Below are 57,671 nucleotides of genomic sequence, written 5' to 3'. Positions count from 1 at the left end.
CAATTACCCCGTCCCTTTTACAAGGCGGCTACGCCTTGCAATCAGACTGACGCTTAGGACGCATCACCCTTACGTTCACGCTTCTTGCGTTCGTTCGGGTCCAGATAGCGCTTGCGCAGACGGATGGCAGATGGCGTCACTTCCACCAGTTCATCGTCTTCGATGTAGGCAATCGCCTGTTCCAGAGACATACGGCGCGGCGGAACCAGCAGCAGAGCTTCATCCTTGCCTGCGGCACGAATGTTGGTCAGCTTCTTTTCACGGACTGCGTTCACTTCCAGATCATTTTCACGGGAATGCTCACCGATGATCATGCCCACGTAAACTTTTTCACCCGCATTCACAAACAGCGTACCACGGTCCTGCAGAGAGAACAGGGAATACTGGGTGGTTGAACCATCTTCCGCAGAGATCAGAGATCCGTTACGGCGACCTTCAATGGTGCCAGCATAAGGCTGATACCCATAGAACAGGCGGTTCATGATACCCGTGCCGCGCGTGTCGGTCAGGAATTCGCCATGATACCCAATCAGCCCGCGAGACGGGATGATGAAGGTCAGACGCACCTTGTCCCCACCAGACGGACGCATATCCTGCATCTGCCCCTTACGCTGAGACATCTTTTCCACAACCACGCCGGAATAGGGTTCATCCACGTCAATGGTGACTTCTTCGAACGGTTCTTCCCGCTCACCCGTTTCCTCGTTCGTGCTGAACAGCACGCGCGGACGGCCGATGGTCAGTTCAAACCCTTCACGACGCATGGTTTCAATCAGCACGCCAAGCTGAAGTTCACCACGGCCAGCCACTTCAAAAGCTTCGCTTTCCGGGCTGTCAGTCACGCGGATAGCAATGTTGCTTTCCGTTTCCTTGAACAGACGGTCACGAATCTGGCGAGACGTCACCTTCTTGCCTTCACGACCACCCAGAGGGCCGTCGTTCAGACGGAACGTCATGGACAGGGTCGGCGGATCAACCGGAATGGCTTCAAGCGGTGCAGCCACTTCGGGGGATGCAATGGTGTCAGGAATAGTGGCTTCAGACAGACCGGCCACGGCCACAATGTCCCCAGCTTCCACTTCATCAACCGCCACGCGGTCCAGCCCACGGAAGGACAGCAGTTTTGTCAGGCGGCCAGTTTCCACCACAGAGCCATCAGCCCGCAGCACCTTTACCGGCATGTTGACCTTGGCGCGGCCCTGTTCCACACGGCCCGTCAGCACACGACCGAGGAAGTTGTCGTTTTCAAGGATGGTGGCCGTCATGGCGAACGGCTTTTCCTTGTCCAGCTTGGGTGCGGGAACATGCTTCAGGATCAGCTCGAACATCGGGCTGAGGTCCTTGCGCGGTCCATCCAGCTCAACATCGGCCCAGCCCTGACGGCCAGAAGCGTACAGCATGGGGAAATCAAGCTGTTCATCATTGGCGCCAAGAGCCGCGAACAGATCAAAAATTTCGTTATGCACTTCGTCCGGGCGGGCGTCGCCACGGTCAATCTTGTTCACAACCACAATCGGCTTCAGGCCACGGGCCAGCGCCTTGCCCACCACAAACTTGGTCTGCGGCAATGCGCCTTCAGCGGAGTCGACCAGCACAATCGCGCCGTCCACCATGCTGAGAATACGTTCCACTTCCCCGCCGAAGTCGGCGTGTCCGGGGGTATCGATAATGTTGATCCGGGTGTTCTGCCACACAACGGAGGTGCACTTGGCCAGAATGGTGATGCCCCGCTCACGTTCCAGATCATTGCTGTCCATGGCGCGTTCAGCAACCTGCTGATGCTCATGGAATGAGCCAGACTGCTTCAGCAGTTCGTCAACGAGAGTGGTCTTGCCATGATCGACGTGTGCAATGATGGCGATATTGCGGATATCCATGAAAGGTGCCTGATTGTCCCTGCGCGTTCTGCCGCCACCAGTCATGCAAACGGGGCGGTTGAGTTGCGGTATAAAGAATGCTGGCCCCGTTGATAAGCGCCAGCGTGCAGAAATGCACGTAAAATCCTCACAAGGCGCCCAGAACCTGCCAGCAGGCCTTGCTGCTGCGGGCCCATAACTGCCCCCTACACCACACATTGGACACCTGGCCAGCTTGGAATTAAGGATCATTCTCAATATATACGTGACTCCTTAGTCCGTCTGAGCAGGATGACCAAGCCTTGCGCCTGAACCAGCTTTCCCTTCGCACCGCCGGTGTGATTGACCATATAGAAGCCCTCTCCACGCACGACGCCATTGCCCAGCGTCTGGGTGAGCTGGGCTTTGTGCCGGGAGAACCGGTGAAGGTCATTGCGTTCGGCCCGCTGGGGGGAGACCCGATGGCGGTGGAAATCGGCTTTACGCGTTTCGCCCTGCGGCGCTCGGAAGCACACCGTATTGTGTTGCGGGACAACACCGCAGCCACCGCCCCATCCTGCGCAGCCCAACCCCATGAGCAGGCAGACCCTGCTGCACCCTCCCCCGCTACCAGCACAGCAGACAGCTCCTCACGTCAGGCCCCCGTGGCTGGTCCCCCTGCATGACTGATCTCCCCCCTCTACGCGTCGCGCTGGTTGGCAACCCCAACTGCGGAAAAACGGCCATTTTCAACCAGTTGACGGGCAGTCGCCAGAAGGTTGCCAACTACGCAGGCGTGACGGTTGAACGTAAGGCAGGCCGCCTTGTCACTCCGGCGGGCCGCCGCGTGCAGGTGCTTGATCTGCCCGGCACGTACAGTCTGGCAGCCACCAGCCCAGATGAGGCCGTAACCCGCGATGTCTGCCGTGGCGTCTACAAAGGCGAACCCGCGCCAGATCTGCTGGTAAGTGTTGTTGCCGCCACCAACCTGCGCCTGCATCTGCGTTTCATGCTGGAATTACGGCAGCTTGGGCGCCCCATGATTGTGGTGCTCAACATGATTGACGCCATTAGCAAGCAGGGTCTCACCATTGATATCCCCCGCCTGCAGGCAGAACTGGGGGTGCCGGTTGTCACAGCGGTCGGGATCAAGCGGGGCGGTGGCCAGAATATTCTGGCAGCGCTGGATGCCCCACCTCCTCCCCCCCCAACTCCACTGCCTGAAGGCACCGATCTGCATGCGGAAGTGCGCCGCCTGCTAGCACTCTGTGTTGCCCGCACGTCCGAACGCAAACAGCTTTTTGAAGACAAGCTAGACCGCTGGGTGCTCCACCCCGTATGGGGCATGCTCATCCTGTTTGTGCTGCTATTTATCATGTTTCAGGCCGTGTTCTCCTGGGCACAACCTTTCATGGACATGCTCGATAACGGCATGAAATCGCTGGGTGACCATGTGGGAGCCCTGCTGCCAGACGGCGTTTTGCGCAGCCTTGTGGTGGACGGCATTATTGCAGGCGCAGGGACGGTTATTGTGTTCCTGCCGCAAATTCTGATTCTGTTTCTCTGGATTCTGGCACTGGAGGAATCCGGGTATCTGCCACGCGCCGCCTTCATGCTGGACAAGCTGATGGCCTCGGCAGGGCTGAGCGGACGCTCCTTCATTCCCCTGCTATCCAGCTTTGCCTGCGCCGTGCCCGGCATCATGTCCACCCGCACCATCCAGAACCCGCGAGACCGGATGGTGACCATTATGATCGCGCCGCTCATGACATGTTCGGCGCGGTTGCCGGTCTATGCGCTTCTGATTGGGGCGTTCATTCCCGCGCGGCATATTGCAGGTCTTTTCAACCTGCAGGGGCTTGTTCTTTTCGGGCTGTACGCCGCCGGAATCCTCAGCGCGCTGGTTGTGGCGCGTGTGTTGAAGCGGCGCGCCACAACAGATGAGCACCCGTTGCTGCTTGAACTGCCCAACTATCGTCTGCCCGGCCTGCAAAGCCTGTCTATTGAACTGTGGCAGCGCGCCCGCATTTTTCTATCCCGTGTAGGCACCATTATTGTCACGCTCAGCGTGCTGATGTGGGCGCTTTCCAGCTTCCCTGCTCCCCCAGCCGGTGCTACAGGGCCAGCCATTGACTATAGTCTGGCTGGCCGCATTGGCCATCTGATGCTGCCGTTCTTCCAGTTCATTGGCTTTAACTGGCAGATCTGCGTGGCGCTTATTCCGGGCCTTGCCGCGCGTGAGGTTGCTGTCAGCGCGCTTGCTACCGTGTATTCGGTCGGTGCATCGGAAGCCGATGCCGCATCCCAGCTTGCGCCCCTGCTTTCGGCCCAATGGAGCCTTGCAACAGCGTTCTCTTTGCTGGCATGGTATGTTTACGCGCCGCAATGCTTCTCCACTCTGGCCGTTATTCGCCGGGAAACCGGTTCCTGGCGACTGGTCTGGATCTCTACGGCCTATCTGTTCGGCATGGCTTACGCGGCCTCTTTTCTGGCCTATCACATCACCCGACTGATCAGCGGATAACAACAGGAGACGTCCTGTGACACAGATTCTACTTGTCGGCCTTGTTGTCCTTCTCTGTGCTGCCTACTGGCTCCAGAGGCTGGCACCTTCCGCCATGATCCCTCTCTGGCGTGCCCTCGCAGGGCTGCTGGTCGCCACACAGGCACTTCCCGGCCTCCGCACCAAAGCGGAGCGACTTGCCACACCCTCCGGCGCAAGCCCCGGCTGTGGCGGATGCAAAGGCTGTGATGATAAAAACGGCGGGTGCCACTAGAACAGCGCGTCTTCTAGCGTTGCAACGCCGTCGCCCCTGAAAACACATCCTACTGACAGATCAAAAACGGGCTTCAGAATAAAATCAAAGCAAACAGCCTTCATTGTAGCTCTGACACGCTGGTAGCCTGCTAAAAGCGCGCTACAAAGGGTCATGTCTTCTTCCTCACAGGGGCGCATAAAACCCCTCTCCGCCACGCCCGTTCTACCCATCGCGTGCTTGCTGGCGGTGGGTATGATTTTCGGTCTGACCTACGGGCTCAGCGCGCCCTTATTCACGCTTGAACTGTTTGACCGGGGTTACGGCGCACAGATCATTGCCGCCAACGCCATGATGCACGCCGTTGGGGTTCTGAGCGTTGCCCCTTTTCTGCCGCGCATTGCAGCCCATTTTGGGCCGCGCCGCCCTCTGGTTCTTGCCCTTGGGGTCATCGCTTCTGTGCTCGTGCTTCTGCCAGTGGTGCCCTCCATCTGGTTCTGGTTTCCCCTGCGGCTGGCTCTTGGCTGCGCCACGGAAATTCTGCTCATCCTGTCTGAAAGCTGGCTGAACCAGATCACAGCGGACCAGACCCGCACACGCACCATGGGCCTCTATAGCTCCATGCTCTCATTAGGATTCGCACTGGGGCCGCTCATTCTTGCTGTGGCCGGCCGACACGGATTCACGCCCTACGCCATAAGTGCGGGCTTTGTCCTGACAGCACTGGTGCTGGTCTGCATGCCCTGGATGCACGCTCCCGCGCTGAAGCGTGCAACCCATTCGGGGTTGTGGCGCTACATCAGCCTCGCGCCTATCGCCATCGGCATTACGTTGCTCATGGCCATGCTGGAGGCCGCAGGGTCCTCCTTCCTGACACTTTACGCCATTCGTAACGGCTGGACCGAACAGACCGCCACGCTGCTGCTGTCTGTCATGCTGCTTGGGGCCATTACACTCCAGTTTCCACTCGGCTGGCTGGGGGACCGTATGAACCGCAGGCACCTGATGATCGGCCTCGGCGTTGCCTCCTGCCTCGGCGCGTTGCTCTGGCCGCTGGGGATCACGCATCAACCATGGGCCTACGGGCTTCTGTTTGTGTGGGATGGTCTTTTTGCAGCTATTTATACGCTGGCCATGTCCGTCGTCGGCAGCCGTTTTTCCGGTGGAGACCTTGTCTCAATCTACGCGACAACCTCTGTTGCCTGGGGCCTGGGTGCCTTCATCGGCCCAGAAATGGCGGGCACGGCCATAGACATCAGCCGCCATGGCCTGCCTTACTTTGTCTCTCTGGCCTGCGGTCTGTTCACGCTCCTGCCCATTTTCCTCAGGAAAAGTGCCTAAGGCGCTCAGTAACGCACTGACTGCCGCCTGAGGATCTTCTTCCCTGCCAACGGAATGGAAGACAAGGACCTCGCGCCCTCTTCTTCCCCCATCCCTTAGTCGCAGGCAGCCACTCAGCACTTAGCACTTAGCACTTAGCACTTAGCACTTAGCACTCAGGCAGGGGCAACGCCCTGTGTGTTCACCTGCAAGCGGTAAAGGGATTCCCCGGCGCACATGAACAGCCAGTTCCGCTTGGGACCGCCAAATGTGAGGTTGGAGACTCCATGTGGCAGGCGAATGCGGCCTATCAGATGCCCTTCCGGGTTGAACACGAACACACCGCACAGACCCAGCGGTCCCCCGGCCCCGCACCACAGATTGCCGAAAATGTCGGCCTTCATGCCATCTGGCCCCATCTGCACGCCCTGAAACCGCATGTTGGTAAACAGGCGCGGATTGGCCAGTGTGTTATCCTTCTGGATATCAAACACATGAATGGCCTGATCGCCGTCATGCCCATTCCCTCCGGGCTGCCGACCTGAGGAGATGGCGTAAAGACTTTTATGATCGGGCGAAAAACACAGTCCGTTGGGGTTGGGCAGTTGGGCCTGTGTCAGCACCGCTTCAATCCGGCCTGAAGGATCCACACGGAAGGTATGATCAGCCTGCCGTTTGTTGCCGCCAATCTCGCCAATCAGTTCTTCACCCAGACGCCAGCGTATCTTGCCATCCGGGTTGGCTTCACCGCCCGGTTCATCCGCGTGGCCCTCGGTAAAGCCATCCCCATAACCCGGGTCTGTAAACCAGATGCCGCCATCCGGATGCACCACCACATCATTAGGCGAATTCAAGGGGCGACCTTCATAATGGTCTGCAATCACGCGCACGGACCCATCATGCTCCCATCGGATCACACGGCGCAGGAAGTGCTCGCAAGAGATCTGGCGCCCCTGATAGTCAAACGTATTGCCATTGGAGTGGTAGGATTCCGGGCGGAAAACCGTTACCTCTCCCGTTTCCCACAAATAGCGGTACTGGCGGCTGGTTACGGTATCACTGAACAGCAGATAACGCCCTTCAGAAGACCAGGCGGGCCCTTCCAGCCATGTTCCCTGATCCCACACCCGATGAATGGTGGCTGCACTGAACAGCAAATCCCGGAAAGAGCGATCAATAATCACCACATCCGGGTCTGGCGTATAAGACGGCGGCGCGCCCGACCCCCACTGGCGGGGAGGATTGGTCGTGACATCTGGCGGACGCACATTTTCCGTGACATCCGCCACCGGTGCAGCCCCGGTTGCAGCCAGCCCGGCAGAAAGGCACCCCAGCCCCTGTAATAATTTACGGCGCGGCAAGTGTCCGTTGGCTGGCTTCATCCGTTATCTCTCCTGCCTTGTATCATCATGCTGGCGGGGAAATACCGTGTCATACACCCCCTGTCATCCGGTGGTTCCGCACCGCTTCCCAGACCATAGAGCATGGAAAGCCATGCGTTTCCCATTATCAGGGAATTTTTGCCACCCGCAACAGATTGGTGGACCCTGCAACACCAAAGGGAACCCCTGCGGCAATGACAATAGAATTGCCAGAGCTTCCCACCTTGGCCTGTGCAACCACTTCCTGCGCGATCGTCACCATTTCTTCCACACTGGTGCCGTTGCGCCGGTCATCGCTCACAAAAGCACGCACACCCCATACCAGCGCCATGCGCCTGGCGGCTTCCTTGGTGGGGGTAATGCCCAGCACGAGGCAGAGCGGGCGTTCGCGCGCAATACGGAACGCCGTAGCCCCACGGTGTGTATACGCTACAATGGCGGAAGCCTTGAGCGTGTCCGCCACCTGCTGGGCAGCGCTGGCAATGGCGTCCACCACGTAATCTTCTGGCGCAAGGCGGGCAACGGCCATCATGGACTGCCATTCCGGGTCCTGCTCAATGCGCCAGATAATCCGGTTCATGATCCTTACCGCTTCCCGCGGATACTGCCCTGCTGCAGATTCAGCAGAGAGCATGACGGCATCCGCCCCATCAAACACCGCCGTCGCCACGTCCGATGCTTCGGCACGGGTGGGCGTGGGGGAAGAAATCATGCTTTCCAGCATCTGGGTGGCAACAACCACCGGCTTGCCCAATTTGCGGGCCAGACGAATAATCCGTTTCTGGGCCAGCGGTACGTTTTCTGGCGGAAGTTCCACGCCCAGATCTCCACGGGCCACCATAACGGCATCTGTCAGTTCCAGAATGGCTTCCAGATTATCCATGGCCTGCGGTTTTTCCAGCTTCACCAGCAGGTTGGCGCGATCCCCGATCAGGGCGCGCGCCTCGCTCACATCTTCCGGCCGCTGCACGAACGAAAGCGCGACGTAATCCACTCCAAGCCCCAGCGCGAACGCCAGATCACGCCGGTCCTTTTCTGTCAGGGCAGGAATAGGCAGCGTCACATCCGGCACATTGACGCCTTTGTGGTTGGAGAGAACACCCCCGACCTCAACCCGCGTATCCAGCCAGTCCGGCCCCACCTGCTCTACAATCACGGCCAGTTTGCCATCATCCATCAGCAAACGGCTGCCGGGCTTGGCGACAGCAATAATTTCCGGATGCGGCAGACGGACGCGCGTTTCATTCCCCGGTTCATCCGAGAGGTCAAAACGGAACGGGGCTCCCGACTTTAGCGTCACCTTGCCTTCAGCAAAATTTCCTACACGCAGCTTGGGGCCCTGCATGTCTGCCAGAATGCCAATGGGTTCCCCCAGTTCCGCTTCCACCCGCCTTACAATGGCATGGCGGGCGGCATGGTCCTCATGCGTGCCGTGGGAAAAGTTGAAGCGAAACACATCTGCCCCGGCCTGAGCCAGGTCACGGATTGTCTCATAATCGGAAGAAGCCGGGCCGAGCGTTGCCACAATCTTTGTACGGCAATGCAGCGCGTTTGTTGTAGGCATGATTTATCTTTTTCCTTATCCGCCCGCCACCGGTCTTCAGGAAGGTGAGATCGCTTCCTCTGCGTCCACACCCCAGATCGCACGACGGGATATCCAGCCGGTGTACTGCTTGACCGAAACCTTGCACCAGTCCGCACCAGCCGCACACTCTTTAACTGAGCCGACTGTACCCGGTTTCAGGATCGCCACAACCGGGGCATCAGTCCGGGCGCTGGCATAAAGCGGTACCGCCCCGGCAATAGACTTGGCATCATCAGCCGTCGCCACAGTGCCCAGCACGCGCGTATCCATATGACCGGAGGGCGGGATTTTCACGCCATTTTTATCTGTTTTTTCGGGAATAGGGCTTTCATCGCCGGGTGCCTCACCCGGAATCAGGAAGTCCCGGCCACCAGAGATGGTTGCCTGCTGAACCCAGCCTTTCTGCCCGGTAGGATCTTCAACCAAGCGCCACACGTCAAATTCGCGCTCAATACGCATGGGCATGCCACGGCGATGATACACCCATAGAATGGGGAACCGACGGCCCGGCCCGGCCCGCATATTCACTTCATCCGCCCGCAAGGAGGCATAACGGGGCAGAGGTAGCCCTGTTACAGAACCTTTCGGGGGTTCAGGCGGTGTTGCCTCGGGTGGTGGTGCGGCGTCCGCAGGTGTTGCCGCGGCATTGGTAGCAGCGGCTCCGGCTGCAACACCCGCTGCACCAGCAGCTACCGCCGCTTTGTGCTTGTCCGTTCCGTGATGAACAGCCGTATGGCCCGCAGTTGCGTGATGCCCCTTGGAGCCCCCGTGGGCCTTGTCCTCATGATGTGCAGCCGCACCATGCGCATGCTTGCCGGAAGCCGCCTTCTGGCCGGAGGCATCCTTTGCCTCTCCTGCCTTATGAGACGCGGCCTTTTTTTTGACTGCCGCATCATGTGCAGCAGAGGCTGCATGCGTATGGTGTTTATGGGGGGCTGGCTTCTTTTCAGCCGCCACGGCACCAGACACGGCAAATACGCAGCCTGCTACGCAGGACAGCAACTGAAACCGGAACATTGAAGACATTCTGAACATCATGGCTGCATCCCTGCCAAGAGAGGGCCATCGCGGCAAGAGGCTTGCACGTTTGAACCCTCGGGCACTCTCTCCCAAACCGTGTTGGTTCCTTAGAAAACAGCCAAACGGGCTGCCCCTGCCTGGTCCAGAAAAGTAGGAAGCCCCACCACAGCCACACCCGGAAGAAGCGCCTGCTCAGACACAGACATGGCTTTCAAACCGGAGTCGCACACCATCAGGCTCACCTCCTCCAGTTCAGTCAACGCAGTGCGCAGGGTTTCCACGCCTGCCACCCCGGCTTTCTGCCGCGCAGCATCCTGCTCGGGCTGTTCGAGCCCATCCCATTTCTCACAAAAGGCTGCCACGCCAGCCCCCATGCCAAACAACAAAACTGTTTGCCCCAGCGCACTGGCCGTAACAGCCAGCATCAGCGCGGCATGCACACGTTCGTACCGCGCTTCCACCACCATGATGGCCAGATCACACATACCCCCTTCCGCATAGGCGGCGGACAGGCCGGAAACGCCTGCAAGCGGCCCCACCGAGGCAGAAGCGTGAGACCGTGATGGCGTGCGGGAACCAGCGGAAGACGTGCTCATGCGGAAACATCCTGCTCGGCGCTGCAAACGGGGCATGTAGGGTCCCGTCGCAGGGCAATGGTGGTAAAGCGCGTGGCCAGAGCATCCCACATCAGAAGGCGTCCGGCCAGGGATGTGCCCAGCCCCAGCAATTCTTTCAGGGCTTCTGTCGCCTGCAATGTACCCATTACCCCGGTAACAGCCCCAAAAACGCCTGCTTCCCCACAGCTTAAACCCTCCGCCACACCATCTGTTTCCGGATAAAGACAATGGTAACAGGGGCCACCCTGCCAAGGGCGAAATGTGGAAAGCTGGCCCTCAAACCGCTGCACGGCGGCAGACACCAGCGGCTTACGCGCTTTTACGCACGCCGCGTTCACCAGATAGCGGGTAGAAAAATTATCACATCCATCACACACCAGATCATACCGCTGCACCAGATCATCCACGGTTTCAGCCGTCAGACGCATGGGCCATGTTTCAACAGTTGTTTCCGGATTAAGCGCCTCCAGCCGGGCACGGGCGGAGTCCACCTTTCGCACCCCCACAGCCTCCGTGACATGCACAATTTGTCGTTGCAGATTGGAAAGCTCGACCACGTCATCATCGACAAGCCCAATCCGTCCAACACCGGCGGCGGCCAGATACAGCGCCACGGGCGAGCCCAACCCACCTGCACCAATAATCAGCACGGAGGCAGCCCGTAGAACGGCCTGCCCCGTACCGCCCACCTCAGGCAGCAGAATATGGCGGGAATAGCGCTGAATTTCGGCTTCGGTAAATTCAAGCGCCATCAATCTGATCCTTTCCAGAACACCAAGCAGAGCATAGAGCCCGATTTTCCCCGCGTTGTAAGGATTTGGGGGAGTTGTGTCATATCTTGAAAGAAATATGACAAATTAGTCATGAAACTATGCATGGGTGGCATGCGTCTGCTATATGTGAATTACCAATTTAGCATACGAGGATTGCATAGCATGATTGCCCTCACCACACCCGGACGCTCTGCCCGGTCAGCCAGTCTGCCTTCGCGCCAGACCGCGCGAAAAGTGTGTGTTGGTGCCTCAGCGGCAGCCTTCGGGCTTTATCTTGCGTCTCCTTTTGTCACGCTATGGACTGTTGGAACGTCTCTCCAGACGCATGATATGGCCTCCTTGGGGCATGTCATCAACTGGGGTTCTCTGGATGCGTCCATCAAACATCAGGCGCTCTCCGGTCTTAATCTGCTTCAACCCGCATCGGATGATCTACCGGAGTTTGGCTCCTCCTTTGCTTCCACAGCCGTCTCCAACGCAGTTGATATCAATGTGACGCAGGCCAATCTGGGCACGCTGGTGGATGAAGCCATGCCTGCAGCCCTCCCTGCCAAGCAGCCAGCACCCTCTCTGGGGGCGCTGATCAGCAAAACTTCATTCCGTTTTGCACGGCTGGACCAGTTTGAGGCTTCCATTCCTCTGCCCGGCCATGAACGGGAAACTCCCTTGAAAATTGAGATGCGCATTCAGGGCTGGCATTGGAAGATCACAAAGGTGGATTTCCCCGTGGCACGGCAGCCGACCCTTACCGCCTCGGCAACGCCCTCCAACGCCTGAAGGCACGGTGGGAGAGCCAACAGTCAGAGGTTCGGGAAGGGTTTCCGAGGCTGAAAAGGCAGGTTTCATGGCCTGATGCGCGGCCATCGCCTCCGGGTAAAGAGTAACTCTTCTGCCACCAAGAAACCCGCTGGACCGCCGGCTTTTCAAACACTCTTTCAGAGGCTACCGTGCGGTCCGCACCCCACCAGCCGCCGGCTCGGCCATTAAAAAGGCTGCATGCTATAAAGCCATGCAGCCTTTTTTCGTCTCTGGTACCGGAAAGCCTCTGCAATCGCAGGAGAGAAACCTCACTTTTCGGCGGGAAGATCTTCTTCAAGCAGAACCATGTTGATGGCGTAAGACACTTCACCTTCATCATCATCACGATGAATGGTGCCAATGACTTCGCCATTTACGGCCAGCTCAACAGACATACCGGCACGCGGCGGCTTGTTGACCGTCAGCCCGGCAGACCCAAGCAGGCGGCGCAGGGCTGTTTGCAAACGGGCGATTTCAGAAGGTGATGGGGTGCTGCCGCTCATGGAGACTCAATCCTTGGGGTGGGGTTGCGGGTTCATAGCCAGATCACACAGGGCTTATAGCGGCAACCCGCGGCGCCGCCATGGTTCAGGTTCCCCTGATGTCTGACGAATTGGGCCTGCTATAGAATAGCCTGCCCTCTTGCCGCAACCTTTCCGTTTAAACGCCTTCTCCCCGCCATTTTCGGGCAGCTATTCTTTCATCAGTTTTATCCGGTTTTTTTACTGCCACCCTCAGCGCCCTTACTGTCAGGAAAGGAGACCGATTTCATGCGTCTTGCCCGTTTCTCGGCCCTCTTTCTGCTTGCCGCGGGAACAGTTGGGGCCTTTTCCCTTACCCTCACGGATCACCCTCTTCAGGCAGTTCCTCATCAGACGACTGATTCCTCTTCCTCTCACCTGTTACACATGATTGAAACGGATGGCGCGCGTCAGACGGCCGAAACCCTGAACAAGACACACAAATGGTCCGAGGTCAGGCAGGCCGTAAGCAGCGGACAACTGGACACCGCGCGCGTCATCCCCGCCCTCATGCCTTTGGCGGATGCCTCCACCGCCCGCTCGTTACGGCTGGCCATGCGGTATGCATTGCCGGCTCACCCTGCGGCGGTGCTGGCCTCTACAACTCAGGCCAGAGACCCCAATTTCAGCACACAGACCGTCTGCTCGCCGGAAGGTATGCCCCGCAGCTGGCGCGTGCGTGCCCGACAGGCCGTAATGGCGATGCATGATATTCACTTTTCCGTGCGTGCAGATACCTGCCTGAAGGCGCTGGATGGCTCCGCCGCACACTAAAAAATTGTCCTGCTGTGTTCCAGAGCCCTTTCGCAGTTTTGCACTCTATCCGCAGTAGAGTGCGCCCTCTGGCGTGGACTTTCGGTGATGGTTCCCCAAGAAACTGCTTTTTAAATTTTATTTTTCACACGCAAACGCGAGATGACAATCTGCTCATATAGTCATACCCATAATGCAGAGCAGAAAAAACCAAAGAGCATAGCCGGTGTTTTCACCTCACTATGCCACCCAATTTTAAGGTACTCGCGATGCACAGCATTCTTTTGAAGACTGAACCGGTCTTTCAGTCTACGTCTCTTTCTTTTTTCCCCCCGGCTGTGCCCTGTGCTGTTCTCCCGCATTCTGACGCGCGACCTACTCCCTTCAGGCGTAGAACGATGTCAACGCCCGTCTGACACCGTAACAGGTGTTCAGACCGTAGAGAGTCCGCTTCCCCAACCAACAATAAAAAATACGGATCGGCTCTCTTTCCAAAACATGTCAGTTCAAAGTTACGAACCATGGAAAACATTGGCTACGTTCTTCCAAAAAAAAATTTTTGGAGTTTGATGTCTTCTTCCCTCACGCCCGCACCGTTCACGTCTCTTGGCCTCCTCGTGGCCATGGCCTGTCTTCCGGTTGCGGCACATGCGGCACATACGCCAGAAACGGCACCCAACTCCGCCATTATGCAGCACCCGAATGTGCCTACATCCCACCCCTCCACCCAGACAAACACGCTGGCAGACCCTCACGGGCCAACCCCGGAGCATGAACACCCAGAACCCATGAAAAGACCTGGATTCTGGGACAATATGCTTCTGCCACCGCTGACCAGCCGACCGGAAGCCTACGGCCAGCCGCAGTCTCTGGAACTGAAACCTCTTCCGTCAGCGCTGCTGCATCAGGGGCCTTGGGGGGTATTCAACGCCAACACGGGGGCGGCTGCCGGTTTTGGCACCGTTGGCTATTACGCAGTCTCCCGCTGGGCGGAAGACTGGTCTTCCCTGCGGGACAAACGTAACCGCATTGATATGCTGGACCCCCTGAAATACATCCCGTTCAATGACAGCGGCTCCATCTATCTCAGCCTGAGCGGCAACTTCCGCCACCACGGATTTTATGATCAGAAGGCCGGGTTTGGCACCCTGCGCACCAGCCCCTCCTACCGGTCCAACCTGCGCTGGAACGCCGGTGCAGACCTGCATCTGGGCCAGCATGTACGCCTCTATGGTGAGTTGATGAGCGCGCAGGCAGGCGGGATGAACTATTTTGGCTACGCCGGTGGCCGCTGGCGCAGCAAGCTGGATGCCCAGCAGGCATTTGTTGAAGTGCGCGGTCATATGCTTGGGGCCACCATGGGCGCCATGGTGGGGCGCATGACCTTCCTGGATGCCCCGCCCTACGTGACCGCTGGCGCGGTGTATCCCACCCTGCCCTATTCCTGGAACGGGCTACGCGGTTACGCCTTCTGGAAGCGCTTCCGGTTTGACATCTTTGACCTCAGCCTGACCAATAACGCTCCGCCCGTAGCCTTTCATGATCAGGTGGGGTGGCGGTCGCGGCTATTTGGAGCTTACACATCCTATGCGCTGCCCAACTTCAAGCTAATGAACAGAAACAGCCAGATTTTTGTTGATACATTTTATCTGGGCTACTTGCTGGCCAGCAACCCAATTGCTGCAAGCCGTGGTACCATTCCCGGGTCCACGCACCGCGATACACCCGGCATGCGCGTATGGGGCAACGCTGGCCCCATTGAATTCTCGCTGGGCGGCATGTGGCAGGGTGGTGAGTTCCGTCCGGCCAATAATGGACGTACCCGCCCCGTATCTGCCTATTCCTTTAACGCCACCGTTTCATGGCGCTTTGCCAACTGGTGGGGGCGTCCGGCCATCGGCATTCAGGCTGACGATATTTCAGGCGGTGATACCCGCAAGAGCCAGACCAGCAGTTGGGGGAACTTCCTCTCCCCGTATGTGCCGAGCGCGTACTATCTGGATATCAGCACCTATATCGGCAACTCCAACCTTATTGATGTTGGGCCGATTGCCACAATCGCCACCAGCCGGAACACATCCCTGCTCATGAAAGTGCCCGTTATCTGGCGCAGCAGCGTGAATGACGCCATTTATTCCAACCCCACCGCGCCATATGCTTTCCGGCCCAGCGGAGCCTATACGGCCACCATGCCACAGGCCAGCTTTACGTGGCGCGCTACCAGACACGTAACATTCAGCATAGACGGAGAATATGCCTTTGCCTCCAAATCCCTGATCAAGGTAGGGGCGTCTTCTGGCGCATTTGTACAAACCAATCTGGAACTGACATTCTGATCGTATCGTCCTGATAACTATCAGTCGGGACACAAACGGTAACAACAGAATACAAGGGACAACTTCTAAGCTCTTCCCGAGCTTGCCTTCCCGGAAAAGATCTGCAGGCCCGGCCTCGCAGGTCTTTTTTATAGAACGAACGGCCCATCCGCACTCCATGAATTACGGGCTTGCTCCGCCCCGCTCACCTGCACCGTTGCTGTTCCGGTTCATTCAGGGGCAGACAAGCCCGCTCAGGCATCGTATCGAGAAGTTTATGAAAGACGGTCAGCAGGCTGCTTCCGCCTGCCCGGAGCACCGATCCTGCACCAGCCGTCCAGTCCATAACGACCACACGAGGCCTTGGCGTATGACGCATCCTTCCCCCCTGCGAGAACTTACCCTGCGCGGGCTTATTCTTGGGGCACTGATTACCGTCGTTTTTACGGCATCAAACGTGTATCTGGGCCTGCGTATAGGCCTTACTTTCGCATCCTCCATTCCAGCAGCCGTTATTTCCATGGCGGTGCTGAAGGCGTTGGGCAAAGGCACCATTCTTGAAAATAACATGGTGCAAAGTCAGGCTTCTGCCGCCGGTACGCTGTCCTGCGTATTCGCCACCTTTCCCGGTCTGATCATGACGGGAATATGGAGCAACTTTCCGTTCTGGCAGACGGCGGGTATTTCTCTTGCTGGAGGCATTGCCGGAGTGCTGTTTACCATTCCCCTTCGCCGCGCCCTAGTAACGGAAAGCGCATTGCCTTACCCGGAAGGCGTTGCCGCAGCCGAAATCCTACGTGCCGGAGCGGAAGACGGAAACAGCCGAAGCCTAAGCGCACTAATCAGCGGGAGCGTGGTTGCTGCCCTCTTCACGTTCGCCAGCAATGGCCTGAGGTTACTGGCGGATACCGTTACCCTCACCACCACTGTGGGAGCAGCCGTCTTTCAGGCGAGTGGCGGCCTTTCTCTGGCCTTGATCGGGGCTGGTTATCTGGTGGGGTTAGCCGGAGGGCTGGCCATGCTGGTAGGGTGCATACTGGCGTGGGGATTGGGGGTGCCATGGCTAACTGCGCATATGCCCAACCCGGACCATTTGAGTGCCGCCACCTTCGCGCAATCCATGTGGCTGCATAAGGTCCGCTTTATTGGAGCAGGCACCATCGCCATGGCCTCTGTGTGGACCCTTGTGGAACTGATGGGGCCAGTCGCCCGTGGTTTGCGCTCCATGGTGCTTGCCAGCCGCGACCCTCTGACAACCGATCGTGACCGAGATCTGTCTCCACGCATGCTGGGCCTTCTGCTTGCCGTGACCGTCGTGCTGCTGGGCAGTTTTTTTGCAGCGTTTCTGGCACCCGTCGCCCATGGTATCTGGCCTGCTGTTATTTCGGCCGTGCTGTTCTGTGTTGTGTTCGGGTTCATTATGGCTGCGGCATGCGGCTACATGGCCGGGATTGTTGGCTCCTCCTCCTCCCCTATTTCCGGCATTGTCATTATTGCCGCAGTGCTGTCCGCCCTGATGATTCTCGGACTTGAAACACTCGGACTGATGCCTGCCGAGTTGATGGCCAACAACCAGACACTTGCAACCGGCTTCACCATCCTGCTGCTCTCCGCCATTACGGCCATTGCCGCCATTTCCAATGATAACCTGCAGGATCTGAAAACCGGCCAGCTTGTAGGGGCTTCTCCCTGGAAGCAGCAAGTCGCACTTATTGCAGGATGCGTGGTGGGCGCTGCCGTTATTCCGCCCGTGCTGAACGTTCTCTATCAGGCCTACGGGTTTGCAGGCGCCATGCCCCGGCCGGGCATGGACCCCACCCACGCCCTTTCCGCCCCTCAACCAGCCCTGATTTCTCTCATTGCCAAAGGGATTTTCACCCACTCCCTTGACTGGAGCATGCTGTCTCTGGGCATCGGGCTTGGCGTCGTTCTGGTTATTCTTGATCTGCTGCTACGGCGTCGCAAACTTTCTCTTCCGCCGTTGGGCGTAGCTGTTGGTATCTATCTCCCTCCTTCCGTCAGTGTTACGCTCGCAGTAGGCGCTATTATGGGCTGGCTGCTGAAACGGCACATGATGCGCAGCCGAGCACATGCGGCCTCATCCCGACACACGACTTCCCCAACACCAGTGGCAGAGCATGATGCCAGCGTTGGCACCATGTTGGCCTCGGGCTTTATTGTAGGAGAAAGCCTGACTGGCGTAGCGCTCGCCATTCTGTCTGGCGCTTTGGGGAAGGACGATGCCCTGTCCCTCGCCGCATGGTTCCCCGCCTCCGTAACAACTGTGTTGGGTTTTATAATTTTCTGCGCAATCTGCCTCTGGTTTTCCCGCACAGTGCTGAAACCGGAACCAACACAATGATCTGAAAACTGCTTATGTTTTATTCCCTGAGGCAGGCCCAGAACCCTGCCCCAGGGGTAAAACAAGGCATCTCATAACGCGTTTCAGACAGTTTCCCTGCCCAGGTCGTATGAGACCGGACCTGCGTAAATACCAAAAAATGAACTTTCCCAAAAAGGCATTGAAATCTCAAAAAGACAGATCTGATCAGATTAGGATGGCCACAAAAGCCTTTAGAAGCTGAACACAAGGTCTCTCTTACAAAAATCCAGCCTTCGGATAAGCAGTGAAGCAAAAAAGCGCCAGACACTTTGTCCGGCGCTTTTTTTGGAAAAATGTGAGAGGAATTCTCTCTGGATGGGGAACGTAGCTCAATAATTAGCAGAAAGCTGGAACAGGAACGCACGCCCGATGGAGGGTGTCACGCGATTACTAAACAGATTGCCATAGTTCAAACGATTGGCGAGATTGTAACCATTCATGGCCACTCTCCAATGTGAGCCGAACTGATGAGAAACCACGGCGTCAAATTCCACGTTAGCCGGAACCCGGGCCGTATTGGCCGGATCAAGAAACACACCTTCTCGCCACGTCACGCCACCACCAAGAGTCAGGTTATAGGGTGTCTTGGGGGCAATTTCATAAGTGCTCCACACAGTCGCCTGATTTCGTGGAACATACTGAATCTGCTTGCCAATATCCGCCAGTGTCCCGCCGGTGGTCTTGCTGTCATACCGGGCATATGTGGCAATCATGTTCCAGTTTTTCAAAATCTGACCAGATACACTCAATTCAATACCCTGGTTGCGCTGCGTATCACCAGAATCCGTTACCTGCCCACTGCTCGGGTCAGTCAGGATCGAATTTCCTTTTTCCAGACGGAAAACGGAAGCCGTAAAGCCAATCCGATCATGAAAAGCCGAATATTTGGCACCGAGTTCATAAAGCCTGCTGCGTTCTGGCTCAAACTTGGAGTTTTTGGGAGAAAGCGGCTCCGAGCTGTTCGTGACATACAAGCCAAGCGGTGTGGTGGATTCCGCCCAGTTGAAGTACACCATGGTATGATCATTGGGAGTGTACATCAGGCTAACGTTGGGGTTAAACGTATCCTGCTTCTGGCCCAGATGCGTATCAGACGTGCTGGCAACACCTCCGGTCGCGCTATAATTACTGCTCCAATGGTCCCACCGGAACCCGGCCTTGATGGAGAACCATGGCGTCAACCATGCCTGTTCTGAAAAGAATGCTCCAACATCTGTTGCCGCACTTGTCTTCCATTCCTTACGGCCCACTCCGTTTGGAATATTCACAAGATTTCCGGGATTAAGTGACCCAACACCCACATCAAGCCCCGGAATATAAGCAACAGGATTCAGCAAATTGGCCCAGCGGCGAATGGCCGGATTATTATAAGCATAATTCTGGCGCCGATCATAAATATGCTCAATATCAAAGCCACCAATCATCTGGTGCTTGATGCTGCCCGTATTAAAGTTGGCCACGGCAGACGCCACGTTCTGTACTGACCAGTCATTTTGCTGGTAAGGGTTTGGTCCCCCTACGCCCCCAATGCGGGAGACCTGAGCCGCCTGCGGATTAGATGAGAAAAGTGCAGAATTACAGGCCGCATTGCAGGATTCCTGTGATGCGGAGAAGTAGCGACTATAAAGCCCCCCCCGCGTATCATTATAAACCGTGACATATTTATTGACCTCCCATTGCAGGCGGCCCGTCAACATATCAACGTTTGAATTGTCCTGATCAAACGTGGTGCCATACCAGTTGGTACGGCGCACGCCGTATTCCGTAACAGGCTTTCCGTAACTGCTACCCGGTTTTTTAACCACCGGCACCCCATAATCCGGAACGCGGTTGTCAGTCTGGTGCAGATACTCGATGGTATAATTTACCTTTTTACCCAGACCAAAAATAATGGATGGAGCAATACCCCAGCGGTGGGAATAAACGGCATCACGCCCCACCATATTGCTCTCATTACCCATACCCGTGATACGGAATGCAATGCTGTCTGTAATCTTGTGATTAAAATCCAGCGTGCCGCGATAATAGGCCCCGCTGCCACCAGAGAAGCTGGCGTTAACATGGTTTCCGGCTGTAGGCGTTTTAGTTGTAATGTTGATAGCACCCCCGGTTGTGCCATTACCAAACACTTGGGAAGAAGGACCCTTGATTACTGTTACATGGTCATAATCAAAGCTGTCACGGGTATAAACACCAAAATCACGCAAGCCATTTTCGTAAATGTCATTCTGCGCGGCAAAGCCACGGATGAGGAACTGATCCCCCGCCATGCCGCCTTCTCCCTCACCAACTGAGGCAGTGATTCCCGGCACGTTTTTCAAGGCTTCATCAAGAGATTTCACATTCTGCTGCTGCATGACAATCTGCGGCACAACATCAATGGTCTGCGGCGTATGCAAAACATCCTGCGGCATACGGCTCAAGCCGATAGGAGTCCGCAATGTGTTCATGGGAGAGGCTGTAACAGTCCATTCCTCAGCCTCTGCGCCGCCTTTGTCGGCTACCAAAGCGGGCCCCTTGCCTTTGGCGTTGGCAAGAGTGGCTTTGGTACCCTCCGGTGCAGAAGGAGCCGTTGCAGAAACCGGCGCTCCTTTTACGCCAGCCTGATCCCGGTGCGTTCCTTTTTTATGATCACGGTGCCCGGGTGTTTTTGCATCAGCCAGAGAATGGCCACGTGCGGCCGCCGCCTGATCCTCAGCCATATAGAACGCTGCGGTACATCCCAAGGTCAAACCCACAGCTAATGGCGCAGGACGGAGACGCCGACGAACACTATAGACACGCATGAACCGCACACCCGCTTTAAGAAAATGGAATTGCGCTGTTATCCATGAATGATAATTATTCGCAAGTGCTTTTAGTAAGCAGGATTTAAGTGTTTCCAATTCTCATTCGCATAAAAAAAATTTTATTTCCGGGAAAACCTTTTTATTTCCAGAACTTCTTGACGGTTACAGTATCCAGTCCACCGCAAAGCATATCTCATCACCAAATTCTGCATATCTCTCTCAAAAGAGCCATATGCAGCCTCACCACTCTGCGTCTGAAATAATGGCTGCTAGAAAAACCCACCTTTACTACGGCTCACAAAAAGGCAGCCTCCCACCACCCACACCAGCAGTCCTTTCGCCAGCAAGGCATCTGCTTCTTTAACCTTGTTCACCCGCCAACCGGCTTTGATCGCGCTTATTCTGCTTTCTTTTAACCCCTCTCTCCAGAAGGTGACGAGAAAACAAGTCTTTACCCCCTCGCCTTTCCCGGCAGGATGCGCAAAAATCAGAGCAGGGCCTATCCATGCATAGTGAGGCTTCAAGACATAAGGACCAGAGAACATCGTGCTGCTGAATGTGATTGAACGAGGCCCAGAAGACGCCGCCGCCACCCCGGACCTGCCCCCCATTGCGCTTCTGCACGGCATGTTCGGGCGCGCCCGGAATCTGGGTTTTGTACAACGGCGGCTGGCCACCACACGCCGCACTTTGGCGCTTGACCTGCGCAACCATGGAGATAGCCCGCATGGGCCGGTCAGTTATCAGGCCATGGCGGACGATGTTCTGGAAACATTGCAGCACCACAACGCGCTGCCGGCGATGATACTCGGGCATTCCATGGGTGGTAAAACAGCCATGATGCTGGCTCTAACCCACCCTACGCAGGTTCATAGTCTGGTGGTTGTTGATATCGCCCCCGCGCAAGGTGGCTTTACCCGTCTGGACATTCCCACAGGGCTGGAAAATCTGGAGTTTCCCCCTTCGCTGGATCTTGCCGGTGCAAACGCGCTGTTGCGCCCCCTTATCCCGAATGAATCCGTACGCCAGTTGATGATCCAGAACATGCGGTTAGGGGAGCATCCGGGCTGGCAGATCGGGCTGGATGAGATCATGTCCTCGCTTCCAGCCATCATGGGATGGCCTGATCTGCCCGAAACCTGCGTTTATAATGGTCCGACACTGTTTATCCGCGGAGAAATTTCTCCCTACATCCAGCCGCGCAACTATCCTGTCATGCGCAAACTCTTCCCGCATTACACGCTGGAAACCATAAGCGGCGCAGGCCACTGGGTGCATGCAGATGCCCCTAGAAGGTTTGCAGAACTGGTGGAAGAGTTCTCGAAATTATAAGGGCTGTCCCGTTACAGCCCGAGCCCTTCCACCGGACGACCTGCCATATCCAGCGCCACTGCTTCCGCAATACGGATGCCGTCTATCCCGGCGGAAAGAATGCCGCCCGCATATCCGGCTCCTTCTCCTGCCGGGTAAAGGCCGGGCGTTCCTACAGATTGCCCGTCCTGCCCGCGCGGCAGGCGCACGGGAGAGGACGTACGGGTTTCAACACCAGTCATGACCGCGTCTTCCATAGCAAACCCGCGCAGCTTCCGATCAAAACGCGGCAACGCCTCCCGCAGGGCTTCCACTGCAAAATCAGGCAGGCAGGTTGAAAGATCCGTGGGTGTTACGCCGGGTTTGTAGGATGGCACAACATTCCCCAATGTGGTGGAAGGTCGTCCGGCCAGAAAATCCCCCACACGCTGGGCGGGAGCGTTGTAATTGCAGCCGCCAGCCACAAAGGCCTGTCGCTCCCAATGGCGCTGGAAATCAATGCCAGCCAGCGGATCATCCGGATAATCCTCACCGGGGCGCAGATCCACCACCATGCCGGAATTGGCGTTTCGTTCTGCACGGGAATACTGGCTCATCCCGTTGGTAACCACCTGCCCGATTTCGGACGTAGCCGCCACAACCGTGCCACCGGGACACATACAGAAAGAATACACCCCGCGTCCGTTACTGGCGTGATGCACCAGCCTATATTCTGCCGCACCCAGAAGCTTGTTGCCTGCACTCGGCCCGAACTGGGCGGTATCAATGACCGATTGCGGGTGTTCAATCCGCACCCCAATGGAAAACGGCTTGGCCTGCATTTCCACACCTGCGTCCCGCAGCATGGCAAACGTATCACGGGCACTGTGGCCCACGGCCATGACCACATGATCCACCTCTATCACGTCACCAGTAGCCGTGCGCACGCCTTTTATCCGGCGTGTTCCATCCTCCAGAACCAGTCCGTCCACACGGGTGCCAAAGCGATATTCCCCTCCGGCGGCTTCAATCTCTGCGCGGATATGCTCGACCATGGAAACCAGCCGAAACGTGCCAATATGCGGGTGCGCCAGATAGAGAATTTCCTCCGGGGCACCGGCTTTTACAAACTCCTCCAGCACGCGGCGGCCCAGAAAGCGTGGGTCCCGCACCTGACTGTACAGCTTACCGTCCGAGAACGTTCCTGCCCCGCCTTCTCCAAACTGCACGTTGCTTTCCGGCGTCAGCTCCCCGCGCCGCCACAGGGCAAACGTATCCACCGTGCGTTCCCGCACCACTTTGCCCCGTTCCAGCAGCAAAGGCCGCAGCCCCATGCGGGCCAGCATCAGTGCAGCCATAAACCCACAGGGGCCAGCACCAATCACAACAGGCCGTTTATAACCGGGCTTTGCCGCCAGCACCGCCCCCTGCTCCGCTGCCACCGGCTGCCGCCAAGCCATATCAGGCGCTATGGTCACGTGAGGGTTGGTGGGATGCTCTGCCCGAAAACGCGCCAGGACAGCGGCTTCGTTCTTCACCACGCAGTCCACAGTATAGACAAGCTTGATGGCGCTCCGCCGCCGCGCATCATGCCCGCGCCGAAACACACTGACACTTTCCAGCTCATCCGGAGCCAGCGCAAGGCGCTCGCGCACCGCGTCCTCCAGTGCTTGGGGGGGATGATCGAGTGGAAGCCGCAGTTCGGTCAGTCGGAGCATGGCGTGACCTTCATCAGATGTGATAGTACAAAAAATTCAGAAAAAGGGAGCCCGGGCTTCCTATGCCGGACAGCGTCTGAACGCAACGGTATGGTGGCACTCCAGCCCGCAAGGATGTAGCGTTTCATGGCCGACACCACTCCACAGAACCCGCACAACACGAACAGAACCGCCCCCGCCGCAACGCCTATTCCTGAGGATTCTGGCCACACCACGCCCCACACAGATCACGCAGGCTACCACCACGGAACGAAACAGACCGCTGACGGGCCTCAGGACTCCTTAGGGGCGCCAACAGGCACTGAAACGCCAGCCCACGCACACACTGGCCAGCAGGATGAGTCTGATCATCTGGACCACGGGCATGAGGCCTGCGCGCACGATCACGCCGAACCAGAACAGCCCCATGGCTCGGCTGATCTCCATACCCATGATCATACGCATGACGCGCATGCTACCGGGAGCGATCATGATGATGATCACCATCATGATCATGCTGACCACGACCATCACCACCACGGATTTGGCCATCATCATGTTCATGCGCCTGCTTCCTTTGGCACAGCCTTTGCTATCGGCATCACTCTGAATCTGGTCTATCTGGCGGCTGAAGCCCTGTGGGGCGTATTCTCCCATTCTCTGGCGCTGCTGGCCGATGCTGGCCATAATTTGTCCGATGTGCTGGCACTGGCCGCTGCATGGCTGGCGGAAAAACTGTCCAAACGCTCCCCCTCGGCCCGATTCACTTATGGCCTTCGGCGCTCCTCCATTCTGGCAGCCCTTTCAAACGCCGTGATCCTGCTGGTTGTTACAGGCGGGGTCGCGTGGGAATCCCTTGGCCGCCTACTGGAACCCAGCCCGGTGGCGGGCAAGACCGTCATGATTGTGGCAGCCATAGGCATTCTGGTGAATGGCGGCACCGCCATGCTGTTCGCATCTGGCCAGAAAAACGATCTCAACATTCGTGGTGCCTTTCTGCACATGATGGCGGATGCCGTTACCTCTCTGGCGGTGGTGATTGCTGGCGGTCTGGTTCTGCTGACCGGCCTGAACTGGATAGACCCGGCTGTCAGTCTGGCCATCTCCGCGCTGGTGGTGCTGACCACATGGGGCCTGCTGCGCGATTCCGTGGATATGGCGCTGGATGCCGTACCCCGCTCCATTGACCATGCGGCCGTGGAAGATTTTCTACGCACTATTCCCGCTGTGGCAGATCTTCATGACCTGCATATCTGGCCGATCAGCACAACCGAAACCGCCCTCACGGTCCATCTGGTGCTGGTCTCCACACCACCCATCAATTCCGCCGCCCAGACGGCCCTGTTGCAGAATGTGGTTGAGGGGCTACGCTCACGCTTCAATATTGCCCACCCCACCGTGCAGATTGAAGAAGCCTGCTACGCGCCCTCCTGCCATCTGGTTGATCCGCATACTGTCTGACTGCGTTTTTCCGCTCTCTCACATGTGTTTCGTATAAAGGGTTCCGCCTGTTTTGACCTTGCGTCTCCCCCTACCCGAAAGCAACAAAGGTATTGCAGCGTGCAGCCTTGTTATCAGTCTTGTCGCGCTGGGGCTGAAATACGCCGCATGGGCCGTTAGCGGCAGCGTGGCGCTGTATTCCGATGCCGTGGAAACCATCATCAACGTGGTCGCAGCGGTCGGGGGACTGTGGGCTCTGGCTGTGTCTGAACGTCCGGCTGACCACAACCATACCTATGGCCATTACAAGGCCGAATATCTTTCCGCCGTGGCGGAAGGGACTATGGTTCTGGTGACAGCGTTCATTATCGGGCGGGAAGCTGTAGAAGGGTGGTTACACCCTCATCCCGCACTAGCTCCTTATGCAGGTGTAGCGCTGAACGGCATTGCCACCTTGGTCAATCTGGGCTGGGGCCTGACCATGCTTCAGGCAGGACGCGCACGCCGCTCTCCTGCTCTGGTGGCAGGCGGCCAACATGTGCTTTCTGATGTGTGGACCGGCGTTGGGTTGGTGGTCGGTATTTTGCTAATTCCGCTGACAGGCTGGGTACGGCTGGATGCCGTGCTGGCTGGGCTGATTGCGCTGAACGTGCTCCGGGTAGGCTGGAACGTGATGAAAGACTCCATTGCCGGGCTGATGGATCAGGCTCCAGACCCTGAAACGCTGGATCAGATCCGCGAGGTCATTGCCGATAACGGACGCGGGGCCATAGAAGCGCATGACATCCGTACCCGCGTGGTAGGGGCCATGACCTTCCTTGATTTCCACCTGGTCGTGCCGGGCAGCATGAGCGTGCATGAAGCGCACGAGATCTGTGACCGGATTGAAAATGCGCTTGAGGGCAAAATGGGCAATACGCTGGTCCATATCCATGTAGAGCCGGACAACAAGGCCAAGCATGAAGGGATTGTGTTTTGGCCTCGGCCAGACACAGCATCTGGCCAGTAAAGCGGCCTGATACCCCTCTGGTCACGCCTGGGCCCGCGTCCCTCTGCAAGCATGACACACTCCACGCTATGTGCGTCTGGCTCATAAAGCCTTTCGACAAGGAAAGACTTTGCTTCCTTCATGGAACGAGCATGTTACAAGGCCCCTAATATTTCCTCGGACTTTCAGGATAGTCTCATGCCCGCCAGCGTGACCGCCACCTCTGCTCATCTCCGCCATATCCGGGAGCAGGCCAAAGCAGGCACCGTCAACTGGCGGCGCAAACTCATTTACTGGTCCGGCGGGGTTATGGTCGGGATCATCGCAGTTGCGTTCGCCGCGCTTGCCGATAAAGCGGCAGACCTGAGAAACCACATTATCACGCTCAGCCCTTGGCTTATGCTGATTGTCACCCCAGGAGGGCTCGCGCTCTCCACGTGGTTGACACGCAAATGGTTCAAGGGGGCACAGGGCAGCGGTATTCCTCAGGCCATTGCCTGCATGCATCTGCATGATTTCCGGGTTGTGGACCGTGTTCTTTCTCTTAAAATCGCCATCGCCAAAATCTTTCTCACATCACTCGGGCTACTGTCCGGCGCTTCCATCGGGCGAGAAGGACCAACTGTACAGGTTGGCGCTTCCATCATGCACACGGTAGGACGATTTATCGGCATCAATGATCCGGTACGGCAGCATGCGCTCATCAAGGCAGGGGGAGCAGCCGGGGTTGCGGCAGCCTTTAACACCCCTCTGGCTGGTATTGTATTCGGAATTGAGGAACTGGCTCATTCCTACGAACAGCGCACCAGTGGCACCATGCTGACTTGTGTGGTTCTGGCGGGGGTAACCGCCATTGCTCTGGTCGGCAACTACACCTATTTCGGGCATACGGATTCTGTGGTGCCTGTTGGCATCAGTTGGCTGGCTGTTCTGGCCTGCGGCATTATGGGTGGGGTAAGCGGTGGCATGTTCTCTGCCCTGCTTATTCGAATTTCACGAGGTATTCCTGGAAAATTCGGCAAGTTCGTTGCAAACTGGCCGATCACTTTTGCTGCGCTGTGCGGCCTTGTTCTGGCTGTGATTGGCCTTCTGTCTGGCGGCATGACCTACGGAACGGGTTATCTCCAGGCGCGTGATATCATTATGGGAGACGAACATTACCCGGCCTCCTACTTTGTGCTGAAATGCGTTGCTACCATTGTTTCCTATTGTTCCGGCATTCCCGGCGGCTTGTTTGCCCCTTCCCTTTCCGTTGGCGCTGGTATGGGTGGCTGGATTGCACAGTTTCTGCCCCACACCACACCAGGAGCCGTCGTTCTGTTGGGAACAGTGGCCTATTTTGCCGCCGTGACCCAGTCTCCCCTTACAGCAACAGTTATTGTGATGGAAATGTGCGATAACCAGCAGGTCACACTGGCGCTGCTGGCCAGCGCCTTTCTGGCGTTTGGTGTTTCCCGTGCCATTTGCAGCCACGCTCTTTACGGCGCACTGGCCGTAAAATTCCTGCGCTCCGCCAACCCACGCCCCGGCATGTCCACCCGCCCCTCCACCGCCACAGATACAGCACGCTGATTTCACCTTCCGGAACGGGATAACAGGCCCATAAACAGAAAGGGGAACGCTGCGTTAACAGCGCTCCCCTTTTCTGTTTTGATGCCTAAAGATTAACAGGTTTTACACGCTGGCAATTTTCTGTTCCGTCTGCACGTCTTCCAGCACATAGGGACCTGCAGCAACAATCCGCACACTCAACATAGCCAGCGCACCCGGCTTACGCCCGCTGAGTGGAATTTCCGCACATCCTGCCGTCCAGCGCATGCTGTGGCCAGCGTCCACACCATGCCAACCCTGCAAGTCTGCATCCTGCATGATTGTTTCCAACTGACGGGCCGCACCAACCCCTTCCTGCAGGCTGATGTTGCTCACCAGAACACCCAGTTGACGCCGATCATCCACAAACGGACCAATTGTGTCTGCCGGGCGGCTTGTACGAGACGCCAGCCACACGCGCTCAACACCGGGGGGCACAAGGAAGAACACTTTGCCGTTCTGTTCACGAGCCTTACGAATAATAGCACCGTTTTCTGTCACCAGATGCACGTCAGCATCATTGGTCAGAACGGGTGCCGGGGTAACAGCTTCAATTCCGGCATGCTTTGCACGGGCTTCAATCTTGCGGAAAATCGGCTCCACAACACTCGGATCCACAACCAACGGCGCAGCAGCATCTTCCGCCCATGTACGAACGGTCTTGTGGGAACCAGCGTTGAGGCTGACAACAGTGCCTTCCTGCCGGAAAGAACCCCGGTTACCGGTATCCAGATAGCTTTCTGTCATCATACCATCCGCCACAATAACGGAATGCTGCTCGGTTTCGATGTGATAGTAATCGTAAGAGGTAATGGAGTGATCATAGAAAATGGATGCACCATTCACCAGCATGCGCACAGGCGTAAACAGACCATTGAAGAACAGGCAATGTTCTGGTGTCACCAGCATGTCCTTGTAGGGGACACCTTCCGCCAGCGCGTCTTTCAGAATACGCACCGGATACCCGGCTTCATCGTCCGGCAAACCAGCCTTGACTGTAACGTGCGCCTTGCCAGCCCACACCACTTTCCGAACCTGCTGCTGCCCATCCACGTAAGCAACAACACTGTCTCCAAACCAAATATCCTGAACAGCCACATCTCCCTCGGGAGTGCGGATCATGGAATCAGGCAGGAAGCAGGTAATTACGCCACCATTGCCATCAGACTGAGTAAAATTCTTGCTGTAATTACCACTCCAGTTATGGGTTCCTGTATTCCTTAGATCAAAGGGGTCTCCAGACAATGTAATCGCTCGTCCAATCCCTAGAATCCCCAGCAAACTGACACCATCGCCAATTGTCGTTGTGTTTGTTAGTGGGTTGTACGACGCAGGAATTGAACTGCTGCTTGGAAAATCCATTACAAAATTCTTGGGAATGGTTGTCGTTGTGTTCCCATTCGTATCAACAAATGACACTGGCAGGCTCAACACACCAAGCGACAATCCGGTAGGTTCAACTTTAATTTCGCCACCAGCGGGACCAACTGTAACAGTATTAAGGACTTTTGCGCCAATAACACTGCCTTGCAAATCCAGTATTCCGCCATTGACAGTGAGAGAGGTTGCAACCCCTGCATCCAGAAGTCCTCCGCCCACTTTGGCTGTTGCACCATTCTGTACGGTAATGGAAGAAATTGCACTGACACCCGCCAATCCGGTCGACAGATCGACAACAACATTATCGCCTGCTGGCGTATCCGCATTTTTGGTTACGACAATAGCACTCAGTGCCGAAACACCAGCTAATGATGACAGATCGCCACTACTGTATACAGTAGCAACCCCTGCATTGATTTTAACGAGAGCACCGGCCATGTCTTAACCTTTCATTAATACATAAAAATTTCGTCCTTGATTTACATAATTCCAAATTATTAATTTAAAGTTAGCAAAACTATTAACACTCGCGATTCGTTTTGATTTTTTCTAACAGGCCTCTTTTCGTATCGCTTCCTGCCAAAAAACTGGCGAAGACAGCCAAGAACCACCTCCCCGTCCCTCCTGAACAAGGCAGCTTCTCCCCTACTCTGGTGTGATGCCGCCCCGAGCCCTATATGAATGACACCTGTTTCTGTTAACGGAGGCCCTGTTATTCATGTCTGATGCGCCCCTTCCTTCTGATACTCAGGACGCACTTGTTCCTGTTACCGTGCTCACGGGTTTTCTGGGTGCTGGCAAAACCACCCTGCTCAACCATATTCTGACCGCCGAACACGGCCGCAAATATGCCGTTGTGATTAACGAATACGGTGAACTCGGTGTGGATAATGACCTTGTAGTCGATGCCGATGAAGAAGTGTTCGAGATGAACAATGGCTGCATCTGCTGCACCGTGCGCGGAGACCTGATCCGTATTCTGGGTGGTTTGATGAAGCGCCGTGGCAAGTTTGACGGCATTATTATTGAAACCACGGGCCTGGCAGACCCCGCCCCCGTGGCCCAGACCTTCTTTGCGGATGAAGACGTACGCGCCAAAACACGGCTGGATGCTGTGGTGACGGTGGTGGATGCCCTGAATATCCTGCAAACCCTGAAGGAAAGCCCGGAAGCGCATCAGCAGATTGCATTTGCCGATGTCATGATTCTGAACAAGACAGATCTGGTGGATGATGCACAGTTGAAACAGGTGGAAGACACCCTGCGCAGCATCAATGCCATTGCCCCCATCCACCGTGCCCAAAAAGGCAATGTGAAGCTGACGGACGTTATGGACCGCGGTGGCTTTGATCTTCAGCGCGTTCTGGAACACATGCCGGACTTTCTGGAAAACCCGGAACACCACCATGAAGAGGATCTGAGCAGCGTTTCCCTGACGGTGAAGACCCCGCTGGATGCAGGCAAATTTCAGATGTGGATTGGCGCACTGCTTCAGGAAAAAGGAGCGGACATTCTGCGCACCAAGGGGATTCTGAATTTTGAGGGCCAGCCTGACCGCTTTGCCTTTCAGGCCGTGCACATGATGGCGGATGGCAATAACATCGGCCCGTGGAAAGAAGGTGAACCCCGAGACTCCCGTCTGGTGTTCATTGGCCGCAACCTCAACCGGCCCCAGCTCCGCCGTGGGCTTGAAAGCTGTGCCGTAGCATGAGCGAGACCCTGACCCTGCGTGGCCTGATTGAAAAACGCGGCGCATCCCGCGTGGTGGAAGGCCATATCACGTCTTGCGCTGCCTCCCGCGATCATCAACGCTTTGCCTTCACCACAGGCGAGGGTGACGTGATTGTGGCGCATCGGAGCGATCTGACCGATGCGGCAAGCTGGGCCACCTATGCCGTGCATGATGGCCCAGCCCTTTCCGTAACACCTGACACAGACCCACATGGGTTTCTGACAGGTGGTGATGATGGCCGCCTGTGCCGACTGGACATGCACGGGGAGATTGAGGAACTGGGCAAAAGCCGCCGATGGGTGGAGCATGTGCTGAGTTATGTGGACAATAAAACGTCTTACATTGCGGCTGCCATGGGCAAACAGGTTGAACTGCGGGATGCTACGGGACGAACCGTGCTGAAAACGTTTGAGCACCCCTCTTCTGTGTCGGGCATCACGTTTGACGCCAAGGGCAAGCGGCTTGCGGCCTCACACTATAACGGCGCTTCGCTGTGGTACACGCAGTCCAAGAGTGACAATCCACGCCTGCTGGAATGGAAAGGCAGTCACATTGGCATAGCCATGCACCCGCAGGGTGAGGCACTGGTCACTGCCATGCAGGACAATGATCTGCATGGCTGGCGGCTGTCTGATGGCCACAATATCCGCATGAGCGGCTACCCCACCAAGGTCCGTTCCATGTCCTTTTCCGCCAACGGCAAGTGGCTGGCTACCAGCGGGGCGGATGTCGTGGTCATGTGGCCGTTCTTTGGTGGTGGCCCCATGGGCAAACCACCTGCGGAACTGCCCGGTGCCGGTGGTGCCCTCTGCACCCGGGTGGCGTTTCATCCTGAACAGGAAGTTGTTGCAGCAGGATTTGCCGATGGTACGGTGCTTATGATTGAACCTGCCACGGAACGAGTGCTACCAGTCTCCTTGGGCGGTAATGGTCCCATAAGTGCTCTGGCCTATAGCGCAGATGGCTGCATGCTGGGTTTTGGCACGGAAGAAGGACTGATCGGTCTGGTTGATCTGGCCGCTGCCTGACGCAGGTCTGCCAGACCCTGTGCGTCTGGCAGACAACATTTGCGTGACCTCAACAAGCAGTGCGTTGCGTCTATCCGCTTCTCGCCAAATAGGTGAGGAGCAATGGAGGGTTAATTTGGTATGAGTGATCAGTTTCGGTTGGTGATTGTGGGTGGCGGTATTGCCGGGCTCGCTCTGGCCACGCGCCTTGGCAACAGCCTTGGCCGTGCGGGCAAGCTGGATATTACCCTGGTGGACAAAGGCTTTGCCCATGTCTGGAAACCCATGCTCCATTGCTTTGCCGCAGGCACAGCCCGGAACGAGAATGATCGCATCACCTTCATCTCCCATGCGGCAGGACACGGTTTTCGCTTTTGCTATGGTGAGATTGCAGGGCTGGACCGCACCAATCGGCGCATCACTCTTGCCCCCTTGGTGGAGCAGGACGATGAGGATGTGATTCTGGAAGAACGGTATCTGGATTATGATGCCGTGATTTTTGCCATTGGCAGTCGCGCCAATGATTTTGGCACCCCCGGCGTGGAACAGCACTGCATTTTTCTGGATAACGTGGTTGAAGCGAACAACTTCAATGAACGCTTCCGCCATGCGCTGCTCCAGTCCTACGGGCGCGGCACTCCGCTTGATATTGCCATTGTAGGCGGCGGCGCGACTGGCGTGCAGCTAGCGGCGGAACTGCACAAGGCGCTGGACATCGGCTCCCTTTACAATTTCACCCCCCAAACGCCTGAAATGCGCGTTACGCTGCTGGAAGCTGGTCCCCGCATCCTGCCTTCCTTCCCGGAAGATGTATCGGAAGGCGCACGTAAACAGCTTGAGGCGCTGAAAATTTCCGTCCGCACGGGTGCCATGGTCTCCGGTGTGGATGAGAAAGGCTTTATCCTCAAGGATGGCTCTCGCGTGGATGCCCAGTTCCGTGTCTGGGCTGCCGGAGTGAAAGCACCGGATGTCACCCGCGTTCTGGATGGTCTGGACTGCGCCCGTGGCGGGCAGCTTGTGGTCAAACCCAATCTCCAGACCACGCAGGATGATCGGATTTTTGCTGTCGGGGACTGCTCCTTCATTACTGAAAATCCGTTCCCGCCCACAGCACAGGTTGCCCGGCAGGAAGCGCATCATCTGGCAAAATATCTGCCAGACTGGATTTTGCACCAAAAGCCCGTACCGCCTTTCAAATTCCATAACAAAGGCGCCATTGTGGCCCTTGGCAGCTACAACGGCTGGGGTGCCTTTGCAGATGGTAAGACCTTTGGCGGTGGTGCCCTGCATGGACTAAGCGCCCGGCTTGGCCACACAGCCCTGTATCGCCAGCATCAGATTGAGCTCTACGGCGTGACACGCGGGCTGATTGCCTGCTTTACAGACTGGCTGGATGGCTTTGTACGCCCACCCATCCGAATGGACTAAGTCCGGTCTCCCACTTCAGACGGTATGAAGTATCGTCTGGAGCCAATCTGTGTTTTTCAAAGCCTGTTTCTGCATGACAACAAACCCCGCGTGAGCGAATCACGCAGGGTTTTGTTTTGTGCTCTTTCCGCCAGAGGGCAGGAACAGTTTAATCCAGATATTTTGCGGTGCCCTTATTCAGGCCCTCAATAAAATGCTCACACAGCATTTCCACCACTTCACCTTTGGTGTTCTTCAGCCGGACCTTGCACTCTCCATCGTTAACGGTGCCCAGCATGGTGTAGTGGGTTCCAGAAACGTCAACCTTGCGGTCTTTTACACTCATTTTCATTCGTCCTGTTTATTCGGCCTTGATGGCAATATGCCGCTCGGCCGGTTTGCTTTCTACCTTTTTGGGCAACGTAATGGTCAACACGCCCAACTTGAGACCGGCAGAAATCTTCTCCACATCCACATCGTCCGGAAGCGTGAACGTTTCTTCAAACGCTGCAAACTGACGCCCACTAACATGATGCTTCGCTGGTTCTTCCGTAACGGGCTTTTTCTTCTCCCCGCTTATGGTCAAAACACCATTGGCCGTTCCGAGCTTGATGTCTTCTTCAGAGCACCCCGGCACTTCTGCAACAATCTGATACGCTTTTGCTGTTTCTGTAATATCGGTTGCCCCAAAACGGTGGGCTCCGCTGGCATCAGGCGCTTTGTAATCTTCAAACAGACGGCTCATCTGGCGTTGAAGCGCTGTGAACGGATCTGCCACGCGCACACTGCCAACCGGAACACGTACAACCGGCGACCGACCATTTGCTGAATACGTCATCTCATCCTCCTCTTTTCAGAGGCGCTACCGACCGTAGCCTCTGAACATGGGCATGATTTCCCTTTTCTGCTTGCTCTCCTTTGATCCAGATCAAATAATCCAGAGAACGACCAGAAACGCCGCAATGCGCCCACTGCATGGCATAAGACTTCTCTTTTTTATGAAAAACGCTTCCATTTATATGAATAAATCAAAAACCCCATCCAGACTGATAGCACCGCACTGCAAAAAGGGATCAGGCTCCCGGCCTTTCAGACGTAAATGAATGGCGCATCTCCGCCACCAGCCTCTCTTTCCCCATTCTCCATCCGCCACAAAAAAAGACGGCAGAGCATTTACTCTGCCGTCCCCAACTTTACCTTATGTGAAAACCGAGGAGGCATCCTGACCGAATACCTCCTGCGCCGTTTCAGGCAGGCACGCGTTCCTTCAGAAACTCTTCCGTCTCTTTATTCACGTCCGATGCTTTTTCCAATTGGGGCAGATGCCCCACGCCCGGCAGAATATGTTTCTTTACAGAAGAAGGAACATTCTCGGCACCCGCTACAGGCAGCACCTCATCAGCTTCTCCCCAGAAAAGCTGTACCGGCACTTTCGCCGCATCCAGCACAGGACGCAGATCATCCCCCTGCTCCCCATTGGGGAAACATGCCGTAGCAATGGTGCGCAGCGCATCACGTGCGCCATCCAACCGGCGTGCCCGCATCACGCTGTCCACCATTTTGCGCCCAATCAGGCTTTTGTCATGCACCAGTTTTTCAAGTTCCTGCTGCATGGCCCGGTTTCGGTCTGCTTCAATAAAGCCGGTAATGAACGCCATATTCACCGCCTTTTCCAGCCCGGCAGGAGCCACAAGAGAAAGCGAGGCGACTTTATCCGCATGGTCGCGCAGCAGTGTGAGGGCAATGCCACCGCCCAGCGAATGCCCCATGACATGCGCCTTGGAAATGGAGAGTGCGTCCAGCAGGTCCGCCACGGCACCCGCCAGCCCCGCCAGAGAACCATCCGTCACTGCTTTGGTGGAGGCCCCATGGCCCGGCAGATCAAACGCAATTACCCGGCGGCCGGAGGCAAGGGCGTCCTGCGTTAAAAGCCAGTTGCTGATATCACCGCCAAACCCATGAATAAGCAGAAGCGGCAGGTCATCCCCGGTCCCGACATCACGCACGTTCAGGCTATACTCACCAGCCTGCACCTGATGAGGTTCCGTATCGGCAGAGTTTGCTCCCTCCGCTTCTTCACCCGTGCTCTGTTCTGCCTGGAAACGGGTCACAAAAGCCTCGATATCCGCATCAGACACAGCGGGGTCAGCCAATACGCCAATCAGCGCACCAACGGGCAGCGTTTCACCGGCTGGTGCCACCTGTTTGCGCAGCACCCCTGCCGTGGGGCTTTCATATCCGCTGGTAATCTTGCTAGTTTCAATATCAGCCAGTTCATCACCCTGCTTCACGCTCTGCCCCGGTTCCACCAGCCAGGAGGCAAGTTTGCCTTCTGTCATGGCCAGACCGAATTTGGGCATTGTCAGGGCTACAATGGTATTTGTCATGGTTCAGGCAACCTCACGCGCATGCTGTTTCATGACGTTTTTCACAGCAGCTTCAATTTTTTCTGCACTGGGCATATAGAGTTTTTCAAGCGGTGTAGAAAATGGCACTGGCGTATGCGGTGGCACAACCCGCACAATCGGAGCTTTCAGCGCCCCAAAGGCACGTTCCGCCACAAGGGCTGAAATATCGCAGGCCATGTTGCAGCGTGGGCTGGATTCATCCACCACCACAAGGCGACCCGTTTCTTCCACACATTCCAGAATGGTGTCTTCATCAAACGGGGATGTGGTACGGGGGTCGATCACGGTACAGGTAATACCCTGTTTTTCCAGCCGATCCGCAGCTTCATTCGCCATACCCACCATGCGGCCAATGGCCACAATGGTCACATCCTCACCTTCGCGCGTCAGGTTCGCTTCCCCAAACGGGATGGTGTAGGATTCATCAGGAACATCTTCCTCCTCATCATACATCACCTTGTTTTCAAGGAAAATGACCGGATCATCATCACGGATGGCTTCAATCAGCAGCCCCTTGGCCTCATACGGCGAGGACGGGATCACCACTTTCAGCCCCGGAATATGCGTAAACAGCGGATAAAGGGACTGGCTGTGCTGCGCGGCCGCATTGAACCCGGCGCCATACATGGCACGGATAACCATGGGCGTGCGGGCCTTGCCGCCAAACATGTACCGGAATTTGGCTGCCTGATTAAGCACCTGATCCAGACAGGACCCGATAAAATCAACAAACATCAGTTCTGCCACCGGGCGCAGGCCCGTTGCCGCAGCACCTGCGGCGGCCCCAATGTAGGAGGCTTCCGAGATCGGGGTATCCAGCACACGGTCTTCCCCAAATTCGGTCAGGAGACCCTTGGTTACCCCCAGCACGCCACCCCACGCATCCTTCACGCCGGATGTGCCGCCTCGGCCGCCAGCCACATCTTCCCCCATCAGGATCACGCGCGGATCACGCCGCATTTCCTGCCGCAGGGCCTCATTAATGGCCTGACGAAAACTCTTTTTACTCATTGTCTTTTCGTCCTTCTGTCCTGCCGGGAGCGCCCTTACGCTGTAACTGCTTACTGCGTTTAAGCCCTACCACCGGCTGGCGTTGTTCCTGTTTATCTGAAGCTGTGCTCAGTATTTCACATAGACATCAGCCATCAGGGCTGAATCCTCAGGCCATGGAGCAGCCTTGGCGGCAATAACGGAGCTTTCAACTTCATCCGCCACGGCTGCATCAATGTCATCCAGCGCGGTGGCTTCCAACAAACCGGCAGAGGTTACACGCTCACGGAAATGCTTCAGGCAATCATGATGTTCTTTTTGTTCTGCCACTTCGCCAGCAACACGGTAGGTCATGGCATCGCCTTCAAAGTGCCCATACCAGCGGCTAAGATGCACATGCAGCATCACCGGACCTTTGCCTGAGCGCGCATAATCAATGGCCTCACGCGCTGATTCATAAACAGAAAAGAAATCCGTCCCGTCACACTCCATGTACGGCATACCAAATCCGGCAGCCCGGTCTTTCTGTGTACCTGCACAGGCATAGGAAGCGCCGGTGGCTTCACCATACCCATTATCTTCCACCACAAATACGGCTGGCAGTTTCCACACGCTGGCCAGATTCAGGCTTTCAAGCGTGAACCCTTCATTGGACGCACCATCCCCGTAAAAGGCAATGGCCACACCATTATCTTTCAGAGTTTTGTGAGAAAGCGCCGCACCGCAGATAAGCGGCGGACCACCACCAACAATACCGTTTGCGCCCAGCATCCCCTTGGAGAGGTCCGCAATGTGCATGGAGCCTCCCTTGCCACGGCACACCCCTGTCTGGCGCCCATAAATTTCGGCCATCATGCCGCCAACATCCACGCCCTTGGCAATGCAATGCCCGTGGCCGCGGTGTGTGCTGGCAATGGTGTCATTATCCGTCAGATGCGCACACACGCCTACTGCGGACGCTTCCTCGCCACAGTAAAGATGTACGAAGCCGGGAATTTCCCCTGTGGCAAATTCCACGTGCAGCCGTTCTTCAAACGCACGAATGGTACGCATGGCCCGGTAGGACTGGAGCAGTGTTTCTCTGGCAATCTGCATGGAGGAGATCCTTCCCCTTATTATTGAGTGTTATGAGAGTTAGAGTGCCAACGCCCCCATGTTACGTACCGTTGCGCATACGTCAGCTCAATTCATGCGATTCACGCATATGTGAATTTCTTAATTTTTATATCAGAAAGGCTTTGTTTTCCCCATTTTCCACGGCCCACTCAGTGTCGGTCTGGACAGGCGTGCTCTGCCTTACTTTTATGGCCTGCCACCTTTATAATCCGCACATCTTTGAACAGACCTGATGAGGGAGTAATTCCCCGCTACTGGAGAAGACGTATGCAGCAGCCCATCCCCCGCATCCCAGATGAGACTCTCCGCAAGCTGATTGCCGTTTTCTATACACGGGTGCGCAAGGACCCTTTAATCGGCCCCGTTTTCAACGCATCCATTTCTGACTGGAACGCCCATCAGGAAACCTTGTTCCATTTCTGGGCCTCCCTTTTATACGGCAACACGGGCTATAATGGGCGGCCAGTGCCCGCCCATTTCAAACACCGCGAGCACATGACTCCAGCCGCCTTCACACGCTGGCTGACGCTGTGGCAACAGACCACCACGGAACTCCTCTCGCCAGAAGCTGCGGCCCTGCTGCAAAACCGGGCCGAATGTATTGGCAACAGTTTTCAACGCGCCATGTCCTTCCAGAGTGGCCTTTAGAGCGGTCTACAAACGGCCTCATCTGAGGGCATCACTCTTCCCTGCATTCCTCATTCTTAAGAAATCAGCCCCATTTCCACCATGAACCCCGGGTAGTTCTTCGGCTTTCCATCCGCGTCGGATACACCGCATATGCTCCCTTCAGGTTCTGTGGCTCCCCCTTTCCCCCTCAGCCACCGTAACCGGCGGATTGATCTGCTACGCGGCGTGGCCATTCTGCTGGTGCTGTTTCACCATTTCTGCATTGCCTATCCGCTCAACCACTCCTGGTTGGGCACTTTGCTCACCCCAGACGGGGTGCGCGCCATAGCCCGTAACGGCAATTACGGCGTGACGCTGTTTTTTGTCATTTCCGGCTTTCTGATTACCAGCAACGCGCTAGCACGCTGGGGCAGTCTGGCAGCACTCAATGTCCGGTCTTTCTACGCCTTTCGCATAGCGCGCATTCTGCCCTGCCTGCTTCTGCTGCTGGCTGTGGTAAATAGTCTGGCTCTTGCAGGCCTTCCCATTTTTGCCACTCATTGCCCCGGCCTTCCCCCCTTGGCCGGTATGCTACGGGCCAATCTTGCCGCCCTCACCTTCAGCATGAATGTGTTTATTGCCCACCATGGCTGGGCCAATTATGCTCTGGGTGTTCTCTGGTCGCTCTCGGTTGAGGAAGTCTTTTACGCCACGTTTCCACTGGTCGCCCTGCTGCTGCGTCGCCAGTCTTTCATTATGGCGTTCTGGGCCCTTATTGCCGTAATTGGCCCTTTCTACCGCATGGCTCATCAGGATGATGAATCCGGCTTTCTCTTCGCCTATTTTGCATCTTTTGACGGCATCGCCATTGGCTGCATGGCTGCGGTTCTGGTCTCAAAATGGCAGTTGCAGCACCAACTGGCCCGTATCCTGCAACCCGTTGTCATTATTGGTATGGCAAGCCTTTATCTCTATCGCTCCATAGGCGGCACCAATATCTGGGGTGTTTCCACCATGGCGTTAGGCACTGCCATCCTGCTGATCGCGTCCGTTCCTCATGCTGAAGGGCGCATTATCTCCCGTGTGCGCCTCCTGCGTGGCGTGGAATGGACTGGCCGCCTGAGCTACGAACTCTACCTGTTTCATCTGATTGTTCTGGGGCTTCTGCGCACTTTCCTCCCCGCCAGCACCGTGCCCACCACCGGCCCAATACGCGTTGTGCTGCTGGCAGTTTTCTTTATTGGCTCCTGCGGCATAGCCAGTCTGATTGGCCACTTCTTTGCCGAACCACTCAACAGGATACTCAGACGCACTTTGAAAAGTCCGCCACAAGGAGAAAGGGCGCGAGAGGCTTTAAACTGAAAAGACGGATTTGAAACCCCGATGCAAAAAAACATCGCGGCGGAGCAATTCTATTCTGTAACCACCGAGCCTGCTGAGAGAGCGTTACGCGCACGCAGACACACAGATGCCCCACGCCGCCATACATTCCTTCAAACGACAAGAAAAAATGCCCGTTTAGGGGGCTGCCAACGGTTCAATGGGCCAGTCAGCCTGTGCCAGTGCACGCGGTGCAAGCCATGCCATAAGTGCAGAAAATGGAAGACCTGCAAACAGGGTTCCCCACAACCACGCAGGGGGCGAGGCCTCGGAGAACAGGAGGCTAACGCCCATCTGCACGCAAACAAAGCTCCCCAGCAGATTGAAGGCCTGAAGAACACCCGGGCGTGTTTTGCGGGAGAAAAGCAACGGCAAGCTAGGAAGATAGCTGGCACCCATCATAACCGAGAAAATTGCTCCCATGCTCAGAAACAACTCTCTCCAGCTTTCTGCGCCAAACACAATCCCCAAAGGAGCGCAGAACAGAGCCGCAAGTGCAGCACTCTGCACCGCACGCTTGGCGTGGGTTCTATAAAGCGCCCGCGCAAAATCCGCCCGGGTGCCATACCCTGCCAGATTAAGCAGAAACGGCCAGTCCGCCCGTATCAGCATCCAGGAAGCCAGACCACTGGCGGACATCATGCAGATCATCTGCGGCGCAATCAGCATGGATTTTCTGATGGCAGACCAATGCGGCATACCTCCTGCAGAAAAAGCCTCCAGAATCATGTTCAGAATAAAAAGAAAAACCAGAACGACCACACTGCTGGCCAGAAATCCAACAGGCCCGGGTGTCATCATGGTATTCGGCACGGGCGGCTTCCGTAACCATGGAAACTGCCATTGCATCAAATTCCTGATTCCGGTGCCCTCCTGCGCACGCGCGCCACCATTGATGGTAACGGCATGGTAAGAGGAAGCAGCCGTAACCCCATACTCTCCCGCAAAAGCGCTTTCCGTAGCCCACCCACTTCCAGCAGGCATCCCATCCCTTTGAAACGGGTAAGATTGGCCTTGGGTTCTGGCCGCCTGAAGAGCGTTCCTCCGTGCCTGATAGCGAGGCTGTGCAACTGTTGGCGCTGCGCCACCCGGCAGAGCCGCAGGCTGTGGCCGATGACCGAGTTCAATGAGGGTCATGCTGATACCAACAGCCAGAAGCCCTACCGCCACATACCATGGCGCAGACAAAATCCGTTCCTGTGATTGCGGAAACATGAAGGCAACAAACAACACGAACATCATGAACATCCGCAACCAGCGCACGGGTTTGCGCAGGTTTTTGGGGCCGGTCATATCGCCATTGACGCCCAGCGCCAGACAGATGGATTCCTGTGCCAGACTATTCAGAAACGGCGCACCCAGATGCAGCAAAGGCACTGCCATAAGCACCACCACACCAGACAGGGCAACCTGCACGGCCTGATATTCAGCCTCAATCATGCCAGGTGTCATGCTGGCGAGCGGACTGCGGACCTGCCGCCAATACTGGCATGCCACTCCGGAAATAAGCGCCTGCAACCCCAGCCACCACCAGGTGCCAAAGGAAGAGGGTAATTTGAACAGCCCGTTCTGCCAGTGTGTGGCCGAATGATCCGTAAATGCGACGAAGAAAGCGACCATCGTCCATAACAGCCCGGTCAACAAGGTGTAGTTTTCCCGCCAAAAAACGGGCTTAACATACAGCCGCAACGCATGAAGGGCGTTTTTCATCGTGACAGGGCCAGAAAGAGGGTTTCTACATCTGGCAAAGCCACATCAAGCCCCTGACCGGCGGCGGCCTGATCCAGAACGGGCTGCCACCCATCCACCCACACACCACCATCCTCCGCCGGGGCCAACACACGCACGCCCCATTCATCAGGCGGCACCGCAGACAGGTGCCGCACCTGCCCCTGCAAGACGGCCTCCGAAACATCCAGCACAATCTGCCCCCGCCGCATAATGACAAAGCGATCACAGATATTCTCAAGATCAGAGATAATATGAGACGAAATCAGAACAGTAGCACCATGCTGGTTCGCATAGTCTGGCAGCAGCCGCATAAAATCATGCCGTGCCTGAGGGTCAAGACTGGCAACGGGTTCATCAAGCACGATCAGATCAGGCCGGAAACGCAGTGCCAGAACAATGGCCAAGCGTTGCCGCTCCCCACCTGAGAGAGACTTAATACGCGCCGCAGGGTCCAGTGCCGCCCATTCCAGCCAGCGGTTATCCTGCGGGGTGTTGGCCGGCCGATATCCCGCCAGATAGCTCAACAGTTCCCCCACTTTGAACCATGTAAAGCCTGTCAGGGTCTGGGGCACAAACCCTATGCGATTACGTACCTGTGGCGTCAGGTGATTGACATCCTCGCCAAACAGACGGATCTGCCCCGCATCGGCTGAAAGAAACCCCAGCAGGCATCCAATCAGCGTGGTCTTGCCTGCACCATTTGGCCCCAGCAGAGCAGCTATTTCGCCCTCCGCCAGTGTCAGATTGAAATCATCCAGCGCCCGCTTTGTGCTGAACTCTTTGACAAGATGCGTAATTTCTAACGGAAAAACAGGCTCAGACACACTTCGGCTCCATTGCGGGATGTCACCCGCCATGGTGCCGGTGAGACCGGAAAGCCGTCAAGAGTATGAAGCAATGGACGGATTTTCCCGGCGGAACCCCTCTGTCTCACGCAGGAGTGACGGTGCAAAACCTTCCGTGCCTTGTGTCTATCCTATTCGTGATGCCCGGAGCCGATAGAACCCTCTTTCCGTTCATGACACACAGAATGGTGCAAGAAACGGATACATGCCCATGACACTTACCGCATCTCAGCCTGACCTGTCCTCACCTACCGCACAACCGCTTACCCCGCAGGAGCGCGCTACTGCCCGGCATGTGGTGGCGGCTTCCTTTCTGGCATGGATGCTGGATGCGTGTGATTTCTTTCTTGTGCTCTTCACGCTGGATAACGTGGCCCACAGCTTCAATACCTCTCTGGAAAGCGTGTTGCTGGCCCCCACCCTCACCTTGATGACCCGCCCCATAGGCGCTTATCTGTGTGGGCGGGCAGCAGACACTTACGGGCGCAAGCCGGTAATGATCATCACCATTCTGGTGTATTCCGTTATTGAAGTGCTGTCCGCCTTTTCTCCTACACTATGGGTCTTTCTTGTTCTGCGCACTCTCTTCGGCATCGCGCTGGGGGGAGAATGGGGTGTCGGCACGTCTCTGATTATGGAAAGTGTGCCTGTATCATGGCGCGGTACGGCCTCCGGCATTTTGCAGGCAGGGTACCCTGCCGGATACCTGCTGGCCTCCATTCTTTTTCTCACCTTGCCCGTGGTGGGCTGGCGTGGCCTGTTTATTCTTGGCGGAAGCGCCGTTTTTTCGGCGCTCTATATCTGGCTCCGGGTGCCGGAAAGCCCGGACTGGCTGGCTCGACAGAAAGCGCCGGCCAGTCCGACCCAGAAACATCAGGGTCTGTGGCCCATTGTCCGCCAGAATGCGGCTCTTTGCGTTTTTGCCATTACCCTCATGACGGGCTTCAATTTCATGAGCCATGGCTCACAGGATCTGTATCCCAAAGTGTTTCTGGCTCTGGAACGGCACATCCCACCCCCGTCCATTACGCTGATTGTGGTTCTGTATAATGTGGCGGCCATTGCTGGTGGACTTTTCTTTGGCGTTCTCTCCCAGCGCATTGGGCGGCAATATGCCATTGCGCTTGCCGCCTTGCTGACCATCCCGCTGCTGCCACTCTGGACCTTACCCCAATCTGCCTTCTGGCTGGCGGTAGGAGCCATGTGCATCCAGTTCTGTATTCAGGGGGCATGGGGCGTGGTGCCTGCGTATCTGAGCGAACTTTCCCCCGCCTCCATACGCGCCACCTTCCCCGGTCTGGCCTATCAATGTGGAAATCTTCTGGCGGCCAGCAACGCCCTTTTACAAACTGAAATAGGCCGCGTTCTGGGTCGAGGGCTTGCCCCTGCCCTGATGCTGACAGTTGGCTTGGCGGCCCTTGGCGTTCTGGTGCTGACACTCCTGAACGCCAAACTCCACCCTCAAAGGGCATCATGAGTAGAAGGACGGTAGCGTCATCAAACCGCACAGCCTAACTGACGACACCCCCCAACACCTTAGACAGCCCCGCCGCCCACACCGACATGAGCAGGCCGTACGAACCTGGCGTGCCAGGGCGTCCGCCTGAGTGGCTCTGTTTCCATACCCGGCACCTTCTGCCGCAAACCGGATTTTCCATGCTTTAGAAGCCGCAGGAAATCCGGCCACCAATAAAGCGCGGCTCACCCGGAATATAGAAATAGGTTGTTGTCGCCTGCCCTCCGCTTTCCGCGTAGCGCCGATCAAGAATGTTCCGGGCGTAAAGAGTTGCCTCCCACTTACCGGAAGCCGGACGAAACGTAACATGCGCCCCCAGAAGAAAGTAAGGTGGCAGACGGTAAAATCCTGTGCCCCCTGGGGTAATGGCCTGACTCCCGCGATAGAGCCAGTCCGGCCCGAAATCCAGAGAATACGCATGGGCGATCGGCTGCCGCCAGTCCGCCGAGCCATTCAGTGTCAGCTTGGGTTGCCCATTATCAACTCCGCCAAAATTATCGTTAATGGCTTTCCACACACCATGCTGTGCGTAATACGCGTTGGTTTTGGCGCGATTGACCGTAGGAAAATTCTGAAAATTGCCACGCTGCCAGCCAATGTTCTGCGTCACAAACAGATGGCTGAACGGATGAGCTTCTATGGTCCCTTCAAACCCCCAACTTTCAGATTTGGGTGCGTTGGTAATTTCGCTCAACGGTCCATAATTGGGGATCAATACCGTCCCCAGAATCTGCTGGTTATGAAAATCATTGTAAAATGCTGCGCCATTGATACGGAGCCGGTTAGGGATAGGGTCTGCCTTGAACCCGGCTTCATAGGTCAGCACGGTTTCTGGCCTGAACGGGTCAAGCTGTGCCTGAATCTGCGTATTGTTGGCGGTAAAGCCTCCGGGTTTGAAGCCCTTGCTCATCTTGTAATAGACAAGGGCATGGCGTGCCATTTGCCAGGAAACACCCACCTGCCCCGCAAACTGGTTGGACGCCGTGCTTTCCGCATGAAAATTCCGTGTGACACCACCAAATATCTGCGATTGCAGACCAGTAATGGACCGATCATCCAATTCATGCAGCAGTCCAGCCCAGATGGTCACTCCATGCGGCAGCCGATAACTAAGATGCCCGAATTCAGAAACGCTTTCCTGATTCATGCCAAAATTGGTGGCCATCATGTAGCCGCGGGCTGAGTAGTCCGTATAATCAAAGAAAAAGCGCTGGTTCATACGGGTGCGCTGATAATAAGCGCCCACCACCCATTGCAGTTTGTCATCAGGGTGGGAATTACTCAGCCGCACTTCCTGCGTAAAGCTGTTGGCATCTATGGTGCGATAGGTATCAGCCTGAGACTGCGCCGTGCCATCCTGATCTGTGTATTCCCCTTCACGCTCAGTTTCAAACGCACTGATGGCAGCGAATGTCACCGGCCCGAAATCATGCGTGATATGAAGATCCGCCCCCCAGAACTGGTTGTGTTCACTGGGTTTGATACCGGCCTTGCGCCCGATCAGTCGTGCAAATTCAGGGCGGGAGGACCATTCCGCCTCTTTCCATGACCCCATTTGTGGCAGGGGTTGTTTCCCTATGAGGCGATGCACAGGCACGCTGGAGACAACCTCACTGTTATCCTGCACAAAATGACCGCCCAGCAGAATAGTGGTGTGGCTATCAGGCTTCCATTGCAGCTTGCCGCGTAACGCCCATAAATCCGCATCCCCCAGATGGTCTCCGTTCTGCGGATTGGTCTGCCACCCTCCTCCATGGCGGGTCTGTCCGGCCAGGCGAAAGCTGAGCCCTTTGGCCAACGGGCCAGACACATAAGCTTCGCTCCGGCTACGTGCGTAGGAGGCAATGTCCTGAGACGCCCCATAATGCCAGACATCCGTGGGGTCATTGGTGTGCAGATGCACTTCCCCACCCGTGTCGGACTGCCCATGTTCCGTGCCCACCGGGCCGGGGGTCACGGTAGCCCCGGCCAGATCAAACATCTGGCCGTTGGACATTGTGGAATACGGATAAGCCACATCATCAATATAGGTCAGCACCGGCCCCATATTGTTCTGTGTGAAATCATTAAATCCGGCACCACGCAGATAGAAATTGCTGGAGGCTGTGCCGTTTATGCTCTGCATGGTCAGGTTGGGAGCCACGCGCTCCAACCCGCGCAAGGTCACAATATCCCGCTCTTTCAGGCGTTCCAAGGTAATGCGGGTGGTTGCATCAGGCTGATGCTGGGCATCCGGATAGGCAAAATCATGCCGCCGGGCGCTGACATCAACATCCGTAGCATGGCTGGACACAACTGGCCCACCGTGCCGCACAGGCCGGACGGTAGACGGTAAGGCCCCCGCCCCAGAAGCACGCAGCATCCCCTCGCCCTCTCCCGAGGCTGTTTTTGAGGATCGCCCCTTTCGCAGGTGGCCATGATCCCCTCCCTGTTGACGATGAGCAGAAGCCGGGAGAGCTCCTGCCTGCCCTCCATGCGAAGAAGCCGTCTGACCATCCATCTGCGCAGGGAACACATTCGCAGATGCAACAGTCCGGCTGCCTACCGGCACCGGCATATCCGCCGCTCGGGCAGAAGGCATTGGAGCAATCAATCCTGCAGGCAGGAGCCCCAACACCGTCAGCGCCGAACTGAAAGCCCATGTTCTGCGGTCCTGTATCAGCCCCGCTTTGCTTTCAACGTTAAAACCTCGGTAAAAAATCCGACCGCTCCCACTTCTCTTAAAAAGCATGAAGCCCCCTGCGCACCTGCAACAGAAGCGGTGCCGTGGCCTCTGTCAGCCAGCTCCCACCATGCCTTTAAATCTATCAGCCCCTCTCCGAGCCAGACGGCTCCCGTATGGCGGGCGTGCCCCTGCTCTTGCAACCCTGAAGCCCTGCAAAATCGGATTTTACGCCAAAGAGTAACCGATGGAATAGAGAGAACTCGTTCTCTTCACGCAGTCCGTATTCTCTTTCTTTATCACGCGGCTTGCATACGGATGTCGTCCTAACTCTATGGAGAAAAAGGGATATTCCTTCCCTTTTCACTCTTGGAAAGGTTTCCAAAAACCCCACCAAACTGCCCAAGCGCGCCGTGCACGCTCTCTTTCCAGAAGCGTCAAACCCCCTCTAATATCCACGCTCCGCATCATACCGCAGCGGCACATCCTGCCCCTGCTCAAGTGCCTGAATAACAGACACAACATACCGTGCCCGCGTTGCGCGTGAGGCTTCGGATGCCACATGCGGGGTAATCAGCACGCCCGGTTGCCCCCAGAGAGGCGAGGTTTCCGGTAAGGGTTCTGTAGAAAACACATCCAGCACGGCACCATGGAGGGTTTCATCCTGCAACGCCCGCAAAAGGTCCGCTTCAACCACCAGCGCCCCGCGCCCTACATTAACAAAGCCCGAAGGTTTTTTAAGTTGGGTCAGAACATCATATGTAATGATACCGCGCGTTTCCGCTGTTTCCGGCAAGAGACATACCAGTGTGTCGCACTCGCCCAAAAAAGCCGGTAAGCCCTCCGGCCCGGTATGGCAGGTTACGCCTTCAATATATTTTTCATGCCGTGCCCAGCCGGAAACCTGAAAACCTGTCTGTACCAGCCTTTGCGCCACATGGCCGCCCAAACTGCCCAGACCCATAACGCCCACGCGTGTTTCTGTAGAAAGCCGGGTTTGCGGCATACCACGCCGCGTCCATTTTCTTTCCTGCTGCCCTGTATGCCAACGCGGTGCTTCCCGCAGCAGAGAAAATACGGCCCACTGCACATAATCCGCCATCTGAATGGCGGTCTCTGCTCCACCCATACGGATAATGGGCACTTGACGCGGCCTGTTCGGATCTGCCGTAATATGATCAACCCCCACGGCAACACTCAGAACCGCTTTCAAGTAAGGCATCTGGGCCAGCCGACCGGCATCCGGTTCCCATACCAGTGCATAAGTCACCTCCGTCGGATCAAGAGATGGATCGTACCAATCTCTTACATCGAGTTGGGGCATGAGTTCAGCAAACAGAGCTTTCCACTCCGGAAAGACAGACCGTCCTCCAGCCTTCACCACCAGACACGCCATGCCTTCAGCTCTCCCTGATACCGCCGGAAAATGAAGTGCCACCACTCAAGGCTGCGCTCCGCAGCCCCAACAAACAACTGTGTCACACTCACATCAAGAGTGCCTGCACTTCCATGCGTGAACAATGGGCAAGAGGCATTTACAAGGAGAAAAATACGCCCGCCATCAAAGCTGCGGCCTTCACACTGCTTGGCTCTACGTCACGTAACAAAGGGATGGCCTGTTGAATTAAAAATCATTCCGGTGGGGTAGTCATTCTATGCTGGGCATGCTTAACCTACCATCACCTAAAGAACGGTATCTAAAGAACTAACAGGGAAAGAAGACATCATTTTATCTTTCCCGGCATTTATTTGGAGAAACATCAACAGATGCTTAAGCATAATAATAAAGTGTCACTGCGGGTCGGGCTTCTTCTGTCTGCTGCCATCGGCCTGACCAGTGTGGCCGGGGCAGCCCATGCCGCCACCGCGCAAGCTGCTGCACCTGTAACGGCACCGGCAGCCGTTCCCCCCGCCACCTTCGGGGCCTGGGGTGTTGATCTTGCGGGCCGTGATACGTCGGTCAAACCTGGAAATGACTTTTTCCGCTATGCCAATGGCACCTATCTGGACAATCTGACCATTCCGTCAGACATGACCAGCTATGGCCCGTTCAATGCGCTGGCTGAACTTTCGCGCCAGCGTGTTCAGACCATCCTGAACGAGCTTTCTGCTCACCCGGTCAAGCATCCGACCACTATCGAGGAAAAGCTGGGCACGTACTACGCCTCTTTCATGGATGAAAAATCCGTGGAAAAACAGGGCACCAAGCCCCTGAAAGGCGATCTGGAAAGCATCCGCAAAATAACTGACGCCAAGACGTTTGCTACCGTTGCAGGTGCGGCTTCAGGCAGCTTTGCAACCTCTCCTTTCTCTCTGGGTATCAACCCGGATGCGAAAGACCCCACCCATTACGCCCTGAACATTGATCAGGACGGACTGGGGCTGCCGGACCGTGATTACTACCTGAAGCCGGAATTTGCCGCGAAGAAGGCTGCGTATCAGACCTACATCACCAAGGCGCTGAGCCTTATCAAATGGCCGCAACCCGAGCAGGCTGCTGCTGCCATTGTCGCCTTTGAAACCAAACTGGCTGAAACCCACTGGGCACGTGCAGACCTGCGCAACCCGGAAAAAACCTACAACCCCATGACGGTGGCTGATCTGGCCAAAGCCGCCCCCGGTTTTGACTGGACCACGTGGCTGACCGCTGCTGGCCTGCCCACAGAAGGGCTTGAAAACCGTACGGTTATTGTTGGTGAACCCTCCGCCATTACGGGCGGCGCAGCCCTGCTGGCCAATGCCGATGTCGGGCTTCTACAGGCATGGGAAGCCTTCCATACGATAGAAAACGCCACCAGCAACCTGCCGGACGCTTTTGTGCAGGCCCGCTTTGAATTCTCCAAGGCGCTGACAGGCCAGCCAGCCCTTCCGGCCCGCTGGAAGCGCGGTGTGCAGGCCACAAGCTCCGCCATGGGCATGGCATTGGGCAAGGTGTATGTGGAACGCTACTTCCCCGCAGAAAACCGCACCGCCATGCAGAAGCTGACCGGCGATCTGAAAGATGCCTTCCGCATCCGCCTACAGCACAACACATGGATGAGCAAACCCACGCGTGAAGCCGCCCTGCGCAAGCTGGAAAACTTTGAAGTGCAGGTTGGCTACCCCAGCGAATGGCGTGATTATTCTGATCTCGTCGTGAAAAAAGGGGATGTTTACGGCAACGCCAAAAACGGCATCCGGTTTGAATGGAACTACTGGGTAGCCCGTCTGGACAAGCCCGTTAACCGTAACGAATGGGATATGACTCCCCAGACCGTGAACGCCTACAACAACCCGCTGTTTGATCAGGTTGTGTTCCCGGCTGCCATTCTGCAGCCGCCGTTCTTCAACGCCAAGGCAGATATGGCTGTAAACTACGGGGCCATTGGTGGCGTAATTGGTCATGAAATGACCCATTCGTTTGATGATGAAGGCCGTAAGTTTGACGAACATGGCCGCCTGCGTGACTGGTGGACCAAAGCTGACGCAGACCGTTTCCAGAAACTGGCTGACCGCCTCGGTGCTCAGTATGATGCGTTTGAGGTCCTGCCGGGCGTGCATGTAAACGGCAAGCTGACCATGGGCGAAAACATTGCCGATCTGGGTGGCCTGACACTGGCGCTTGACGCCTACCATGCCTCCCTGAACGGCCAGCCTGCTCCGGTGATTGATGGCCTGACGGGCGATCAGCGCGTATTCCTTGGCTGGGCGCAGGTATGGCGGGAAAAACTACGTGATGACACCGTCAAGCAACTGGTGGTGACAGATCCGCACTCCCCGCCGCAGGCCCGCGTGAACATTCCCATGCACAATCTGGACGCTTGGTACAAGGCATGGAATGTGAAAGCTGGTGAAAAGCTGTATCTGTCCCCGAAACAGCGCGTTAAAATCTGGTAATAAATCCGGTTTTACACTTTGGATGGAAAAGAGCGAGAGTCTGCGGGTTACCGCCGCTCTTTTCCCTTCCAGAACGGACTTTCAAGTCCCTCTCATGGCTCGCCTTGTGCGGGCCATGCTTGTTTCAGGGCCGTCTCTCCGCTAACCAAGGCCCGCATGGTCGCGCGCACTGCGCTGAAGCGGCCGCGAGGACCGATTTGTGGTCGCCGCTCCCTGTTCACGGTAACGAGCCCCCCGATGACCGACGCGCCCCATACGCCCCGACGCCCAGCCAGCCCTGTTTCTTGCGCAAAACCAGCCGCGAATACCTCGGCAGCAATGGCTCCTCTCAGCCTCCCCACTCCTGACGGCTCTCCGGCGGCTTATCCGATGACATCCTCCAAAACTAATGCGTCCGCACCCAGCCACGTTAAACAGCAGGTAAGGGGCGAGGAACATATGGCTCACGATGCTGCCATCGCTCCGCTGCCTTCCTCCGCGTTCACGCCCAAACGTCGCCGTGTGGTGCAAGGGCTGGGAACCAGTATGGCGGCGCTCTCGCTTGGTGGACTGGCAACGCAAACGGCTGAAGCAGCCTCTTCTGAACAGTCACCCGCCGCTACAGCGCATCATCAGGAAGCTGGCACCTCAACACGCTTTTTCACCGCCGCCGAGTTTGCCTTTCTGACGGCCGCCTGTGAACGGCTGTTCCCGGAAGATGATATGGGGCCGGGTGCCACCATGCTTGGGGTGCCGGACTTTATTGAAGGCCAGATGAACACCCCTTGGGGCCGTGGCGAAAAATGGTTCATGAGCGGCCCGCACCGTACCGGCCCCGACAATCTGGGTTATCAGCTCCCTTACAGCCCTCGGCAAATCTACCGCATAGGTATTGCCGGAACGCAGGCCTGGGTGCGTCAGCAGCATAACGCCCCCTTTGAAAGCCTGCCTCCCACCACGCAGGACGCTATCCTGACGGCTCTTGAACACAACGCCACCCAGTTTGACGCCCTGCCCGCCAGCGCCTTTTTTGAGCAGCTTCGTTCTGACACGATTGAAGGCGCGTTTGCAGACCCCACCCATGGAGGCAATCGTCACATGGGCGGTTGGAAAATGATGGGCTTCCCCGGTGCCCGCGCCGATTACATGGATTGGGTAGACCGGTACGAAACCCCCTACCCTTATGGCCCGGTTTCCATTAGCGGGGAGACAGGCTGACCCATGGCGGAAAAAACTCTCCCCCCTGTAGATGCCGTTGTGGTGGGTGCTGGCTGGGCCGGCAGCATCATGGCCAAGGAGCTTTGTGAAGCAGGCCTTTCCGTGGTGATGCTGGAACGCGGCGGCCGACGCTCCACCGCCAAAGATGGCGCCTATCCTGCCTCCATTGATGAACTGGAAGGTGCTACCCGGTACAAGCTGTTCCAGAACCCTGCGCAGACCACCGTGACGGTCCGCAACAGGTTGGATCAGGAGGCCCTGCCTTACCGCCGCCTGGCCGCCTTTCTGCCGGGCGAAGGCGTAGGGGGCGCAGGCCTGCATTGGACGGGTGTACATTTCCGCGCCATGCCACAGGATTTGCGCCTGCGCAGCCATATTACTGAACGCTATGGCAAGACGTTCATTCCTGATGGCATGAACCTGCAGGATTACGGCGTCACATATGAAGAACTTGAGCCCTTCTTTGACCGTGCGGAAAAAGTATTTGGCACATCGGGCGAAGCCTACACCGTGGACGGAAAGGTGGTGGGCAAAGGCAACCCGTTTGCACCGGATCGGTCAGATGATTTCCCGCTTCCGCCCCTGCGGGATGTTTATACCGCCCATCTGTTCCGCAAGGCCGCGACCGAGGCCGGGTTTCACCCCTACGCCATGCCTGCGGCCAATGCGTCCCACCCCTATACAAACCCGTATGGGGCCCAGATGGGGCCGTGCAATTTCTGCGGCTATTGCTCGGATTATGCGTGCTACATGTACGCCAAGGCCTCGCCGAATGTGAACATCCTGCCCGCCCTGCGACAGCACGCCAACTTCACGCTGCGCAGCAACGCACATGTGCTGAAAGTGCTTCTGGATTCCACAGGCAAGAAAGCAACTGGCGTTGTGTATCAGGATGCGGAAGGCAACCACATTACCCAACCTGCAGGGCTGGTTATTCTGGCGGCCTTCCAGTTCCATAACGTGCATCTGATGCTGCTGTCAGGTATTGGAAAACCATATGATCCGCACAGCAATTCCGGCACGGTAGGGCGCAACTTCACGTATCAGAACATCACCAACACCACGGTGCTGATGCCCCCCACCCGCAGCACGGACCAGTTCATCGGCTCGGCAGGCGGTGTGGCAATTGATGATTTCAACTGTGACAACTTTGATCACGGGCCGCTGGGCTTTATTGGCGGTTCACCGCTATGGGTCAATCAGGCGGGCGTTAAACCTATTGGCGGAGCCAAAGCCACTTTTCCCGGCGCTCCACGATGGGGCAGCGCATGGAAAAAACAGGCCGTTGACACCTATCGCCATGCCTTCACCATCAATGCGCAGGGCTCCAACATGGCCTACCGTGATGTGTATCTGGACCTTGATCCCACCTGGACCAATGTTTACGGCCAGCCGCTGCTGCGCATGACGTTTGACTGGAAAGACAACGATATCCGCATGAACCGCCACGTTGTCAGCAAGCTGGATGGCGTGGTCAAAGCCCTTGGCGCGCGTGATGTGCACTACAGCATGCGCGAACCGGGCAAACCGTTTGACGTGCGTGACTACCAGACAACCCATCTCTGCGGCGGGGCCGTCATGGGGGATGACCCCAACACATCCGCCCTGAACCGCTACCTGCAAAGCTGGGATGTACCGAACGTGTTTGTGGTAGGAGCCAACGCCTTCCCGCAGGGTATGGGCTATAATCCTACGGGGCTGGTCGCCGCCTTGGCCTACTGGTCCGCTCATCATATCCGCACGCAATGGCTGAAGGGCAACGGCGGCCCGTTGGTAACGCCATGAGACAGCCTGCCTTTACTGCCGCCTCCACGCACCTCCCACGCTCGGCTTCGGCACAGCATCCCGCAACCGATATTCCCCGCAAGGCTCTTGCAAAGACCACCGTCTCTTTTGAAAAAACGGTAACCCCACGTTCGGCAGGCCTGCTATTGGCGTGCATCTTGGGTGGAAAGCGATACCTGTCGATGCTGTCATACGGCGTGGCGGCTTTCGCTCTGGGCAGCCTTCCTTTCTGCCTGGCTCACCCTGCCGTAGCAGCATCGGCCACTTCTCCTGCTGGCCCAGCTACTGGCACGGTCCAGCCCGAAGACCCTTTGACATCAAGAGCACAGCAGAACCCACCATCACAGGAAGCGTCTTCCTCTCCCGCACATTCAGGGCCGGAGTCTAAGGATGCCTTCCTTTCATCCGAAACACCTCGCACCCCGCAGGAATGGATTGAACGAGGCCGCTACGTCGCCGCAGCGGCTGATTGCGCGGCCTGCCATACCACAAACCAGAAGGCTCCATACGCGGGCGGTTATGCGTTCGAATTGCCCATTGGCACCCTCTACGCTTCCAACATCACGCCGGATAAAACCCATGGTATCGGCAACTGGACGGAAGCACAGTTTGTCAGTGCCGTGCGGGAAGGTATCCGGCCAGACGGGGCCACCCTGTATCCTGCCATGCCTTATCCCTCATACGCCCGCATGACAGATGAGGACCTGCACGCGCTGTATGTGTATTTCATGCAGGACGTGCAGCCTGTGGCCCAATCAGTAAAAGCCAACGCTATTCCCTGGCCACTTTCCATGCGTTTCCCCTTAACCTTTTGGCGCTGGGCATTTGCGCCTTCCCCTCAGGCCGCACGGCAGGCTACAGGCCGCCCCTTTGCCAATGCGGAACTGGCGCGCGGAGCCTATCTGGTGGAAGGGCCGGGGCATTGCGGGGCCTGCCATACCCAGCGTGGCATTGCCATGCAGGAAGAAGCCCTGACCGCACAGGATGGCCCCCGTTATCTGGCTGGCGGTAAGGCGGTGGATAGCTGGACTCCGCCCTCATTACGCGGTGAGCCACGTACCGGCCTTGGTACATGGCGTGTGGCAGAAATCACCGCATTCCTGAAAACTGGCCGCAACAACAGAGGCAGTGCCTTCGGCAACATGGACAGCGCCGTACACCACGGCACGCAATATCTGTCCGAGGCTGACCTGACTGCCATGGCGCGATACCTGAAAAGCCTGCCAGCCGCAACGCCACAGCAAACAGGCTGGAAGCGGGATGCAGCCGCCACCAAGGCACTGCAATCCGGCGGCCACCTTACTTTAGGGCAGCGCGTATATCTGGATAACTGCGCCGCGTGTCACCGCTCCAACGGGGCCGGATATCCCACCACCTTTCCGCCGCTGGCAGATAATCCCGTGGTCATGAACCCGGCTCCAGATTCGGTCATCCATATTATTCTGACTGGGGTCACCCTCCATGGCACGCAGAGCGCGCCTTCTGCCTTCAGCATGCCAAGTTTTGCAGCCCGCCTGACAGATGCCCAGATTGCCGCTGTGGGCACCTTTGTCCGGCATGCGTGGGGCAATAATGCCCCGGCCGTGACAGATGTGGACGTTCGGCACATGCGTGCGCGTCTGAGCCCTTCTCAAACGCAGATCGCCCCGCCCAGCCCTGTTCAGCCTCCGGAAAAACGTGCAGCGCTCCCTGCTCCGTCCCAGCCCACGCCCTCTGGAGCAGCCATAAACAGCGGCACATCCTTCGTTCCGCCGGCGCCAGACACTCCTCCCCACCCTCCCTCTGCTGCGCCTAACAGCCGTTCCGCTGCCGCACCCGCTTTACATTCCGGCGGACAGGCAACGGAATAACAAGTTCTGACTGGAAACAATGCTCAAGCAATGGCACACTAGGGAAAGCAACTGGCCCAAACACAGCCCTGTCCGGGCAGAGGAGAGAACGGGCACTTCATGAAGGCTATGCTCAGTCGCTCTTCACGCCGGACAGAAGCACAGGAACCGCGTCTGGTTCCACCGTCCGATGCAGGAAGAGTCCTCCCTGATTCAGGGGCCATCCCCCTTTCCGAGAGCAACCGGGAGAGCCTGAAACCCTCTGCGTGGCCAATTGCACGTCCCAATAATTACAAACGGGTAAAGGGCACATCCACTCCCCTTATCCGTAAAGAAGTCTACGCAGAGCCTACACTCGGCCCGGTGCTGACAGGCTCTCTGTTTGCCCATTTTGCACTTCTGACAGCCTTGCTGTGGCAAGCCACGCACCACCAGCCCCACGGCACACCAGACGGTGCACAGCCCTCTCCTGTGGAGATGGTGTTTGCGCAGCCACAGGCCACCAGTGGCATGGTTGGCCCGCAATCACCCGATGCGGGGGAAGGCAACTCTGGCAAAAACCCCAGCGCCGCCGGACAAGCCGAACCCTCACCCGCGGAAGCCGCGCCCGGGCCAGCCGTTCCATCGGAAGATACGCCCACAGCTCCGCCGCTACCGCAGTCGGATGACGGACTACCAAAACCCACGCCGGAAGAGCACAAAACGGTCAAACCCGCGCGTCCTCCCTCCGGTCAAAAGCCAGAGGCCAACGCCAAGGCACGTCCGGTTCCCCGCAGCAAACCGCAGCCGCACGCCAACCGTCACGCTGCCTCGCCCTTTGATAACCCGATGGACCTGTCTTTCAACGAAGCTCCGGCACCCCGGCGGCATCGCCATGGCAGGCCGGGCGGTTCAGGTGGCCCCATTGATCTTTCCGTTGGTCCAGTCGTGGAAAACGGACAGATCAACGCGCACTATACCTCCCGCACGTCCGTTCGCGGCGTGAGTGATGATTACGGGCAGGAAATCAATGCGTGGATCATGCGCCACATGTATTATCCGGAAGAAGCCGCCCGTAATGGGGAGGAAGGTCCTTCTTCCGTGCATGTTGTGCTGGATCGTAATGGCCGTGTGAAATCTGTGTACCAGACAGGATCATCAGGCTCCTATTATCTCGATGCCGCCACATCCGGCATGTTCCACGGGGCGCAGCTCCCCCCCGTGCCACCAGACATGAAGGGCAACCATTTCGATATTGACCTGACGATCAACTACATCCTGATCCGACACTAAGGACGGCAGAAACCGAACGCAGCAGGAAGTCCCACAACAGCATCCTGCCTCAGCCCAATAGAAAAGCCCCGATTTTTAAAGAGAGGGGCCTTTTTGCAAAACGGATTTCAGGCTTTCCATCCGGCTGGCGACATCCCGATAATTGAGCGCCTTTTCAACATGTTTGAGGTGCATGTCCATCAGCCTGACAGCTTCCATAGGCTCTCCGGCTTCCAGTGCATCAATAATCTGGCTGTGCTCATCGCAGGATTCATGCGCATCGTGAGTGGACTGATACAGGGCGGCAATCAGCACGGTTCTGGTGGTCAGGTCCTGTAGAATGGAGCCTAGCACCGGGTTACCAATGGTTTCCGCCAGACAGACATGAAAATGCCCCAGCAGATAACTGCGCTGTGCACGGTCATCTTCCTCCAGCGCCCGCTGCTCGTTCCTTACATGCTCGCGCAGGATAGCTATTTTTTCCGGCGTTACGTGATCCGCCGTGGCCAGCATGCCCACTTCCAGCGCGCGACGGGCATTGATGGTGTTTCTGGCTTCCTCCACCGTTGGTTCGATCACAAACCATCCCCGGCGCGGCATGACTTCCACAATGCCCCGTGCCTGCAAACGGATCATGGCTTCCCGCACAAGGGTGCGGGAGACCTTGAAAATCTCAGAGAGTTCCTTCTCGCCAAGCCGTTCACCGGGCGCGATGTATCCAGAGAGAGCCGCATAGACGATGCGGTTCTCAATCACATGAGGCTGGTGGTGCGAAGCGGGTTCTGAAGACTCGGTCATACCAATTTATGGCCCCGTTTTCAGGGTTTAGACAAGCCTGCTGCGTGGCTGTGCCTTCATGCCATCAGAAAAGCCTGCTCCATCCGTTTCTGATAAGTCTCTGTTTTTCCATGCAAAGAGATTTTGCAGCGGATTGCACGCCGGAAAGGCCGTCTTTTTTATTGCTCAATCAGATCATTTCGCTTGTATGCAAGAAATAATTGCAGTTATGTTACGTTTCATAAGGTTCTTGTATGCAAGGTGTTCACCATGGCTGAGAGAGGCAGAAAGCATCCCGTTGAGCATCATGGTGCCCAACAC

44 protein-coding genes and 1 pseudogene are annotated in these 57,671 nt (G+C 56.7%); 23 read left to right on the top strand and 22 right to left on the bottom strand.

Annotated features, from left to right (window positions below; genetic code table 11):
- Window positions 1–53: 53 nt before the first annotated feature.
- Window positions 54–1,877, bottom strand: coding sequence for a translational GTPase TypA (gene typA / locus AD944_RS15570; RefSeq protein ID WP_045543003.1), 1,824 nt, complete (start codon window positions 1,875–1,877; stop codon window positions 54–56).
- 281 nt (window positions 1,878–2,158) lie between these two features.
- Here typA and AD944_RS17525 point away from each other — a divergent pair.
- The 4 genes and pseudogenes from AD944_RS17525 to AD944_RS15550 all read left to right on the top strand — a co-directional run.
- A pseudogene (locus AD944_RS17525) lies at window positions 2,159–2,386 on the top strand (FeoA family protein); the annotation flags it as partial.
- 131 nt (window positions 2,387–2,517) lie between these two features.
- Window positions 2,518–4,359 (top strand): ferrous iron transport protein B, encoded by a 1,842-nt coding sequence (feoB, locus tag AD944_RS15560; RefSeq protein ID WP_045543002.1) that lies wholly within the window; start codon window positions 2,518–2,520, stop codon window positions 4,357–4,359.
- Between the two features lie 16 nt (window positions 4,360–4,375).
- Window positions 4,376–4,612 carry a DUF6587 family protein gene (locus AD944_RS15555; protein WP_045543001.1) on the top strand — a complete coding sequence of 79 codons (237 nt, stop codon included), beginning with the start codon at window positions 4,376–4,378 and terminating at the stop codon, window positions 4,610–4,612.
- Between the two features lie 153 nt (window positions 4,613–4,765).
- Complete coding sequence (locus AD944_RS15550; protein ID WP_082741287.1) at window positions 4,766–5,932, top strand: MFS transporter; 1,167 nt, start codon at window positions 4,766–4,768, stop codon at window positions 5,930–5,932.
- Between the two features lie 155 nt (window positions 5,933–6,087).
- Here AD944_RS15550 and AD944_RS15545 read toward each other — a convergent pair whose 3' ends face one another.
- The 5 genes from AD944_RS15545 to AD944_RS15525 all read right to left on the bottom strand — a co-directional run bounded on the left by AD944_RS15545 (window position 6,088) and on the right by AD944_RS15525 (window position 11,267).
- A complete protein-coding gene (locus AD944_RS15545) occupies window positions 6,088–7,293 on the bottom strand; it encodes an SMP-30/gluconolactonase/LRE family protein (RefSeq protein ID WP_045543000.1) in 1,206 nt (401 codons plus the stop codon).
- Between the two features lie 127 nt (window positions 7,294–7,420).
- Window positions 7,421–8,857, bottom strand: coding sequence for a pyruvate kinase (gene pyk / locus AD944_RS15540; RefSeq protein WP_045542999.1), 1,437 nt, complete (start codon window positions 8,855–8,857; stop codon window positions 7,421–7,423).
- Between the two features lie 36 nt (window positions 8,858–8,893).
- Window positions 8,894–9,916 carry an SH3 domain-containing protein gene (locus tag AD944_RS15535; RefSeq protein ID WP_045542998.1) on the bottom strand — a complete coding sequence of 341 codons (1,023 nt, stop codon included), beginning with the start codon at window positions 9,914–9,916 and terminating at the stop codon, window positions 8,894–8,896.
- Between the two features lie 89 nt (window positions 9,917–10,005).
- Window positions 10,006–10,494 carry a DsrE family protein gene (locus AD944_RS15530; RefSeq protein WP_052427234.1) on the bottom strand — a complete coding sequence of 163 codons (489 nt, stop codon included), beginning with the start codon at window positions 10,492–10,494 and terminating at the stop codon, window positions 10,006–10,008.
- Window positions 10,491–11,267 (bottom strand): HesA/MoeB/ThiF family protein, encoded by a 777-nt coding sequence (locus tag AD944_RS15525; RefSeq protein ID WP_045542997.1) that lies wholly within the window; start codon window positions 11,265–11,267, stop codon window positions 10,491–10,493. The genes AD944_RS15530 and AD944_RS15525 overlap by 4 nt, the downstream gene beginning before the upstream one ends.
- Window positions 11,268–11,450: 183 nt before the next feature.
- Between AD944_RS15525 and AD944_RS15520 the strand changes: the two genes are divergently transcribed.
- Window positions 11,451–12,065, top strand: coding sequence for a DUF2939 domain-containing protein (locus tag AD944_RS15520; protein ID WP_035378211.1), 615 nt, complete (start codon window positions 11,451–11,453; stop codon window positions 12,063–12,065).
- A 290-nt stretch (window positions 12,066–12,355) separates the two neighbouring features.
- On the opposite strand, the gene AD944_RS15515 is transcribed toward AD944_RS15520, so the two are convergent.
- On the bottom strand, window positions 12,356–12,589 hold the full coding sequence (locus tag AD944_RS15515) for a DUF3126 family protein (RefSeq protein WP_006558600.1): 234 nt from the start codon (window positions 12,587–12,589) through the stop codon (window positions 12,356–12,358).
- Between the two features lie 267 nt (window positions 12,590–12,856).
- Here AD944_RS15515 and AD944_RS15510 point away from each other — a divergent pair, with 267 nt between their 5' ends.
- From AD944_RS15510 to AD944_RS15500, 3 genes are all read left to right on the top strand, one after another.
- Entirely contained in the window at window positions 12,857–13,381 is a 525-nt protein-coding gene (locus AD944_RS15510; protein ID WP_045542996.1) for a hypothetical protein, read from the top strand.
- A gap of 548 nt (window positions 13,382–13,929) precedes the next feature.
- Entirely contained in the window at window positions 13,930–15,696 is a 1,767-nt protein-coding gene (locus tag AD944_RS15505) for an alginate export family protein (protein ID WP_236709267.1), read from the top strand.
- Window positions 15,697–16,045: 349 nt separating this feature from the next.
- A complete protein-coding gene (locus tag AD944_RS15500; RefSeq protein ID WP_045542995.1) occupies window positions 16,046–18,037 on the top strand; it encodes an OPT family oligopeptide transporter in 1,992 nt (663 codons plus the stop codon).
- Window positions 18,038–18,387: 350 nt separating this feature from the next.
- On the opposite strand, the gene AD944_RS15495 is transcribed toward AD944_RS15500, so the two are convergent.
- Both AD944_RS15495 and AD944_RS15490 read right to left on the bottom strand, forming a co-directional pair.
- Complete coding sequence (locus AD944_RS15495) at window positions 18,388–20,844, bottom strand: TonB-dependent receptor (RefSeq protein WP_045542994.1); 2,457 nt, start codon at window positions 20,842–20,844, stop codon at window positions 18,388–18,390.
- A 272-nt stretch (window positions 20,845–21,116) separates the two neighbouring features.
- Window positions 21,117–21,392 carry a hypothetical protein gene (locus AD944_RS15490; protein WP_045542993.1) on the bottom strand — a complete coding sequence of 92 codons (276 nt, stop codon included), beginning with the start codon at window positions 21,390–21,392 and terminating at the stop codon, window positions 21,117–21,119.
- A 1-nt stretch (window position 21,393) separates the two neighbouring features.
- Between AD944_RS15490 and AD944_RS15485 the strand changes: the two genes are divergently transcribed.
- Complete coding sequence (locus AD944_RS15485) at window positions 21,394–22,179, top strand: alpha/beta fold hydrolase (RefSeq protein WP_045542992.1); 786 nt, start codon at window positions 21,394–21,396, stop codon at window positions 22,177–22,179.
- A gap of 11 nt (window positions 22,180–22,190) precedes the next feature.
- Here the strand turns inward: AD944_RS15485 and AD944_RS15480 are convergent, their stop codons facing one another.
- The gene (locus tag AD944_RS15480) at window positions 22,191–23,855 is read right to left on the bottom strand and encodes an NAD(P)/FAD-dependent oxidoreductase (protein WP_045542991.1); all 1,665 of its coding nucleotides are present in this window, start codon (window positions 23,853–23,855) and stop codon (window positions 22,191–22,193) included.
- 126 nt (window positions 23,856–23,981) lie between these two features.
- Between AD944_RS15480 and AD944_RS15475 the strand changes: the two genes are divergently transcribed.
- From AD944_RS15475 to AD944_RS15465, 3 genes are all read left to right on the top strand, one after another.
- On the top strand, window positions 23,982–25,295 hold the full coding sequence (locus AD944_RS15475) for a cation diffusion facilitator family transporter (protein WP_236709266.1): 1,314 nt from the start codon (window positions 23,982–23,984) through the stop codon (window positions 25,293–25,295).
- Between the two features lie 52 nt (window positions 25,296–25,347).
- The gene (locus AD944_RS15470; protein WP_082741284.1) at window positions 25,348–26,283 is read left to right on the top strand and encodes a cation diffusion facilitator family transporter; all 936 of its coding nucleotides are present in this window, start codon (window positions 25,348–25,350) and stop codon (window positions 26,281–26,283) included.
- Between the two features lie 177 nt (window positions 26,284–26,460).
- Window positions 26,461–27,834 (top strand): chloride channel protein, encoded by a 1,374-nt coding sequence (locus AD944_RS15465; RefSeq protein ID WP_045542990.1) that lies wholly within the window; start codon window positions 26,461–26,463, stop codon window positions 27,832–27,834.
- Between the two features lie 102 nt (window positions 27,835–27,936).
- On the opposite strand, the gene AD944_RS15460 is transcribed toward AD944_RS15465, so the two are convergent.
- The gene (locus AD944_RS15460) at window positions 27,937–29,670 is read right to left on the bottom strand and encodes a Hint domain-containing protein (RefSeq protein ID WP_082741283.1); all 1,734 of its coding nucleotides are present in this window, start codon (window positions 29,668–29,670) and stop codon (window positions 27,937–27,939) included.
- Between the two features lie 280 nt (window positions 29,671–29,950).
- On the opposite strand from AD944_RS15460, the gene AD944_RS15455 reads away from it, so the two are divergent.
- From AD944_RS15455 to AD944_RS15445, 3 genes are all read left to right on the top strand, one after another.
- The gene (locus AD944_RS15455; RefSeq protein ID WP_045542989.1) at window positions 29,951–30,943 is read left to right on the top strand and encodes a CobW family GTP-binding protein; all 993 of its coding nucleotides are present in this window, start codon (window positions 29,951–29,953) and stop codon (window positions 30,941–30,943) included.
- The gene (locus tag AD944_RS15450) at window positions 30,940–31,992 is read left to right on the top strand and encodes a WD40 repeat domain-containing protein (protein WP_045542988.1); all 1,053 of its coding nucleotides are present in this window, start codon (window positions 30,940–30,942) and stop codon (window positions 31,990–31,992) included. The genes AD944_RS15455 and AD944_RS15450 overlap by 4 nt, the downstream gene beginning before the upstream one ends.
- Window positions 31,993–32,112: 120 nt before the next feature.
- Window positions 32,113–33,399 carry an NAD(P)/FAD-dependent oxidoreductase gene (locus AD944_RS15445; RefSeq protein ID WP_035377987.1) on the top strand — a complete coding sequence of 429 codons (1,287 nt, stop codon included), beginning with the start codon at window positions 32,113–32,115 and terminating at the stop codon, window positions 33,397–33,399.
- Window positions 33,400–33,547: 148 nt separating this feature from the next.
- Here the strand turns inward: AD944_RS15445 and AD944_RS17130 are convergent, their stop codons facing one another.
- The 5 genes from AD944_RS17130 to AD944_RS15420 form a co-directional block, all read right to left on the bottom strand.
- Complete coding sequence (locus AD944_RS17130; protein ID WP_231551587.1) at window positions 33,548–33,724, bottom strand: hypothetical protein; 177 nt, start codon at window positions 33,722–33,724, stop codon at window positions 33,548–33,550.
- 15 nt (window positions 33,725–33,739) lie between these two features.
- Window positions 33,740–34,216 carry an Hsp20/alpha crystallin family protein gene (locus AD944_RS15435; protein ID WP_045542987.1) on the bottom strand — a complete coding sequence of 159 codons (477 nt, stop codon included), beginning with the start codon at window positions 34,214–34,216 and terminating at the stop codon, window positions 33,740–33,742.
- A 409-nt stretch (window positions 34,217–34,625) separates the two neighbouring features.
- The gene (locus tag AD944_RS15430) at window positions 34,626–35,765 is read right to left on the bottom strand and encodes an acetoin dehydrogenase dihydrolipoyllysine-residue acetyltransferase subunit (protein ID WP_045542986.1); all 1,140 of its coding nucleotides are present in this window, start codon (window positions 35,763–35,765) and stop codon (window positions 34,626–34,628) included.
- Between the two features lie 3 nt (window positions 35,766–35,768).
- Window positions 35,769–36,797 (bottom strand): alpha-ketoacid dehydrogenase subunit beta, encoded by a 1,029-nt coding sequence (locus tag AD944_RS15425; protein WP_045542985.1) that lies wholly within the window; start codon window positions 36,795–36,797, stop codon window positions 35,769–35,771.
- Between the two features lie 108 nt (window positions 36,798–36,905).
- A complete protein-coding gene (locus AD944_RS15420; protein ID WP_045542984.1) occupies window positions 36,906–37,871 on the bottom strand; it encodes a thiamine pyrophosphate-dependent dehydrogenase E1 component subunit alpha in 966 nt (321 codons plus the stop codon).
- Between the two features lie 288 nt (window positions 37,872–38,159).
- On the opposite strand from AD944_RS15420, the gene AD944_RS15415 reads away from it, so the two are divergent.
- Window positions 38,160–38,540, top strand: a complete 381-nt coding sequence (locus AD944_RS15415) for a group III truncated hemoglobin (protein WP_035377975.1) — start codon at window positions 38,160–38,162, stop codon at window positions 38,538–38,540.
- A gap of 132 nt (window positions 38,541–38,672) precedes the next feature.
- Entirely contained in the window at window positions 38,673–39,863 is a 1,191-nt protein-coding gene (locus AD944_RS15410) for an acyltransferase family protein (RefSeq protein WP_045542983.1), read from the top strand.
- A 156-nt stretch (window positions 39,864–40,019) separates the two neighbouring features.
- Here AD944_RS15410 and AD944_RS15405 read toward each other — a convergent pair whose 3' ends face one another.
- Window positions 40,020–41,591: a type 1 periplasmic-binding domain-containing protein gene (locus tag AD944_RS15405; protein WP_035377973.1), complete on the bottom strand. Its 1,572-nt coding sequence runs from the start codon at window positions 41,589–41,591 to the stop codon at window positions 40,020–40,022.
- Window positions 41,588–42,436: an ABC transporter ATP-binding protein gene (locus tag AD944_RS15400; RefSeq protein ID WP_052427233.1), complete on the bottom strand. Its 849-nt coding sequence runs from the start codon at window positions 42,434–42,436 to the stop codon at window positions 41,588–41,590. The genes AD944_RS15405 and AD944_RS15400 overlap by 4 nt, the downstream gene beginning before the upstream one ends.
- Before the next feature lie 232 nt (window positions 42,437–42,668).
- Here AD944_RS15400 and AD944_RS15395 point away from each other — a divergent pair, with 232 nt between their 5' ends.
- Window positions 42,669–43,934 carry an MFS transporter gene (locus AD944_RS15395; protein ID WP_145912874.1) on the top strand — a complete coding sequence of 422 codons (1,266 nt, stop codon included), beginning with the start codon at window positions 42,669–42,671 and terminating at the stop codon, window positions 43,932–43,934.
- Window positions 43,935–44,118: 184 nt separating this feature from the next.
- Here AD944_RS15395 and AD944_RS15390 read toward each other — a convergent pair whose 3' ends face one another.
- A complete protein-coding gene (locus AD944_RS15390; RefSeq protein ID WP_236709265.1) occupies window positions 44,119–46,554 on the bottom strand; it encodes a TonB-dependent receptor in 2,436 nt (811 codons plus the stop codon).
- 529 nt (window positions 46,555–47,083) lie between these two features.
- Window positions 47,084–48,031, bottom strand: a complete 948-nt coding sequence (locus tag AD944_RS15385; RefSeq protein ID WP_045542981.1) for a 2-hydroxyacid dehydrogenase — start codon at window positions 48,029–48,031, stop codon at window positions 47,084–47,086.
- A 371-nt stretch (window positions 48,032–48,402) separates the two neighbouring features.
- On the opposite strand from AD944_RS15385, the gene AD944_RS15380 reads away from it, so the two are divergent.
- A complete protein-coding gene (locus AD944_RS15380; RefSeq protein ID WP_045542980.1) occupies window positions 48,403–50,511 on the top strand; it encodes a M13 family metallopeptidase in 2,109 nt (702 codons plus the stop codon).
- Window positions 50,512–50,603: 92 nt separating this feature from the next.
- On the opposite strand, the gene AD944_RS15375 is transcribed toward AD944_RS15380, so the two are convergent.
- Complete coding sequence (locus AD944_RS15375; protein WP_035377957.1) at window positions 50,604–50,852, bottom strand: hypothetical protein; 249 nt, start codon at window positions 50,850–50,852, stop codon at window positions 50,604–50,606.
- Between the two features lie 97 nt (window positions 50,853–50,949).
- Between AD944_RS15375 and AD944_RS15370 the strand changes: the two genes are divergently transcribed.
- The 4 genes from AD944_RS15370 (at window position 50,950) to AD944_RS15355 (ending at window position 56,594) form a co-directional block, all read left to right on the top strand.
- A complete protein-coding gene (locus tag AD944_RS15370) occupies window positions 50,950–51,708 on the top strand; it encodes a gluconate 2-dehydrogenase subunit 3 family protein (RefSeq protein ID WP_236709264.1) in 759 nt (252 codons plus the stop codon).
- Window positions 51,709–51,711: 3 nt separating this feature from the next.
- A complete protein-coding gene (locus tag AD944_RS15365; protein WP_045542979.1) occupies window positions 51,712–53,493 on the top strand; it encodes a GMC family oxidoreductase in 1,782 nt (593 codons plus the stop codon).
- Entirely contained in the window at window positions 53,490–55,343 is a 1,854-nt protein-coding gene (locus tag AD944_RS15360) for a c-type cytochrome (protein WP_236709263.1), read from the top strand. Before AD944_RS15365 ends, AD944_RS15360 begins: the two co-directional genes overlap by 4 nt.
- Window positions 55,344–55,442: 99 nt before the next feature.
- Window positions 55,443–56,594, top strand: coding sequence for an energy transducer TonB (locus tag AD944_RS15355; RefSeq protein WP_045542978.1), 1,152 nt, complete (start codon window positions 55,443–55,445; stop codon window positions 56,592–56,594).
- Between the two features lie 75 nt (window positions 56,595–56,669).
- Here AD944_RS15355 and AD944_RS15350 read toward each other — a convergent pair whose 3' ends face one another.
- On the bottom strand, window positions 56,670–57,371 hold the full coding sequence (locus AD944_RS15350; protein WP_045542977.1) for a GntR family transcriptional regulator: 702 nt from the start codon (window positions 57,369–57,371) through the stop codon (window positions 56,670–56,672).
- Between the last annotated feature and the right edge of the window lie 300 nt (window positions 57,372–57,671).

The sequence above is a fragment of the Acetobacter tropicalis genome (assembly GCF_001580915.1).
Taxonomy (GTDB): Bacteria; Pseudomonadota; Alphaproteobacteria; order Acetobacterales; family Acetobacteraceae; genus Acetobacter; species Acetobacter tropicalis.
The sequence above is the reverse complement of the archived record's forward strand: the minus strand, read 5'-3'. Positions and strand labels throughout refer to the sequence as shown.

Bases quoted from the DNA above. Each gene is read 5' to 3' on its own strand.
- AD944_RS15460 (WP_082741283.1), bottom strand. From the start codon at position 29,670: ATGGCCGGTGCTCTCGTTAAAATCAATGCAGGGGTTGCTACTGTATAC.
- AD944_RS15490 (WP_045542993.1), bottom strand. From the start codon at position 21,392: ATGTTCTCTGGTCCTTATGTCTTGAAGCCTCACTATGCATGGATAGGC.
- feoB (WP_045543002.1), top strand. From the start codon at position 2,518: ATGACTGATCTCCCCCCTCTACGCGTCGCGCTGGTTGGCAACCCCAAC.
- AD944_RS15475 (WP_236709266.1), top strand. From the start codon at position 23,982: ATGGCCGACACCACTCCACAGAACCCGCACAACACGAACAGAACCGCC.
- AD944_RS15410 (WP_045542983.1), top strand. From the start codon at position 38,673: ATGCTCCCTTCAGGTTCTGTGGCTCCCCCTTTCCCCCTCAGCCACCGT.
- AD944_RS15525 (WP_045542997.1), bottom strand. From the start codon at position 11,267: ATGGCGCTTGAATTTACCGAAGCCGAAATTCAGCGCTATTCCCGCCAT.
- AD944_RS15355 (WP_045542978.1), top strand. From the start codon at position 55,443: ATGAAGGCTATGCTCAGTCGCTCTTCACGCCGGACAGAAGCACAGGAA.
- typA (WP_045543003.1), bottom strand. From the start codon at position 1,877: ATGGATATCCGCAATATCGCCATCATTGCACACGTCGATCATGGCAAG.
- AD944_RS15435 (WP_045542987.1), bottom strand. From the start codon at position 34,216: ATGACGTATTCAGCAAATGGTCGGTCGCCGGTTGTACGTGTTCCGGTT.
- AD944_RS15455 (WP_045542989.1), top strand. From the start codon at position 29,951: ATGTCTGATGCGCCCCTTCCTTCTGATACTCAGGACGCACTTGTTCCT.
- AD944_RS15420 (WP_045542984.1), bottom strand. From the start codon at position 37,871: ATGCAGATTGCCAGAGAAACACTGCTCCAGTCCTACCGGGCCATGCGT.
- AD944_RS15430 (WP_045542986.1), bottom strand. From the start codon at position 35,765: ATGACAAATACCATTGTAGCCCTGACAATGCCCAAATTCGGTCTGGCC.
- AD944_RS15405 (WP_035377973.1), bottom strand. From the start codon at position 41,591: ATGAAAAACGCCCTTCATGCGTTGCGGCTGTATGTTAAGCCCGTTTTT.
- AD944_RS15365 (WP_045542979.1), top strand. From the start codon at position 51,712: ATGGCGGAAAAAACTCTCCCCCCTGTAGATGCCGTTGTGGTGGGTGCT.
- AD944_RS15370 (WP_236709264.1), top strand. From the start codon at position 50,950: ATGGCTCACGATGCTGCCATCGCTCCGCTGCCTTCCTCCGCGTTCACG.
- AD944_RS15500 (WP_045542995.1), top strand. From the start codon at position 16,046: ATGACGCATCCTTCCCCCCTGCGAGAACTTACCCTGCGCGGGCTTATT.
- AD944_RS15505 (WP_236709267.1), top strand. From the start codon at position 13,930: ATGTCTTCTTCCCTCACGCCCGCACCGTTCACGTCTCTTGGCCTCCTC.
- AD944_RS15445 (WP_035377987.1), top strand. From the start codon at position 32,113: ATGAGTGATCAGTTTCGGTTGGTGATTGTGGGTGGCGGTATTGCCGGG.
- AD944_RS15530 (WP_052427234.1), bottom strand. From the start codon at position 10,494: ATGAGCACGTCTTCCGCTGGTTCCCGCACGCCATCACGGTCTCACGCT.
- AD944_RS15465 (WP_045542990.1), top strand. From the start codon at position 26,461: ATGCCCGCCAGCGTGACCGCCACCTCTGCTCATCTCCGCCATATCCGG.
- AD944_RS15350 (WP_045542977.1), bottom strand. From the start codon at position 57,371: ATGACCGAGTCTTCAGAACCCGCTTCGCACCACCAGCCTCATGTGATT.
- AD944_RS15425 (WP_045542985.1), bottom strand. From the start codon at position 36,797: ATGAGTAAAAAGAGTTTTCGTCAGGCCATTAATGAGGCCCTGCGGCAG.
- AD944_RS15480 (WP_045542991.1), bottom strand. From the start codon at position 23,855: ATGCTCCGACTGACCGAACTGCGGCTTCCACTCGATCATCCCCCCCAA.
- AD944_RS15360 (WP_236709263.1), top strand. From the start codon at position 53,490: ATGAGACAGCCTGCCTTTACTGCCGCCTCCACGCACCTCCCACGCTCG.
- pyk (WP_045542999.1), bottom strand. From the start codon at position 8,857: ATGCCTACAACAAACGCGCTGCATTGCCGTACAAAGATTGTGGCAACG.
- AD944_RS15390 (WP_236709265.1), bottom strand. From the start codon at position 46,554: ATGCCTTCTGCCCGAGCGGCGGATATGCCGGTGCCGGTAGGCAGCCGG.
- AD944_RS15385 (WP_045542981.1), bottom strand. From the start codon at position 48,031: ATGGCGTGTCTGGTGGTGAAGGCTGGAGGACGGTCTGTCTTTCCGGAG.
- AD944_RS15495 (WP_045542994.1), bottom strand. From the start codon at position 20,844: ATGCGTGTCTATAGTGTTCGTCGGCGTCTCCGTCCTGCGCCATTAGCT.
- AD944_RS15550 (WP_082741287.1), top strand. From the start codon at position 4,766: ATGTCTTCTTCCTCACAGGGGCGCATAAAACCCCTCTCCGCCACGCCC.
- AD944_RS15515 (WP_006558600.1), bottom strand. From the start codon at position 12,589: ATGAGCGGCAGCACCCCATCACCTTCTGAAATCGCCCGTTTGCAAACA.
- AD944_RS15380 (WP_045542980.1), top strand. From the start codon at position 48,403: ATGCTTAAGCATAATAATAAAGTGTCACTGCGGGTCGGGCTTCTTCTG.
- AD944_RS15545 (WP_045543000.1), bottom strand. From the start codon at position 7,293: ATGAAGCCAGCCAACGGACACTTGCCGCGCCGTAAATTATTACAGGGG.
- AD944_RS15520 (WP_035378211.1), top strand. From the start codon at position 11,451: ATGATTGCCCTCACCACACCCGGACGCTCTGCCCGGTCAGCCAGTCTG.
- AD944_RS15395 (WP_145912874.1), top strand. From the start codon at position 42,669: ATGACACTTACCGCATCTCAGCCTGACCTGTCCTCACCTACCGCACAA.
- AD944_RS15510 (WP_045542996.1), top strand. From the start codon at position 12,857: ATGCGTCTTGCCCGTTTCTCGGCCCTCTTTCTGCTTGCCGCGGGAACA.
- AD944_RS17130 (WP_231551587.1), bottom strand. From the start codon at position 33,724: ATGAGTGTAAAAGACCGCAAGGTTGACGTTTCTGGAACCCACTACACC.
- AD944_RS15535 (WP_045542998.1), bottom strand. From the start codon at position 9,916: ATGATGTTCAGAATGTCTTCAATGTTCCGGTTTCAGTTGCTGTCCTGC.
- AD944_RS15415 (WP_035377975.1), top strand. From the start codon at position 38,160: ATGCAGCAGCCCATCCCCCGCATCCCAGATGAGACTCTCCGCAAGCTG.
- AD944_RS15450 (WP_045542988.1), top strand. From the start codon at position 30,940: ATGAGCGAGACCCTGACCCTGCGTGGCCTGATTGAAAAACGCGGCGCA.